A 40,441-nucleotide genomic window follows, 5' to 3' on the forward strand; every position below is an offset into this window, starting at 1 on the left:
GATCAAAGGGACTCATAAGTTGTGATATTAGGTATGAAAAATAAAATCAATTAGATCACAAATTTAATCAAAATGGTATAATACTGCCGCGGCGCCCAGAAGTGAAACGCGTAGTGAAGAGGGTGGAAAGCGTGTGGGGGTTCTTCTCTTTATGTGAGAGTAGGACATTGCTAAACTTCTATTAAGAGAAGCCCGATTCGAAAGAGTCGGGCTTTTTGCTTTCTAAGATTTTAGGATTTGCAAAAATAGGTGCCAAGTGTAGTGCCGCGACGAAATTTGAAAAACGTTAGGATGGATTTTGAGAGGGGATATGTTATACCAATTGCACTAATGCAATTGGTATAATTATATAAAATAAAGGAAAAAATCTAGACTCTACATTATTTGTATGGAAATAGAAAATGCATAATTTGCTGGTGCTTAGCCACCAATAAATTTAACTTTGAACCCTTCATCTTCCAAAAGTTGTTTGATTATTTCTCGTTTGTTACCTTGAATTTCAATCGTTTCGTTAACTACGCTTCCGCCAGTACCACAGGTTTTTTTCAGTTTTTTAGCCAAGATCTTTAATGCTTCTGTTTTTAATCCTAAACCACTAATTACAACTACCCCTTTTCCTTTTCGGCCTTTAGTTTCTCTGCGAACATGGGCAAAGCCATCACTTGCAATTACGTTAGATATTTGTTTTGTAGGCTTTATACGACCAGTATTGGTGGAGTAGACTAATGATTGATCCGTATCTACTTTATCTTTTTTATTTTGTACTGGCGATTTACCAAAAGCGGCAGCTAAATCTGCTAGGCTAGATAGCTTTTCTTTCATTGAAATGAGTACCTTATAATTTTTTAAGCTTATTATAATAACGCTTTTTACTTATGACGAGAAATTTAAAATGAAAAAAGCCACTACAAGAGTGGCTTTATTATAGCTAAAATGCAACCCGTAGGTTGACTTACTTTTTACTATTTCGGTAAATAGCTATTACAACTTACTTTCAAGTTCAGGTAGAGCATCAAATAAATCTGCAACAATACCATAATCTGCAACTTGGAAAATAGGTGCTTCAGGATCTTTGTTGATAGCAACAATAATTTTTGAGTCTTTCATACCTGCTAAATGTTGAATTGCACCACTAATCCCAACAGCAATGTATAGGTCTGGAGCAACAATTTTACCTGTTTGGCCAACTTGCATATCATTAGGCACAAAACCAGCGTCAACAGCTGCACGAGAAGCTCCGATAGCTGCGCCTAGTTTGTCTGCAATACCTTCAAGTAATTTAAAGTTATCGCCATTTTGCATACCTCGACCACCAGAGATAACAACACTAGCAGCGCCTAAATCAGGGCGTTCTGATTCAGTTAATTCATCACTTACATGGCTAGAATTTCCTGCATCAGTGACTAAGTCTAGCTTAACTACTTCAGCATTACCGTCAGTTGCAACGGCATCGAAACCTGTTGAACGTACTGTAATTACTTTTTTACTATCTAAACTTTGCACAGTGGCGATTGCATTACCTGCATAAATTGGACGAATAAAAGTATCACTACTTTCTACGCCAATGATATCTGAAATCTGAGTTACATCCAGAAGTGCTGCTACGCGAGGCATAAAGTTTTTGCCTGTTGTAAGTGCTGTTGCAATAATATGTTCATATTCTGCGGCTACTTCAACAACTAATAAGCAGATGTTTTCTGCTAATTGATGTTCATAAACAGCATTGTCTGCAACCAAAACTTTACTTACACCATTGACTTTAGCAGCGGCATCAACAACATTTTGACAGTTATATCCAGCAACGAGTAAAGTAATATCAGAGCCAATAGCTTGAGCAGCGGCAACTGTTTTAAGTGTTTCAGCTTTTAATGTGCTGTTGTCGTGTTCTGCAAATACTAAAATACTCATGAGATCACCTTGGCTTCATTTTTCAATTTTTCTACTAATTCATCAATTGTTTCTACAACAATACCTGCTTGACGCTCAGCTGGTGGAGTTACTTTTAGTAACTTAGTGCGTGGCGCTAGATCAATGCCGAAATCAGCTGCATTTTTAACATCTAATGGTTTACGTTTTGCTTTCATTATGTTTGGTAAAGAAGCATAACGAGGTTCATTTAATCGTAAATCAGTTGTTATAATGGCTGGTAAGTTAAGCGATAATGTTTGTAAACCACCATCAATTTCACGTGTTACATTGACTTTATCAGCTTCAACTTTTACTTCCGAGGCAAAGGTTCCTTGAGGCATGCCCGTGAGCGCACCTAACATTTGTCCTGTTTGGTTATTGTCACTATCAATCGCTTGCTTACCCAAAATAATGAGTTGTGGTTGTTCTTCTTCAACAATTTTTTGTAAAAGTTTAGCGATATTTAATGAATCTAAAGTTTCACTGGTTTCAATTTGAATAGCGCGGTCTGCACCTAAAGCAAGTGCAGTACGTAGCTGTTCTTGACAAGATTTATCACCAATCGACACAGCAATAATTTCTGTTGCAGTACCTGCTTCTTTAAGACGAACAGCTTCTTCTACAGCGATTTCACAAAAAGGGTTAATTGCCATTTTTACGTTAGCAAGATCCACATTTGAATTATCGGGTTTTACGCGAACTTTGACGTTATAGTCAATAACACGTTTTATAGGAACTAATACTTTCATCGTTGCCTCTAGGGTTGTTTATTTAGTAAAACACTAATTTAGTATAAAACTAAACTATATTAAAATTGGTTATTACACAAAAGATTACTATTGCTTTACGTAAACGTCAACGTAATCTTGGTGAAAACTTTTAAAGTAAGTTACAATATCGGTACTTTCACAAGTAATTACAGTTTTGTTTTAAACAGGTAATCAATACAGCATAGTATAAATTGTTAATTTAACTACGCTAAGACGATATTTTATAGATTCTTAAAAGGAAATATCATCTTGCTTGGAAACCACTAATGAGATACTATCAAACACCTGTTTGAATATCAAACACCTGTTTGAATTTTTATAATAAATAATACAAATAATATTGGGAGATACCATGGAACGTGAATCGATGGAATTTGACGTAGTAATTGTTGGTGCAGGCCCTGCTGGTTTATCTACAGCATGTCGTTTAATGCAGTTAGCGCAAGAAAAACAACAAGAACTTATGGTGTGTGTAGTTGAAAAAGGCTCTGAAGTTGGCGCTCACATTCTTTCTGGTGCTGTGTTTGAACCTAGAGCTTTAAATGAATTATTTCCCGATTGGAAGGAAAAAGGTGCGCCTTTAAAAACATCCGTTACTGGTGATGATATCTATCTATTTAATAGTGAAACTAATGGTATTAAAGTACCAGGATTTACTGTTCCCAAAACTATGCATAATCACGGTAACTATATTGCTAGTATGGGGAATGTTTGCCGTTGGCTTGCGGAGCAAGCAGAACAATTAGGTGTTGAAATATTTCCTGGTTTTCCAGCACAAAGTATTATTTATAATGATGACGGTAGTGTGGGTGGTGTTATTACAGGTGATATGGGGTTAGATGCTGAAGGCAATGAAAAAGATTCATTTATGCCAGGTATGGAACTTCGTGCTAAATACACCGTTTTTGCTGAGGGCTGTCGTGGTCATTTAGGTAAAGAGTTAATTTCAAAATTTAGTTTAGATGCAGAGGCGTCACCACAACATTATGGCCTTGGCTTTAAAGAAATCTGGGATATTGCCCCAGATAAGCATCAAGAAGGTTTAGTTGTTCATACAGCGGGTTGGCCATTAGAAAAAGATACGACAGGCGGTGGTTATTTATATCACGCAGAAAACAATCAAGTATTTGTTGGGTTAATTGTTGATTTAAATTATAGCAATCCGCATTTAAGCCCGTTTGACGAATTTCAACGTTATAAGCATCATCCTAAAATAAGCCAGTACCTTGAAGGGGGGAAGCGTGTGTCTTATGGTGCGCGAGCTATGGCTAAAGGTGGTTTTAATTCGTTACCTAAAATGACAATGCCAGGTGCTTTATTAATTGGTTGCGATGCAGGAACGATCAACTTTGCTAAAATCAAAGGCAATCATACAGCCATGAAGTCTGGCATGTTAGCAGCTGAGGCTATTATTGAAGCACTGATTACTAGCGATGGGGTTAGTGAAGAAGGTAAGAAGGACTTAACGTCATATACAGAGAAATATAAAAATTCATGGTTATATGAAGAGTTATATAGCACACGTAATTTTGGGCCAGCTATGCATAAGTTTGGCACCATGTTAGGTGGGGTTTATAATATGATTGATCAAAACTTTTTTGGTGGTAAATTACCGTTCAACTTTAAAGATGACACGTTGGATTACGACCAACTTAAGCTTGCTTCTGAAGTTGCGGTGATTAAATACCCTAAACCAGATAATAAACTTAGCTTTGACAAACTTTCTTCGGTATTTTTATCAAATACAAACCATGAAGAAGAGCAACCTTGTCATTTGAAGTTAGCTGATAGCAGTATTCCAATTAGTGTTAATTTAGTTAAATACAATGAACCTGCTCAGCGTTATTGTCCTGCAGGTGTTTATGAAGTTGAAAAAACGGAAGAGGGTGATAAGTTTGTTATCAATGCTCAAAACTGCATTCATTGTAAGACGTGTGATATTAAAGATCCAAGTCAAAATATAACGTGGATTACACCAGAGGGAACAGGTGGGCCAAACTACCCTAATATGTAAATTTAGGTAGTAATTATATAGGTAATAAACCTCGGGTTGTATTAATGTTAGAAATATTTTTGCAACCCGCAACCTTATTTAGTTGTTTCTATTAGGTTGAATGGTTTGAGAGGTCTAATAGAGCGGTGTATTTCGTTTTCAATTTCATCTAATTCAGTGAGCTTGAGACAAAAATTTTCAGCTTTCCCTTCTAATGCATTGGCGCTTGCACTTATTTCTAATTCTAGGTCTTTGCCTATAATTTCCATGCGGTTATCCATAGTTGACAGTCGCCGTTCGCTACTGCGACTTTCTGAATTATTGTTTATCATGGCTTCACCAACGGCTAATAATATAGTGCCGATGGAATCAGAGATGATTTCTTCAATTTCTTGTTCAAACTCACCAGTGAAAATATCATCAAAATCAGCAAAGTCTTGTGGTGCAATATAATAATTATTTGCACTTTGATTAAAACGAGTTCTAATGCGCCATTTTAGTTCATCAAATTTAGTTTGAATTTTTTGCTGAGAGGCACTGTTCTCACCTGTTAGGCTAGTAATTGCTTTATTAACAGCTTTTAAGCCTATGTCTACACCTTCAATTGCAATAGAGACTATTTCAGGTACTTGTTCACGTATTCCAAAGGAGAATTTTTTGATAAGTTGTTGTTGCTCATCTATTAAATCAATTTCTCTACCTTCAACAAATAGTTGAGATTGACCGTTAATTTGTACCACTGTCTTGCCATGATCCGTTATTCGAATATGATGAGGATCAATAATAACGCCATAATTGAAATTGACTGAGCATTGTTTAGCTTGAGCACTAAATATGGATAAGCAGATAAGTAGCAGTGATAAAAGTATTTTAGCCATAGTAATCTAAGTATTAACAATGGGCTCTATATGAATTTTTCTGTCTTTGTAAATCAATCTACTTGGGCCATATTCTCTCCTTGACCTGTCGTTATAATCCCCAACTATCATCTGAACACCATGGTATAACTTTTCTGTTGCCTCTATGTATACACTTTCCATGTAATCTTGGGTGGCCTTTTCATTTCTTTCTTTTTCAAATAAAATTTCACCCATACGGTTTGCATGAAACTGATAGGTTGAAATAACCTTTGTTAGCATCTCAGAGACTTGTTGGTTTTTTGGCAATTTCTTTAATTTATCAGAAGCGGTTTTTAATTCGTTTGTTTTGTCATTATCAAAATTTAAGCGTGATTCAATATCTTGTAGTTGTTCTTTGAGTTTTACTAACTCATGATCAAAACTAATAATAGTATTACTACCAGCCGTAGCACCAACCATACCGGCGGTAACAAATTTTCCTGCCCTAATAAAACCACCAATAAGAGTGCCGTTTGACTTGTCTTCTGTCCCCACTTTTAAACAACCATTTACTTTGATTTGACTATGAAGTAATTGATTCTCAATGCGAATATCTTTACCACAACTGATTTGAGCATATTGACAATATTTAGCATATAAATTACCTTTTACGTTAACACTAACACTCATGTTTACATCTGTTATTTTGGTTTTTTCAATATCATGCTTTCGACCAATAATACCACCAGAGATAGTAACATCTCCTCCTGCTTCAATCATTGCTGACTCAACAAAGCCGCCAATAGTAATATCACCAGTAGCTATTACTTTCATTCCTTCGTTCACATCTCCATCAATAATAACACTCCCAGTAAAATTGATATTACCAGAGGCAACACTAACATTTTTAACCTTGTATACTTCGTCAACTTCCATACCGTTAGGTATTATTTTAGGTAAACCAACTTTTCGGGATACTAAAACATTTTTATTTTTAGAACTTATCGCTGTTCCATCACCTGAAACTAAGGGGACGTCAATGCCCGGTTCAGGTAATAAGGGAGTGGCGGTAACTGTATAGCCTTGTTTACCTGCCGTTGATGGAATTTTTTTTGCGATTGCTTCACCAACTCTTACGCAAACTATGTCACCTAAATCACGCATATCAACACTACCGTCTTCCCTTTTTTTAGGGCGCAAGATACGTGATTGAGCACTTTCTACTAATGGCTTTACTACGGCATCTTTACCATTAACAGGGAGTTTTCCACTAGCAATTTGTAATGTAATTTGACTTTGGGGCTCCCCCTTTGCCGCTAACTGTGCAAGTTTAACAAGCTCTTCTTTACTAAAACCTTTTTTAACCCCCGCTGCTTGTGCTGCTTCTAAGATTGCTTTGGCAGATAAATGCTTTCCACCTTGAGCAGTGGTTATTTCAGCTGTTGCTCCCATTTCATCGTCATTAATTGATACTGAAATAGTTGCATCAACCCGCTCTAATACTTGATACGATATTTCTCGACCGATTTGATCATTCTGTAATGGTTTTAGTACATCATGTAATTCAGCAATGGCATTTTTTATATTTGTAGAAACGATTCTTAATTTAGAATAATCTGATTTCTCTATTAATTCATTAATAGTTGCTTCGGTAACCTCATTGCCACCTTTGATTGGCGTTATATGCAAATCAATATTATCTTTGGCATTAACAATTAAACTGAGCTGACTCATAAAGGTTTACTCCGACATCATTATTATTATTATATTCAACAAATTACATTGATGGCTTTGAGAACTGCATTTGTTATTAAATTAGCATAGTCGAATTAAATATAGTTATCTTGGTGTATTTTAATAAAACTATTCGTGTTAATTTTACTGTAATCAATTTTATATTCTCTTCCGTCAAGCGCTTGTATGAATAATAGTGTTTTCTCTTCACTAAATACTTCGCTTGATTCAACATTGACAATATCTTGATAAGCTTTTTTTGCAAGAGAACGTTTTTCTGGAATAGCGCCTTTGTATATTCCAATCCCCCGGTGGCTAACCACAACAATTGGATTGTCGTCACCATTGATAATTAATAAATCAAACTTTTTTATTTTGTGAATAATAGTGTTACGACCACTAGTAATAAAATTTTTTTCAGCCAAAGTAGACTCCGATAGATGAAAGTGGTGCTTTTGCTTCGTATTTTTCTATAATAGCTTTAGCACAATATAATAATTATTTGTTTGTTTAAATATATAAATTTTTTCTATACTTAGCAATGTGTTATTAAAAATACTCTGTTGATTTCCATTTTTGTTGACGCTCAATAATGTAATTAGGAATTTCTTGGCTATTTATTAATTCTCTTCGTATTAAATCTAAACCAATACTCGCGACATATTTTTGGAAATAAAGTCTAGGTAACGGCATTAATAAACAAATTGATTTTAAGTTTTTTTTACTTCCCCAAGCTATCCATACAGTACCAACAGGCTTTTCATCACTACCACCATCTGGACCTGCTATGCCTGTTACCGCAATCGCTAAGTTTGCAGAGGAATTTTTTAAGGCGCCTTGTGCCATTGCTATTGCCACTTCTTGGCTAACTGCACCAAATTGGTTGAGTAATTGTTCAGGTACCCCCAATAATGCTGTTTTCATTTGGTTACTGTAGGTAACAAAGCCTGCTTCAAAACATGCAGAAGCACCACCTACTTGGGTTATCATACTCGCAATTAACCCACCTGTGCATGATTCTGCTGTTGTTATTTTTAGGTTCTTACTTGCGAGTGTTGAAATAACATGATGTGCTAACGATAAAGGTTCGCCTTGTATTTGAGCTATCACATGGTCACCTAGCAGGGTTATTAGCTTTTCTTGCCATAGGTGTTTATGCTGGTGAGCTTCTTGAGTCGTCGTGGTTAGTTTTATTTCTAATAGGGGCATTCCTGCACGAAAACCTAGGTCAATGTTGGTAGGCCAATCAGGTAATTGGTCATTAAGTAGCTTTTGTAGGGTAGATTCACCTAAACCAAAAACTTGCAAGCGTGTTACATCAGAAATGAGTTCACCCGGCAGTGTTGATGCGATATCTGGTGCAATTTGTTCCGACAACATAGTTTGTAATTCTCGTGGTACGCCAGGAGTACAGTATATATTACAGTTTGAATGCTTAACTTTGAAACCAACAGCACTGCCTTGGTTGTTTGCAATGATGCTGCAATGTTGAGGAAGAAGTGCTTGCTTTAAGTTTGGACCATTTAATTGTACGCCACGTTTCTCACACCAAGTAATAAGGTGTGCTAATGCTTCTGGGTGTTCTACTAGGTCAACATTAGTCGCTTTAGCTAATGCTTGGGCGGTCAAGTCATCTATTGTTGGCCCTAAACCGCCATTTATAATTAGGATATCAGCATGTGCAGCCAACGAGTTTATTTCTTGTACTAATAAGTTTATATCATCAGGAATTGTTACCTTGCGAGATATTTCTAATCCTAATTCTTTCAATTGTTGTGCGATCATCGCCGAGTTACTATCAACAATATCACCTGTCATTAATTCATTACCCGTTAATAACAATTGCACATTGGGTTTGTTCATTTTGTTTATCTCATTATCTATTATTTGATCGTTAAATGTTTTATCTACGTTAATTTAACTACTTTTCATCAGTGTTATCGTTAAATCGTTCTATCATGTAAATATATTTACCATTATTAACCAATTTTATGAAGAATATATACATTATTTGAATTGGCTTTAGCCTAGATTACCATTAAAATAATGTTATCGCGCTTATCTACACTAATTAGCTAGTTTTTTTTCTATTCTTTTTAGTAAACTATGTTTTAATAGTTTTGATAGTTTTAATATATGATTTTTAATCTGTAATTTTTAATGAGCAAAATAAAATACGAAAGAGAGTTACTCTTTGGCCGGTGGTTTCGTGAAGAAAATATTGGAACAAATAGAAAAGTCATTGAATATGCTTTATTAAGTGCTGATGGTAGTTATGAGTTTACCTTTATAACTATGCAAATGAATGTTAGTGAAGCTGACAAGGTTATTGAGCAAGTAACAGAGTTAGGTGATTGGGGCTTAGTAGGTGATATCCATTTTACGATCACAAAAGATGAGATTGTGGATGAACAACTTTATGCAGCTGATCTTAATAATAGTAATAATTACCACGCCTATAAAGTTTTACAGTTAAATCACCATGTTTTCGAATATCAACATGTCACCACTAATGAAATCTTTATCATGCGTAAAATTACTGACAATGTGGGTCATTGCTAGTTTATGAAAAATTAGGAAAATAATGAATAAGTTAAAAGCAGCAAGTTTAATAACCGCCATAAAAACACCTTACACCAGTAAAGGTGAGGTTGACTTAGATACATACGATATACTTGTAAAAAAACAAATTGATGCTGGTGTTGACGCTATTATTGTTGGTGGAACAACTGGCGAAGGACATTTATTAAGTTGGGAAGAACACTTGATATTAATTGCGCATAGCGTGCACAAATTTGGTGAAGAATTACTTATCATAGGTAACACTGGTAGTAATAATACCAGCGAGGCAATTAAAGCAACGAAAAATGGTTTTGCCGCAGGTATGGATGCTACGCTACAAATTAATCCTTATTATGGACGTACTTCAATAGCAGGTGTGATTGAACATTTCAACCATACCTTGGATATCGGCCCCGCCTTTATTTACAATGTAGCAAGTCGCACTGGACAAGATCTTACACCAGACATTATTGAAAAACTAGCCAAGCATAAAAACTTTATTGGCGTGAAAGAGTGTGGGGGTAATGAACGCATTGCGCATTATGAAAAACAGGGTATTGCTTGTTGGTCTGGTAACGATGATGAAAGCCATGATGCACGTCATAAATATGGTTCACACGGTGTTATTTCAGTTACGTCTAATCTTATTCCGCGTTTAATGCGTGAGCTTATGGATAACGAAAATGTCGCATTGAATACACGCTTGCAAAGGGTAATAAGTTGGCTTTTTTGTGAGCCTAACCCTATTGCTATTAATACGGCATTAATGATGACAGGAGCTGTGCCAGCTAATTTCCGTCTACCTTATTTGGCGCTAACAAAAGAGCAGCGACAACAAGGTTTTGAATTACTTAGTGAGTTAGATCCAAGTGAGATAGTTGGGGACTCATTATCAGTACTTGAAGATAGCATATTCAAGTACTGTATTTAGTTTACGTTTTAGTGAGTTTTTTCGTTCAACATTAATTTTATATTACTGTGTATTTGGTTGATTAGTTAAGGTAAAAATTATTTTAAAATTTATATGGGTTGCCATTTATTTAGCTGTGCTGATTTGGTCAGGTATTGCCCCTAAAGATATTTTTACGTGGTTTTTAGAGGTACTGCCAGCGTTGATTGGGGCGGTAATTTTATTAGTAACTTATCATTCATTCAGATTAACGCCTTTGCTTTACTCTTTAATTCTGTTTCATTGCGTTGTGCTTATGGTTGGTGGGCATTATACCTACGCTGAAGTACCATTATTTGACACAATTAAAGAGCTATTTAATCTTGAACGAAATAATTACGATAAAGTGGGGCACTTTGCGCAAGGTCTAGTGCCCGCTATTATTGCGCGTGAAGTACTCATACGAAAAAATGTTGTCAATGGTAAAGCTTGGTTAAATGTGTTCGTGATATCTATTTGTTTAGCATTTAGTGCTTTTTATGAGTTGATTGAGTGGTGGGTTGCTATTTATTCAGGAGAAGATGCCGAGGCATTTTTAGGTACTCAAGGCTATGTTTGGGATACACAGTCTGATATGGCTATCGCACTTCTAGGCGCTATCTGCGCTATTATTTTTCTGGTTAAATATCACGATAAACAGTTATTGAAAATATCCGCACGGAATTTGGCTAAGTAATTAAGCTTTTAGCCAAATCTATCATTCAATTTTATAACAGAAGTTTAAACTGGCTAGCTAGTTCAAATTTTTTGTTATCACCTGAAAGCGGACAAGTGAAATTCAATTTAACTGCGCATAATTGTAAATCTTTTGTTTCATTTATATCAGCAATCCCATGTAGTCTATCGCCGACAACGGGTAAGCCAATACGCGCGGCGTGAATACGTATTTGATGTTTTCTGCCACTATCAATTTTAACCTCGACTAGTGATTGATCCTTTGCTTGGTTGTAGGCTAAACAAGTGAAGGTACTTTGCGCTTGTTTACCTTCAATATCGCTTGTAATCACTTGTGGTTGTTCATTTTTATTATGATCACCATGCACAATAATATGGTAATGCTTTCTAAGCGTATTGTCACTGAGTGTACGATTTTCAAACATTGCCGTTAATGCTCTAGCTGTTTTTTTGCTGTGTGCTATGAGGATTAGGCCTGTGGCGGCTCGGTCTAATCGGTGCACAATAAATACAGGTCGTTCTGGCGTTAAATGCTGTTGTGCAAAACGAGCAATAGTACAATGGTCACTCCATTTTGAACCTTGAGATAACATACCATAGGGTTTGTACCAAACACTATATTCAACTTCATCACTGATTAACGTGGCATCTAATACATTGTTTGAAAGTACTTTTTCGTTATAGTAAAAGTGTAATTCATCATTATGTTGCAGTACTTTTTTTATACGTCTTAATCTCTGCGTACTTTTGCCTCTTGTTACCCATAATGCCCCTTTATTGATCGCTTGTTTCAGCTGAGTATTACTCAGGTTATGGACTGTATTTGCTAAGCTATTGCTTAAAAAAGCAAATGCGGATTGAGAGTCATCATTTATTGCTTGATTAAACTTTACATGATGTTCAAAAATAACAGGCATAATAGTATAAAAGTAGTTAATAATGGCATGAGTTTAACACTTTTACGTAACAGGCGTTATCAGGTAATATGTGACTTTAATGATAAATTTTAACTGAGTGCGTTATGAGCCGAGATTTAACACTTTACCCTAATGATAATATTGGTGATTTCTTATGGGAACGATATAAAACAGGTATTGAATTGAATGAACCAAGAGAAGTAGAGTTTTCTGTTTTATTTCCATCACAAGCATTGGCCTTGCAATTTGGTCAGTTACTGTTAGAAAATAATCAAAAGCTTTCTTTTACTCCTTTTGGTGGTGACGAAGAGTACCCGTGGGAAATCACAGCTTACCCAGAAATGCCTTTAAACTATGAAAATATTAGCGCATATCAAGCGTTGTTAGAAACAAGTAGTGAGCATTTAAATGGAAAATTTGATGGTTTTTATTGTTTATGAATTGCATAAAAATTAAAAGAAAGGTGTAAGAATGTGATTGATATTAAAAAATTTTCTGCGCTAGAAAAAAATAGTAAGCAATCTTTTGCTAAACAAAAACAGAAAATCAAAAAAGTGATGGCAGGGCAAATTGTTCTTTGTCAACAATGTCAAAATCCACTTTCTTTATTTACTCCTGAAAGCACAACAAATAGTAAGCTCCTTGGTATTCGCTGTGCAAAAGGGTGCACAGACTTACAGTTAGATTTTGTTTAATTAATGCTTAACTAATGTGTAATTTATGAATAGTGCATGATTAGTTTAGTGAAAATCATAAAAGAAACCGACAAAAATGTCGGTTTTTTATTGAAATGTAAATGTATCTAAGTCGAGCTTAGTTTCTTTACATACGTTCCATGACTTCAATACCTAAAATATCTAAACCTTGCTTTAATGTTGCAGAAATCAATTGGCACAAGGCCAAACGTGATTCTTTTATTTCAATAGCGATGTCGTCTTTGAGAATAGGGCAGGCTTCATAAAAACTCATATAAAGGCTGGCTAATTCATATAAATAATTACATAACAAATTAGGCATACATTCGCTTATTACTGCGTCTATAACATCTTCAAGTTGCAGTATTTTTAATGCGAGTGCTTTTTCTTGTGGTTCAATAATTTTAATATGAGAACTGAATTGGCTAACTTCTGCCTTAGTATATTCTGCTTTAGTGAAAATACTTTGAATACGTGAATAGGCATATTGTAAATAAGGTGCTGTTGCGCCCTCAAAACTAAGCATTGTTTTCCAATTGAAAATATAATCGCTAGTACGATTTTTGGATAAATCGGCAAATTTGACTGCGCCAATTCCTACTTTTTCAGAAATTTCAGCTAAATCACTTTCACAGATCTCTGGATTTTTTTCCTTAATTAAATCGCTGGCGCGAACCACAGCTTCGTCTAATAATTCAGCTAATTTAATGGTTCCACCAGTACGGGTTTTAAATGGTTTACCATCATCTCCCATCATCATGCCAAACGGGCAATGATCATAGGCAACTGTTTCGGGTAAAAAGCCAGCTTTACGCGCAACAATTTCGACTTGTTTAAAATGCAGTGCTTGGCGGGCATCTGTAAAAATAATAATGCGGTTTGCTTTTAATTTACCACTGCGGTACCGACAGGCTGATAAATCAGTTGTTGCATATAAAAAGCCACCACCTGATTTTTGCACAATAAATACCGATGGCTCACCGTCTTTATTGGCCATTTCATCAATAAACACAACTTTTGCACCTTGATCTTCTACGGCAATTTCTTTCGCCATGAGTTCGTCAATAACGGTAGATAGATCGTCGTTATAAGCACTTTCACCCATAATATCATTACGCTGTAATGATACATTTAATTTTTCGTAAATTTCTTCGCTGTGACTAATTGAAATATCGATAAATTGTTGCCATAGCTTAGCGCATTGCTGATCACCACTTTGAAGTTTTACAACATCGGCACGTGCTCTATCAGCAAAACCTTCCTCGTTATCAAAGCGAATTTTTGCTTCACGGTAAAAGTTTTCTAAATCGCTTAGTGCTGTTTCAGCGACTTCATTGCTGGCTAATTTGTCACTTAAATGAGCGATTAGCATACCAAATTGCGTGCCCCAATCACCCATATGATTTTGACGAATAACTTTATCGCCTCTGAACTCAAGGGCACGTACTACAGCGTCACCAATAATAGTTGAACGTAAATGACCCACATGCATTTCTTTTGCAAGGTTTGGAGCTGAATAATCAACTACGACTGTTTGTGGTGTAGTACGTTGAGTTACACCAACATGGGTGTCCTGAGCAACCAAAACTAATTGTTTTGCAAGCCATGCTTGATTCAAATGAATATTGATAAAGCCAGGGCCAGCTAGCTCAATATTGTCTGCGATATCATCAAGATCTAACTGTTCAACAACTTTGGTTGCAAGTTCGCGAGGATTAGTTTTTAGTTTTTTTGCAGCACCCATCACGCCATTGGCTTGGTAATCACCAAAATTTGCCCTACTTGATATACTAACGGCAGGGTTGGTGTCTTCAGGTAAACCCGCTGCTACCATTGCTGTACTGACTTTTTCTGCAAGTATCTGTTTAATATTCATAATATTTAATCTTTTTAGTGTGTTTTTTCCAATCAGTATTTTTTTGCAAACTAGATTGGATTTTAGCAAAGCCGTCGAGCTTTTTCATAAGGAGCTTAGTTTACTAAGTGACGAAATGAAAAAGCGAAAACAATGCCGCAAAAATTCTATATAGAAAGCAAAAGTTAGTGTTCACGAGTTGAGTGAAACTCAATATCTGGATGACGTTCTTGTGCCAGTGATAAATTAACCATCGTTGGCGCAATATAAGTCAAATTATCACCACCATCTAAAGCAAGGTTATCACCTGCTTTTTTCTTAAATTGCTCTAAAGTTCGCTCATCATTACAGGTACACCATCTTGCTGTAGCAACGCTGATAGGTTCATAAATTGCGTCTACGTTGTATTCAGTTTTCAGACGTTGCACGACCACTTCAAATTGTAGTACCCCAACAGCACCAACAATCATGTCGTTATTGATAAAAGGTCTAAATACTTGTACAGCACCTTCTTCTGATAATTGAATTAAGCCTTTTTGTAATTGCTTCGCTTTTAGTGGATCACGCAGGCGAATACGTCTAAACATTTCTGGGGCAAAGTTAGGAATACCACTAAATTTCATCATTTCACCCGCCGTAAAGGTGTCACCAATTTGAATGCTACCGTGATTATGTAAACCTATGATGTCGCCAGCAAACGCTTCCTCAACATTAGCGCGATCACCTGCCATAAAGGTTACCGCATCAGCAATTTTAACATCTTTAGCTAAGCGTACTTGTTTCATTTTCATGCCTTTTTCATATTTACCTGAGCAAATACGCATAAAAGCAATGCGATCACGATGTTTCGGATCCATATTGGCTTGAATTTTAAATACAAAACCAGAGAATTTATCTTCTGTCGCAAGCACTTCTCGTGTATCTGTTATACGAGGTAAAGGCTTCGGAGCCCATTTAGTAAGGCCATCAAGCATATGGTCAACACCAAAATTACCGAGTGCAGTACCAAAAAATACAGGTGTTAATTCACCTTTTAAAAATTCTTCTATATCAAATTCATGTGATGCCCCAACAACTAACTCAAGTTCTTCACGTAAATCTTCCGCATAGCTGCCAATAGCTTTATCAAGGTCGGGGTTATCAATTCCTTTAATAATACGCTTTTCTTGAATTGTATGTCCTTGACCACTTTGATATAAAAACACTTCATCGGTTAAAATGTTGTAAACACCCTTAAACTCTTTACCCATGCCTATTGGCCAAGTAATTGGCGCACACTTAATTTTTAATACGTCTTCAACTTCATCCATTACTTCCATTGGATCACGAACGTCGCGGTCCATTTTATTCATAAAGGTAATGATCGGAGTATCACGTAAACGGGTGACTTCCATTAATTTTATAGTACGTGCTTCAACACCTTTAGCCACATCAATGACCATCAAACAAGAATCGACAGCGGTTAAGGTTCTATAGGTATCTTCAGAGAAATCTTCATGCCCAGGGGTGTCGAGTAAATTTACTAAACAATTATTGTAAGGAAACTGCATCACTGAGGTGGTAATTGATATACCACGGTCTTTTTCCATCTCCATCCAGTCTGATTTAGCATGTTGGCCCGATTTTTTACCTTTTACAGTGCCGGCCTTTTGTAACGCTTGCCCAAATAATAATACTTTTTCAGTTATGGTCGTTTTACCTGCATCAGGGTGAGAAATTATGGCAAAGGTTCTACGGATATCTACCGCTGCTGCCTGTAAGGTATTGACTGTCATTGATATTGCCTTGGTACACACAAAATGAAATCCAGATATAAATAATAATGGATTATTGTTGTTTAAAAAATTGCGCGCATTGTAGCACAAATAAAAAAGCCGCATTAAGCGACTTTTTCTTTTAAATGCATTTTTTATAGGCTTTTTTTGGGGATAACTAAAGACTTAATGACATTACTATAGCATCTTCATAGCCAAAACCACTGCTACTCGGGTAATAACCTGTACGTCGGCTTATTTCAACAAACCCCGCGTTGATATACATCATTTGTGCGCTAATATTTTTAGCTCGCACTTCTAACCATATTTTTAAGGCACCTTTGCTTTTAGCATGTTGGATAAACTGATTTAATAATTGCTTACCATACCCTTTACCTTGTGCGCTTGGTTCAACGCAAATATCCATTAAAGTGGCTTCATCAATAACCAATTCACCCACATAAAAACCGATGACATTTTCTGTGTCGTCTAGAGGTTCAACAAGTTTTTCACCAAAGTAACGGTTGCCAATGCAGCTTGAAAAGGTTTTTTCATTCCATGGATGAGAGTGACAGGCATTTTCTATTGGCATTAAGATATTGATATCTGCATTGCTAATGCGAGTAAATATTAAAGAGTTTTTCATAATTGCTTTTAGGTGCTTATTGATTGACGGTTAACTTGCAGTTAGTCATGTATTTAAAGTAAATGTTTGCTGATATTTAGCCATAATTGCTTTTTTAGTTTAGGCGATTGGCTAATTAACGAGATGTGTGGAGTAATTAAAAGATTATGTTCGCACTGAATTGTATGAGTGTCATGCTTTTTAGCGCTGAAATACCAATTAAATAATCCCAGATCAAAATGATCTTTTTGGGCGGTGATCTCGCCAATGGATACGCCAATAGCTTGCAATATATCGGTAAAAATATTCTGCTTTGTTAGCTCCAGTAAAGATAAGTTGTCTTGTGCAATAAAATCATCTCCTTTCGTTATAGCAAGCTGGTTAGATGAATTATCGGTAAAGTTATTATCTTTACTTTGCCATAAGCTGATACCCATTTCAGTGAGTTGATCGAATTGTCTTTGATTAACTGACATTAAAAATATACATAAAAAGAGAATGTAATTTGTATGATGACAGATTTAGGGCAAACAGAGAAGTAAACTTTGAAAACGAAGAAAAGTAAAACGAGAAAGAAAATGGCAGGGGTGGAGAGACTCGAACTCCCAACCATCGGTTTTGGAGACCGCTGTTCTACCAATTGGAACTACACCCCTGCAACGGATTTGAATTATACTGATGCGTAGCCAAAGGTAAAGAACAAATTGTTAAAAACTATAAATAGCTGAGTTGTTCGGCTATTTAATAGACAAAACACAATGACTAGTGGCAGTAAGCAGAGTAGGAAGCCTACTGTCACATATGACTAGGTTATTTCATTCGTTTGCGCATTTCACAAAACCTAAATTCATCTGGGTAAGGATAAACATCCTCGTAAATGCCGTTTGCTACATTTTTCTGACATTGCTGCCAGTAACTAGCGGTTAATAGATCTTCGTGATGAATTTTAAACGCTTTTAAATATTTAGGGTTTGCTAACGCGAATGTGGCTAATTCTTCAGGAAACATGTCGCCAGGCGCTACAGAATACCAAGGTTCTGCTGCGTATATTTGCTCTTCAGTTACAGCCACAGGTTTTACTCTGAAGTTTACCTCGTCCATGTAAGTGATTTCGTCATAATCATAAAAAATAACACGGTTATGACGAGTAACACCGAAGTTTTTTAATAGCATGTCACCAGGGAAAATATTGGCAGAAATTAACTGTTTGATCGCTTGGCCATAGCCAAACATCGCTTCTTCTATTTCTTCGTCACTGGCTTTGGCTAAATATAAATTTAATGGCACCATTCGACGTTCTATATACAAATGTTCAATTATTAATAGATTATCTTCATAACGAATCAAAGAAGGGGCAACTTTATTTAACTCTTCTAATAATTCTTCGTTAAACCTATCTTTGGGAAACGCAACTTCGGAATATTCCATGGTATCAGCCATACGACCGACTCTGTCATGAAGCTTAACTAAATGATATTTAGCCTTAACATCTGCACGTGTCATATTTTTACTGGGCGAAAATTTATCTTTAATTATTTTAAATACGTAGGGGTATGAAGGTAGCGTAAATACCGACATAACCATGCCTTTTATACCTGGAGCTAACACCAATTTATCATCGCTGTTATCAAGATGGTTTAGAAAATCTCGATAAAATTGTGTTTTTCCTTGCTTATGAAACCCGATGGCAGAGTATAAATCAGCTGTTGTTTTATGAGGGATTAAGCTTTGCAAAAAGTTAATTAATGCATAAGGATGAATACAATCAACAAAAAAGTAGGCACGAGCAAAACCGAAAACAACCGCCATTTCTTCACTGTTTGTGAGTAGCGCATCTATGTATAAGCCCCCTTTTTCATTATTTAATACCGATACAATAAAAGGTGTTATGCCAGCAGGCGATAAGACTCTGCCAATTAAATAAGCCCCTTTGTTTCGGTAAAAAGTGAAATTTAAAATATCAAACTGTAAATCTTCTACTTTAAAGCGTGTTTTGTGAGCCTTGCGGCGAAAAGCCTTGATTAAGATGTCTACATCGCTATTAAGATCAACAAACGGCACTGAACTTTTATGTGCATTCATAATGTCACAAATAGTCGATTTTAAGCCTTTTTTAGCTGGCTTATAACTGGTATAGATTATTGGGGTTGGTCTGTCATCAAGTCGTTGAGCAGTACTTTCTACAAAAATATAATCATTGTGGTAATACTTGCGTTCAAATAAGTGACAAAAAACAGAATTATAAAATGTTTCAGCAAGTTCGGGTTGTTTATGATCAGCAAGTAAGTTGATATAAACTTTTTTAACCTGTAACCATAAATCATCATCTAGGGATTCAATATGAAAATCTTGCTTAATTGTATTAAATGACTCTTGTACACGTTGTTCGTAAAAAGTGGTTCTTGCCTTTGCTGCTTTTTGAACTTCCGCCCATTGACATTGTTGGAAGCGTTGTTGGGCTGATTTTGTTATTTCAATGAAAAGGTGTATATGACGGTCAAAGCCGTTAATAATTGTTTTAGCTATAGCCAAGGCAAGTTCATTCATCTTCAGTGCAACTATTGAGTAAAGTTTAAGAAAATCATACTTGAAAAAAAAAATTTAAACAGGCTCTTTTAATTAATTATTGTTAAATAGTCACTATAATTAACAATTATGTTGTTGTGTATCAATTTAGCACCGTCTTAAGCTAGCTAATTAAAGGTAAAGTTTTTATTTAACTTGCTATCAAAGGCTTGGATCTCTAAAATTACGCGTTTTATTTTACCATTCATTATCAGCAAGGCTTTCCTGAACTTTAATCATGCGTGTATCTGACTTTTCTTTTGATTTACCTAAAGAGCTCATTGCTCGTTTTCCTATGGCTGAGCGAACTAGTAGCCGATTAATGACGCTTAACGGTAATACGGGTGAGATAGAAAACCTTGGTTTTACCGATATTCTTGCGCAATTGAATGCGGGAGATTTATTAGTATTTAATAATACCCGTGTTATACCAGCACGTATGTTTGGTCAAAAATCAAGTGGTGGTAAAATTGAGGTATTAGTTGAGCGTTTAATCGATAAAAATACTGTCTTAGCGCATATTCGTGCAAGTAAATCACCTAAAGTGGGGGCAGAGTTGTTATTAGAAGGAAAAGCAAAAGCAACAATGGTAGCCCGTCATGGTGCTTTATTTGAGCTGAAATTTCTTGGCGAACAGTCAGTCTTGTCAATACTTGATGAAATTGGCCATATGCCATTACCCCCCTATATAGACCGACCTGATGAAAATAGCGACCGTGAGCGTTATCAAACGGTTTATAATGAAAAGCCAGGGGCTGTTGCCGCGCCAACGGCAGGTTTACATTTTGATGACGCCTTATTAGAACAAATTAAAGCCAAAGGTGTTGAATTAGCTTTTGTTACATTGCATGTGGGAGCAGGCACCTTTCAACCAGTAAAAGTTGATGAAATTGCTGACCATATTATGCATGCAGAGTATGTGGAAGTACCCGATAATGTTGTTGAACAAATTAATAAAACTAAAGCAAATGGCGGGCGTATTATTGCGGTAGGAACAACGTCAGTTCGTTCATTAGAAAGCGCGGCTAAATCAGCGCAAGAAAAAGGTACAAGTCTTACTGCTTTTTATGGCGATACGGATATTTTTATTACACCAGGTTATGAGTTTCAATTAGTTGATGCATTATTAACTAATTTTCATTTATCTGAATCAACCTTATTAATGCTTGTTAGCGCTTTTGCTGGCTATAAGCATATTATGAAAGCCTATCAACAGGCCATTAGCGAACAATATCGTTTTTTTAGTTACGGTGATGCAATGTTCCTTACTAAACAAGATCACACAAAATAAACTTTGAGCTGAAGCGATAACGTTTTAGCTTTTTTTGAATGCAACCATCAGCCTGTTTCGCTGGTAGGTAGGAAATATTATTTATGAAAAAAAGAATGACATACGAGTTAATCAATACAGATGGCAAAGCCCGTCGTGGTCGTTTAACGTTTGAGCGAGGTACAGTAGAAACACCAGCCTTTATGCCTGTAGGCACTTATGGCACTGTTAAAGGGATGAAATCTGAAGAAGTTGAAGCGACTGGCGCACAGATTATTTTAGGTAATACGTTTCATTTAATGTTGCGCCCTGGAACAGATATTATTGAGCAACATGGTGGCTTGCATGGATTTATGAATTGGGATAAACCTATTTTAACTGATTCAGGGGGGTTTCAAGTATTTAGCTTAGGAAAAATGCGTAAAATTACCGAAGAAGGGGTACGCTTTAGTTCGCCGGTAAATGGTGAAAAAATTATGTTAACCCCTGAGCGTTCAATGGAAGTACAACGTAGTTTAAATTCAGATGTTGTGATGATATTTGATGAATGTACGCCATATCCTGCCACACATAAAGAATCTAAAGATTCAATGGAGCTATCACTTCGTTGGGCGCAACGTTCAAAAGATGCGCATGGAGACAGTCCTAATGCCTTATTTGGTATTGTTCAAGGTGGTATGTTTGAAGACTTACGCGAAGTGTCTATAAATGGTCTAAAAGCTATTGATTTTGATGGTTATGCTATTGGCGGGTTGTCAGTTGGGGAACCAAAAGCAGATATGATTCGCATTTTAGATCACACCGCCCCCTTGATTCCTAAAAATAAGCCCCGATACTTGATGGGAGTGGGAAAACCTGAAGATTTAGTTGAAGGTGTTCGCCGTGGTATTGATATGTTTGATTGTGTCATGCCAACCCGAAATGCGCGCAATGGTCATTTGTTTGTCAATACGGGTGTTATTAAAATTCGCAATGCCAGTAATAAAACGGATACAGGCCCATTAGATCCAACGTGTGATTGTTATACCTGTAAAAATTATTCTCGCGCGTATTTACATCATTTAGATAAATGTAAAGAAATTTTAGGTTCACAATTGAATACCTTGCATAATTTGCATTTTTATCAAAAAGTCATGCAAGGTTTGCGTGATGCAATAGAGCAGGGTAAATTAGACGCCTTTGTTGAAGAGTTTTACGCATTACGTGGTTTACCTGTGCCACCCTTATCAGAAGGTAGTGCGCAAGTTTAACTTTAAATAGCGTAGTTAAAAAAGAGTATTAGCACTTGAAAGCGGCGTAACTTGAAAAAGAGTATTCACGCTTTTAACCCATTATAAAAAAGAAGTAAGGATTAACAATTATGAGTTTATTTATTAGTACAGCCCACGCCGCAGCTGCTCCAGCCCCCGCAGGAGGAGGTATGGAAATGATGATTATGTTAGCGGTATTTGGCTTAGTATTTTATTTTATGATTTATCGCCCGCAAGCTAAACGTGTAAAAGAGCACAAAAGCTTGATGTCAGCTTTATCAAAAGGTGATGAGGTATTAACACAAGGTGGCATTGTTGGTAAAATTGTTAAAGTTTCAGATGAAAAAGACTTTATTGTGGTTAGTATTGCCGAAGGTACCGAAGTAACGGTACAAAAAGGTGCAATAAATGCTGTACTTCCTAAAGGTACAATGAAATCTTTATAGTTTTATTCATGTTGTTTGGTTAAGTTTTGATATTAAGTACACTTACAAACTTTTCTGGAAAGAATTTGCATAGCTGAAAAATACGGAATATTGACTCGCGTTAATTTCGTATTTTTTATTTCAGCTAAAGCCAATCAACTTAGTAAACGTTATAAATAATAAAGTGCTGAAAATACATTTTAAAAAAGTAATAAATAAAAAGGACAGCTTGTGTTAAACAAATACCCTTTATGGAAAACACTGATGGTAGCGTTAATCGTTGCTTTAGGTGCGCTCTATGCCACGCCTAACTTATATGGTGAAGATCCAGCCGTGCAAGTCTCTGGTTTACGTGGTGTAGAAGCAAATATTGCCACCCTTGATGAAATTAAAGGGCATTTAAGTGATCATAATATCGATTATGCTAGTGTTGTTTTAGAGCAAGGACAAGTATTAACGCGTTTTAAAAATACAGAAGATCAATTAAAAGCACGTGATGTGCTTGATGATAATTTAGGTAATAAATACTCTGTAGCGCTGAACTTAACACCAGCAACTCCAGATTGGTTGTCGGCTATTGGTGGCACACCAATGAAGTTAGGATTAGATTTAAGCGGCGGTGTTAGCTTTTTAATGGAAGTTAATATGAATGAGGCCATCAATAAAGCCAAAGACGGCATGGTTGGTGATTTTCGAGGAGACTTATTAAATGAAAAAATTCGTTATCGTAGCGTAAAAGAAGACGGCGATGCTATCGTTATTAAGTTTCGTAAAATTGAAGACCTAGAACAAGGTGAGTCTTTACTTAAAAAACGCTACCGTGATTTGTTATTTACAACCGACGAAGATACGTTAACTTTTTCAGCGCAAATGACTGATGCCAAGTTAAAAGAAATTCGCGAATATGCACTTCAACAAAATATTACTATTATCCGAAACCGAGTGAATGAATTAGGTGTTGCAGAACCCTTAGTTCAGCGTCAAGGTAAGAAACATATTGTTATTGAATTACCTGGCGTACAAGATACGGCAAAAGCAAAAGAAATTCTTAATGCAACAGCCACTATTGAGTTTCGTTTAGTTGATACAGAAGGAGACTTATCAGCAGCGCTGAATGGCAGAATTCCACCAAGTTCAATTTTGTTAACTGACAAAGATGGTAAACCAACATTACTGAAAAAGCGTATTATGCTAACAGGTGATCATATCACCGATGCTAAATCAGGTTTTGATGAATATTCTCGTCCACAAGTTAATATTTCACTTGATAGTGCTGGCGGTAGCAAAATGTCTAATGGTACTAAAAGTAATATTGGTAAACCAATGGCAACAGTATTCATTGAATATAAACCGACTGATCGACGTGATCCAGAAGGTAATATTGTTTTTGAAAAAGTACAAGAAGTTATCTCAGTTGCCACAATTCAAGCACGTTTAGGTAAGAGTTTCAGAATTACAGGCGCAGGCTCTCAAGCTGAAGCGCACAACTTAGCGTTATTATTACGTGCAGGAGCGTTGATTGCGCCAATTACTATTGTTGAAGAACGTACCGTTGGGCCAACATTGGGTGCTGAAAACGTTCAGTTAGGTTTTCAGGCTATTGTGATGGGTTTTGCTTTGGTCTTCATTTTTATGATTATTTATTATCGTGCCTTTGGTGTGGTAGCTAATCTTGCTTTAGGTGCTAACTTAGTACTGATTATTGGTATCATGTCGTTGATTCCTGGAGCAACATTAACTTTACCAGGTATGGCTGGTATTGTTTTAACTGTTGGCATGGCGGTTGATGCCAATGTATTAATATTTGAGCGTATTCGAGAAGAAATTCGTCAAGGGAAAACGATTCAACAATCAATTCATCAAGGTTATGAAGCCGCTTTTTCAACCATTATTGATGCTAACATTACCACGTTAATTGCGGCATTGATTTTATTTGCTGTAGGTACGGGGCCTGTTAAAGGCTTTGCGGTAACTTTATCTATCGGTATTATAACTTCAATATTTACCTCTGTTATCGGTTCAAGAACCGTAGTTAATGCTGTTTGGGGTGGAAAACGCCTTGAAAAGCTCTCGATATAGTTAGACGGGAATTTAAAAACAATGCAAATTTTACAATTAAAAGAAACCGTCAGTTTTATGAAGTATCGCAAAATTGCGATGGTCTTTAGTGCGTTATTGATGCTTGCATCAATTGCTTCTCTTGCTGTTAATAAATTGAACTTTGGCCTAGATTTTACGGGTGGCACACTAATAGAAGTGGGGTTTGAGCAAGCAGCTGATTTACAAAAATTACGTCAATTGATGCAAAACAACAACCATGACGATGCCAAAGTGCAATTTTATGGTAGTAGTCGTGATGTTGTTATTCGTCTTGGGTTACGAGATGATGTGAAAGCAGAAATGTTGGGTAATGAAATTCTCGACATTCTTGAAACTGGCACAGGTCAAAAAGTGGATATGCGCCGTATTGAATTTGTTGGCGCAAGTGTTGGTGATGAACTAACCGAGCAGGGTGGTTTAGCAATGCTGACGGCACTTATCTGTATTTTGATATATGTTGCTTTTCGTTTCGAATGGCGTTTTGCTGTTGGTTCGGTTGTTGCGCTATTTCACGATGTTTTATTAACTTTGGGTCTTTTTTCTTTTTTACAATTAGAATTTGATTTAACAGTACTTGCTGCTATTTTGGCCGTTATTGGTTATTCACTTAATGATACTATTGTCGTGTCGGATAGAATTCGTGAAAACTTTATGAAAATTCGAGAAACCTTGCCTGAAGAGATTATTAACATATCGTTATCAGAAACATTAAGCCGAACTGTTATTACGTCAATCACAACGTTATTAGTATTAGCTGCGTTGTTTTTAAAGGGCGGTGTTCTTATTCATGGTTTTGCGACAGCATTATTATTTGGCGTATTTGTTGGAACATACTCTTCAATTTATGTGGCTTCACTCGTTGCATTAGGTTTAGGTATCTCAAGAGAAGACTTAATACCTGAAGTGATTGAAAAAGAAGGTGCAGATCAAGAACAAATGATGCCTTAAGAAATGAGTAATACAGGTAATAAACTCCTCAATGCAGACTGGAGTTTAGTTCAAACAACCATATTAAAGCCGAACTGTGTTTATTGTTCGGCTTTAATATTCACAGACCCCATATATTATTTTACTACACAGATACCAATTTAGGCAGCCTTACTGTATGCTGCACGCCCTTATACCGAATGGTATTCACTATCAGGTTACAGCTATTATATAGTTGGAGTTCGTTTTTAGAAACTGTCCATTCGTAACCTATAATACACCCCCAAGAGATTTTTTATGAGCACCACTGCCACCCGTTTTACCGATCTAGGTCTATCAGAGCCATTACTTAAAGCAGTTCGAGATAAAGGGTATGACATTCCATCGCCTATACAAGCACAAGCGATTCCTGCCGTTATTTCAGGACGAGATGTGATGGCTGCTGCGCAAACGGGAACAGGTAAAACAGCTGGTTTTACTTTGCCACTGCTAGAAAAACTATCAAAAGGTGGAACGGCGCAAAGTAGAGTGCAGTCGAATAATGTCAGAGCATTAATATTAACGCCTACAAGGGAATTAGCGGCACAAATAAGTGACAGTATTACAAGTTATGGTAAGTATCTAAATTTACATTCTACCGTTGTTTTTGGTGGTGTTAAAATTAACCCACAAATGATGCGCTTAAGACAAGGTGTTGATGTGTTAGTCGCAACACCAGGACGTTTGATTGACTTGTATAATCAAAATGCCGTTAAGTTTTCTCAACTAGAAGTACTTATTCTTGATGAAGCTGATCGTATGTTAGATATGGGCTTTATTCGTGATATAAAAAAAATCATTACGTTTTTGCCTAAGCAACGTCAGAATTTATTATTCTCAGCAACATTTTCAGCGGATATTCGCGCGTTAGCAAAAGGCTTAGTTCATAACCCACTCGAAATTTCAGTTAACCCAGAAAATTCTACTGCTGAGAAAGTAACACAATGGTTAACACCGGTAGATAAAAAACGTAAATCTGCTGTGTTAACGCATTTAATAAAAGAAAATACTTGGCAACAGGTTCTTGTGTTTACAAAAACTAAGCATGGTGCAAATAAGTTAACTAAATATTTAGAAGCTGAAGGGTTATCAGCTGCGGCTATTCACGGTAATAAAAGTCAAGGTGCTCGCACTAAAGCGCTTGCATCGTTCAAAGATGGCCGAGTACAAATTTTAGTTGCCACAGACATCGCGGCTCGCGGTATCGATATAGACTTACTGCCTAATGTGGTAAATTTTGATTTACCCAACGTACCAGAAGACTATGTTCATCGTATTGGTCGTACTGCTCGTGCAGGTAATACTGGTCAAGCTGTTTCATTAGTCTGTGCTGATGAGTTAAATTTGTTATGGGACATTGAACACGTTATTCAACAGCATATTGAACGGAAAATCCTAGATAACTTTATTCCTGTTAATGCGTTAGGTGACTCAAGAGCAATTCGGCCAATCAAAGCAAAAAAGCCCCAAAAGCCAAAGGTAGCAAATCAAGGAAAGAGTGAACATAAAGATGGACAACGCCCTGCAGCAAAGCGGTCATCAGCAAATAATACAAATCCAAAACGCGCTAGAGGCAAACCTGCTGTAGTGAATGGTCAAAGAAATAAGAATACTTAATTTATCGATTTTACTGTTTAATTTTGTTTAAGCGCTAATGTTAAATTAACTTTTATTTATCAATAGGACTTAAGTATCCTAAATTTTTTAATTGTGAATCAGCAAAGGTATCAACTACATTGCCAATAATAATTAAACTAGGTGGTTTGATATTATAGCGTTGTACAAGTTCTTCTAGGGTTGCTAAGTTGCCTTTAACCACCTCTTGACTTTCGTAGGTACCTTTACGAATTAATGCGGCAGGCGTTGTTTTAGCGCGACCTGCACTCACTAATTGTTGAGTGATAATAGGTAGGCTTTTTATACCCATATAAAAGACAACCGTTTGTTCTTCATCATTTAAGGTTTGCCAAGGTAGATCAAGTGCACCATTATCTTGCACATTACCCGTAATAAAGGTGCAACTACGAGCGACTTTACGGTGAGTTAATGGAATACCAGCATAAGCAGTACAAGCTGATGCGGCAGTTATTCCAGGTACGATATGACAAGCTATATGATGCTCTAATACAAACTGCGCTTCTTCACCACCGCGTCCAAAAACAAAAGGGTCTCCCCCTTTTAATCGTAAAACTTTCTTATTTTGTTTAGCGTTATCTACTAATAATTGATTGATACCTTCTTGTGGCACACGGTGATCAGCTTGTTTTTTGCCAACATAAATTTTTTCACAATGCTTAGGCAATAATGCCATTATTTCTTCACTAACAAGTCGATCATAAATAACAACTTCAGCTTGTTGAATAAATCGATATGCCTGTAAAGTTAATAAATCGGGATCTCCTGGGCCTGCACCGACTAAGGCAACTTCACCATTTTTAAAAGACTGTTTGTGTGGCGGTGGAATGTAGTGAGATGAAAAAGTCATTGTTACTCTGGTTGTGGGATTAAATTAGTGTTACTCGCATTATTAAAGCAAAAAAAGCGCCAAAAGGCGCTTTTTTTTTAAATATAACTTATATGCTATTTGTTTATAAAACTATTTATTTAGCGCGTCACCTAAATGGGGACGAAGCTCTTTTAAGATTTCTTTTTGTAAACGTGTATTACTAGCAACTATATTGCCCGATGTTGCATGGTTATGACCACCCGCAAAGTCTGTTACCAAACCGCCAGCTTCAATCACTAATAATTCGCCCGCAGCAGTATCCCAAGGCTTTAAGCCAATTTCGAAAAAGCCGTCAACACGGCCTGCAGCTACATAGGCCAAATCAAGTGCTGCGGAGCCTGCCCGACGCATATCTGATGTTTTTTGAAATAAAGCAGAAAACATTGCCATATAAGCATTGGTGTGTTGTTTATGTTTGAATGGAAACCCTGTTGCTAAAACCGTACCTGATAGGTCTTTGTGCGCTTTTACGCGAATACGCATACCATTTAATTGTGCGCCTTTACCACGGCTGGCTGTGAATAATTCGCCACGGATGGGGTCAAATACGACAGCTTGATCTAACTTACCTTTTACTTTTAACGCAATAGATACAGAAAAATGAGGGATGCCTTTAATGAAATTTGTTGTGCCGTCTAGTGGATCTATAATCCACTGATAATCATTGTCTGAGCCAGTTGATACTCCAAACTCTTCACCAACAATGGTGTGGGCAGGGTATGATTTACGAATAGTTTCAATGATAGTCTCTTCGGCCGCTTTATCAACACTAGTGACGAAGTCGTTAGAACCTTTTGATTCTACTTCTACCTTATCAAGTTGCTCAAAAGAGCGAATTATAACTTTTCCTGCATTGCGCGCAGCGCGCACGGCAATATTTAGCATGGGATGCATAATAATGTACCTATTTGTAAATGGCTTTTAAAAGAACGAGTAACTACAAATTATCTAACGCCATTAGCTTTTAAATAAGCTAATAAAACCTTGTATAATTTTAGCGCGCGGATTATAGCAAGTATTGATATTTTTAGCGAGAGACATCTCAAATAAAATTGTTTAATAAATAAGCGATGTAAATTCATATAGAAAAATAAACTAACTTAAGCGAACTTGGTTTATTGATTTTACGTGCTTTTTATTAGGCACAGCAGTATTCTTCTATGTTAGGATCACAGGCATAAACAAGGGGTTAATATATTTTAGAAACTAACCCAAATATAACGCTAAATATGAGCAGAAAGTAACATGTCAGATCCAAACGCACACTCAATGAAAAGTAATATATTAAATCAAGTTCGTATTGTATTAGTTAATACCTCAGATTGTCGAAACATTGGTAGCGCAGCAAGAGCAATGAAAACGATGGGGCTAAGCCAATTAATATTAGTTGATCCTATTGAAATGCCTAATGGTCAAGCTCAAGCTCTAGCTGCTGGCGCAACCGATGTGCTCGCCAATGCTAAGGTGGTTAGTACACTAAGCGAAGCGATTGAAGATTGTGGTTTAGTGGTTGGTACTAGTGCTCGCTCGCGAACACTACCTTGGCCTATGCTTGAACCGCGTGGCTGTGGTGAAAAATTAATAGCAGAAGCTGGAGAATATCCTGTTGCTTTAGTGTTTGGTCGAGAAAGCAGTGGTTTAACTAATGATGAGTTACAAATGTGTCATTTTCATGTGCAAATACCAGCTAACCCTGAATATAGTTCATTGAATTTAGCCATGGCCGTACAAACGCTAAGTTATGAAGTACGTACAAGTTATTTGTTATCTATTGACAACCAACAACAAGAGCGCAGTACAGGTAATGGTCAATATATAGGCAAGAAAATAAGCGCTAAAAGTGAAGATGATGAAGTTTACCCTGTAACGGAAGAAACCGAGCGTTTTTATCAGCACTTTGAAAACGCACTAATTTCTACTGGCTTCATTGTTGATAGCCACCCTGGGTTGGTAATGACAAAATTGAGACGATTGTTTAATCGTGCTCGTCCTGATGTAAAAGAAGTGAAAATGATGCGTGGTATTCTTGCCTCAATAGAAAGATCGTCTACTGAAAAACCCTAGTAGAGAAACTTCAACCAAATAAATAAAAATAAAGGAAAACCTATGTTTGACCGCATGAAAGAAGACATTAACAGTGTTTTTGACCGAGACCCAGCAGCACGTACTACTTTCGAAGTGCTACTCAATTACCCTGGGTTACATGCTATTTGGATACATCGCTTAAGCCACCGACTATGGTGTGCAAATTGGAAATTATTGGCAAGAATTTTATCCACCTTTTCTCGTTGGTTAACTGGGGTTGAAATTCATCCTGGTGCAAAATTGGGTCGTCGATTCTTCATTGATCATGGCATGGGAGTGGTTATTGGTGAAACCTCAGAAATTGGTGATGATGTTACACTATATCACGGGGTTACCCTTGGTGGCACAAGTTGGAATGCGGGTAAACGCCATCCCACATTAAAAGATAATGTCGTTATTGGCGCTGGTGCTCAAGTACTTGGTCCTATTACCATAGGTAAAGGCGGTAAAGTTGGCTCAAACTCTGTCGTGGTAAAAGATTTACCTGAGAATGCAACTGCTGTGGGTATTCCAGCACGCATTGTTAACAGTAATAAAAATGCTAACTCGTTATTAGACAATGAAGTAAATGAGAAGCTCAATGGTCACTTAGATAAAGAGTCTCGTGACGAAGCAGCGAAAAAATTTGGGTTTGATGCTTACGCTGTTTCAGCTGATAGCCCTGACCCAGTCGCAAAAGCAATTGGACGTTTGTTAGATCATATGCATTTAATGGACGATCGTGTTTCAAATATTTGCAAAGAAGTTAATCAGCTTGGAGGAAATATTTGTCCTAAAAATTTACCTGAATTAAAAGTGGGAGAATTTGATGAGGATGAAAAAGCGGCGGCTAAACGTAGACAAAATAAGGTTGAAAGTTTTGATCCTGAAATTTAAAGATGAATAAGTTAATCATCAATACCAAGGGGCAATACTGTCTTTCATAACGCATGGAAAGCAATAGTTGATTAAAATAGTCAAGTATTGCTTTGCCATTTACTTTTCTTAGTGTAAAATACTTGACTATATTACTCAGGTATATATTTGACTATTATTTAGGGTTATGTAAAATTGCGCGAAATTAATGATTGTCGCACTAATTAATACTAAAAATTGTTAATAATACCTGTCACTAACATAGATCATATAGGCACAGATTATGAAATTAACCTCTAAAGGTCGTTATGCGGTAACAGCAATGCTTGATGTTACTATGCATGCAGCACATGGACCAGTTTCATTAGCAGATATTTCAGAGCGACAAGCAATCTCTCTGTCATATTTAGAGCAATTATTTTCTAAATTACGTAAACATGGTTTGGTCATTAGTGTACGTGGCCCCGGTGGCGGTTACCGTTTAGGACGATGTTCAGCACAAATAGCTATCGCTGATGTCATCAGCGCAGTTAACGAAAGTGTTGATGCAACAAAATGTCAAGGAAAGGGTAATTGTCAAGGAGGAGATCAATGTTTAACGCATTCTTTATGGCATGGTTTAAGTCAGCGTATTGAAGAGTTTTTACAGAGTATTTCTCTGGCTGAACTCGTAGCCAAAAATGATGTGAAAACCGTTTCTAAACGACAAGATGATATTTATCTAACAGTAAATAAAAAATCATCGTTAGAAACGATTATCCCCGTTAACTTATAATGTATACACGTTAATATTAATCATAGTTCTTTGATTCGATTAATATCAGATAACTCGTACAAGTGGAGAAAGAAAGCCAATGAAGCTTCCTATTTATTTTGATTACTCAGCAACAACACCTGTTGATAAGCGTGTTGCGGAAAAAATGATGCAATACATGACTAATGAAGGTCATTTTGGCAACCCCGCGTCGCGTTCACATAAGTTTGGTTGGCAAGCTGAAGAAGCTGTAGATATTGCTCGAAACCAAATAGCTGAGTTAATTAATGCTGACCCACGTGAAATTGTTTTCACCTCGGGTGCTACAGAATCAGATAACTTGGCTATAAAGGGCGCAGCCAATTTTTATAGCAAAAAAGGTAAACACATTATTACCTGTAAAACTGAGCATAAAGCGGTATTAGATACATGTCGCGAGCTAGAACGACAAGGATTTGAGGTAACTTATCTTGATCCTGAAGATAACGGCTTAATTGATTTAAATAAACTTGAAGCTGCGATGCGTGATGACACTATTTTAGTAAGTATTATGCATGTTAATAATGAAATTGGTGTCATTCAAGATATCAGTGAAATTGGCGAAATGTGTCGCGCTCGTAAAATTATATTTCATGTTGATGCCGCACAAAGTGTCGGAAAGATCAACATTGATATGCAACATTTGAAAGTAGATTTATTATCTATTTCTGCACATAAAATGTACGGGCCAAAAGGTATTGGTGCTTTGTATGTTCGCCGCAAGCCTCGCATTCGTTTAGAAGCGCAAATGCACGGTGGTGGTCATGAACGTGGTATGCGTTCTGGTACATTGGCAACTCATCAAATAGTGGGAATGGGTGAAGCTTGTCGATTGGCAAAAGAAGAAATGGCACAAGATCTTGCACACGTTACAGCAATGCGTGATCGCTTATGGGCAGGGTTAAATGCTATGGAACAAGTGTTTGTTAATGGTGATTTTGACAAGCGTTATCCAGGTAATTTAAATGTAAGCTTCAACTTTGTTGAAGGCGAATCATTAATTATGGCATTAAAAGATTTAGCAGTTTCATCGGGCAGCGCTTGTACATCAGCTAGCCTTGAACCTTCGTATGTATTACGTGCGCTTGGTTTAAATGATGAAATGGCACACAGTTCTATTCGTTTTAGTTTTGGTCGTTTTACTACAAGCGAAGAAATTGATTATGCTATTGAATTAATACAGAAATCTATTGGTCACTTACGTGATATGTCACCGCTTTGGGAAATGTTCAAAGACGGTATTGATTTAGACTCAATTGAATGGGCAGCTCACTAATTTTTATTGGTTCAATTAATCTGTAAAAGTGTGAAAACTGCTAGGAGAAATTATTATGGCTTATAGTGAAAAAGTAATCGATCATTATGAAAATCCACGTAACGTTGGTTCTATGGATAAAAATGATCCTAATGTTGCAACTGGAATGGTTGGTGCACCTGCGTGTGGTGACGTGATGAAGTTACAACTTAAAATTTCAGCTGACGGCATTATTGAAGATGCTAAATTTAAAACCTATGGTTGTGGCTCTGCTATTGCCTCAAGCTCATTAGTAACAGAATGGGTTAAAGGTAAATCAATTGAAGAAGCAGGCGAAATTAAAAATACGGCTATTGCTGAAGAATTAGCATTACCACCCGTAAAGATTCATTGCTCAATTTTGGCTGAAGATGCAATTAAAGCCGCAATTGAAGATTACAAAAGTAAAAACGGTTAATATTTACAACAAAATATAATTTACACCAAGACGCTAAACAGGAAAAGTAGTATGTCAGTTACCATGACGCCAGCGGCAGCAGAACGAGTACAATCTTTTATGGTAAACCGAGGTAAAGGCCTTGGTTTACGTTTAGGTATTAAAACAACCGGTTGTTCAGGGTTGGCTTATGTTCTTGAGTTTGTTGATGATTTGAATGAAGATGATAATGTATTTGATATTGAAAATGTTAAAATTATCATTGACACAAAAAGCTTGGTTTACCTTGATGGCATTGAGTTAGATTTTGTTAAAGAAGGCTTGAATGAAGGCTTTAAATTTACCAACCCCAATGCTAAAGGTGAGTGTGGGTGCGGAGAAAGCTTTAATGTTTAAGTAGTTGCACTTTGCTATTTAATCTATCTTCATCATTGAAAGCACTCATGACTAAAGTCACTTCGTGCTTTCGCCTTGAATGTACATTAAATATCTGCAAGCTATTTCTAGAACACTAATTTAGATTTTTTAGAATGAGAACTCTTTAGGTAAAAAAGTGAATTACTTCCAATTATTCGGCATTGAAGTAAACTTTGATGTCGACTTAAATCAATTATCACAAACGTATCAAACCTTACAAAAAAAGGTTCATCCTGATAAGTTTGCCCATGCCTCAAGCCAAGATCAGTTGCTTGCGGTGCAAAAATCAGCTGAAATAAATGATGCTTACCAAACGTTAAAACATCCCTTAAAACGAGCCGAATACATACTTACTTTACGTGGGGTTGATTTGCCTAATGAGCAGCATACTTTTGGTGATACTAGCTTTTTAATGAGGCAAATGGAGTTAAGGGAAATGCTAGGCGATGTCAAGTTTGCTGATGATGTGGATGCAGCACTAGAAGCGGCTCAAGAAGAGCTGACCCAAGAGTACCAACAACATTTTAATTTACTTCGCACACAAATGCTTGAAAATAATGACGCAGCGAATATACAGGCATGCGATAATTTACGTAAGTTAAAATTTTATCAAAAACTTAATATTGAAGTAGAACGTCTGGAAGAAAGTTTGTTTGATGACTAACAGAACATAGACGGAATAATTTAATTAAGTGCAATTGCGCTTGTGATGACATTAACAAAAAAGAATAGAATTAAACTATGGCTTTATTACAAATAGCAGAACCAGGTCAAAGTACAGTACCTCACGAGCATAGGTTAGCTGCAGGTATTGATTTAGGCACAACCAATTCCCTTATTGCCAGTGTACAAAGCGGTGAAGCAAGTACTTTGATGGACAATAACAATCGCGATATATTGCCTTCTATCGTTAGTTATCAAGCACCATCAGAGGGAAAAAGTATTTTGGTGGGAGACGAAGCGAAAACCTTTAGCGTTAGTGACCCTCAAAACACTATTGTATCGGCCAAGCGTTTAATCGGTCGATCATTATCAGATATACAAAGTAAATACCCCTCATTACCGTATCAGTTTTGCGGAGATGAGAACCACCCTGAAATTATGACGCGCCACGGTAAAATTAACCCTGTGCAAGTCTCTGCTGAAATTTTGAAAAACTTGAGCCAGCGTGCGGAACAAGCATTAGGTGGAGAGCTTACAGGTGTGGTTGTTACGGTTCCAGCACATTTTGATGATGCACAACGACAAAGTACCAAAGATGCAGCTAAACTGGCGGGTGTTAATGTGTTACGTTTGCTAAATGAACCAACTGCAGCGGCTGTTGCTTACGGGCTTGACTCTAGGCAAGAAGGGGTTATTGCTATTTACGACCTTGGCGGCGGTACATTTGATATTTCAATATTACGTTTAAATAAGGGCGTATTCGAAGTGTTATCGACAGGCGGTGATTCAGCCCTAGGTGGTGATGATTTTGATGTAGTGGTTGTTGATTACTTAGTTGAGCAGGCCGCTTTAACACGACCCTTTTCTCCTTCTCTTGAACGTCAACTAATGCAACAAGCTTGTAAAGCTAAAGAACAATTAACAACGCAAAGTAGTGTTGATGTGAAATTAGCACTTGATGATGGCAAAGCATGGTCTACAACGTTATCGAAAGAAACGTTTGATAGTTTAATTTCAGATCTAGTTAAAAAAACATTGAGAGCCTGTAAACGAAGCTTGAAAGATGCTCAAATTAGTGTTGATGATGTGTTAGAAGTGGTGATGGTTGGCGGTTCAACTCGTGTGCCATTAGTACGAAGTGAAGTAGAAAAATACTTTAATAAAAAACCTTTAACATCAATTGATCCAGATAAAGTGGTTGCCATTGGGGCTGCGATTCAAGCAGATATTCTGGCTGGTAATAAGCCAGACAGTGATATTTTATTGCTTGATGTTATTCCATTGTCGCTTGGTTTAGAAACCATGGGGGGCTTGGTTGAAAAAGTGATCCCACGTAACACCACTATCCCTGTTGCAAAAGCACAAGAATTTACTACTTTTAAAGATGGTCAAACGGCAATGGCTGTGCATGTGCTGCAGGGGGAACGAGAACTTGTTGACGATTGTCGTTCGTTAGCTCGTTTTGAACTGCGAGGTATTCCTGCAATGACAGCGGGAGCAGCGCATATTCGTGTAACGTTTAAGGTTGATGCTGATGGTCTGTTGTCTGTAACGGCAATGGAGAAATCATCAGGGGTAGAATCAAGTATTGAAGTGAAGCCATCGTTTGGTTTAGATGATGGTAAAATAGCTCAAATGTTAAAAGATTCAATGAATAATGCCAAAGCTGATATTGATGCACGCATGCTTAAAGAGCAACAAGTTGAAGCTGCCCGCGTTATTGAATCAATTCAAGCGGCCATTACTTTAGATAGACATTTACTTACTGACGCTGAAATTAGTGATATTGAACAATCAATTAAATTTGTTGCAGATATTAGTCAAGGTGAAGATGCCGATGCTATTGAAGCCGCGATAGAAAAATTAGATCAAGCAACAGCCGTGTTTGCAGAGCGCCGCATGGACAGCTCAATCAACAAAGCATTAAGTGGTCAGTCGGTTGAAAAATTGTAACCTAACATATTATTTTTAGCCGTAAGCTAAAATAAAATGACAACAAGAGATAAGTAAAATGCCAAAAATTATATTTTTACCCAATGAAGAATTATGCCCAGAAGGCGCCGTTGTGGAAGCTGAAAAAGGTGAAAGCATATTAAATGTTGCTTTAAAAAATGATATTGGTATTGAACATGCCTGTGAGAAAGTGTGTGCCTGCACAACCTGTCACGTTATTATTCGGGAAGGGTTTGATTCAATAGAAGAGAGTGATGAACTTGAAGAAGATATGCTTGATAAAGCATGGGGGTTAGAGCCGGAATCTCGTCTTAGCTGTCAATCTATTGTGGGTGACGAAGACTTAGTGGTTGATATTCCTAAATATACAGTGAATATGGTGTCTGAAAATCACTAATGTAAATAATTGATTTACAGTCGTTGATTCATCAAAAGGGTAATAACATAACTGTGTTATTACCCTTTTGACTTTTTATGAATGCTTAATCCCTTGCCAACCATGAAGGAATATCACTACCCACTATTCGAGTAATTCAGGTGTGATAGGCTTGAAGAATGATTATTTACATTGAAAGTAATGTTGTCTGAAAAAAAATAAATAAGAAAATCAAAAGACTTGCTTTAAAAAAGGTGATCATTCTATACTGAGTAAATTTTTGTAAGCGCTATCTTTAGGAAGGGAGTTTTTTAGATGTCACGGATATTAGTATTACATGAACGTCATTCTCGACTTTTTTTATTACTATGCTTTATTCCTGTCACTATATTTACTTATGTTCATTATCTAAAAGAGAATTATATTTTATCTGGAGCACTGCTTTGTACAGCATTGGTTTTTGCTGTTAATTTTAAAAATATTCGTAATGATGAAATAACTAAAATTGGTAAAGTAAGTATTATAATATCTATGTGGTGTTGTTTAGCACTCGCCAGTTATTATGTTGGTATTCACGGCATTGTATATAGTTTTCCTTCCATTGTTGGCATATTCTTTTTAGTACCAATAAGAACTGCGTTGTTAATTTCGATCCCCTCGTTAGTCGTTTTTTTAGTGTTAATTATGCTACACGGTGAACCTATTGATTCATTAAGACTAGCAAGTTCTTTATCGTTAACTATCATATTTACTACTTATTCTGCTTATTTTTCCCGGCAACAACAAAATGCTATTGATAATGAATCCAAAAAAGATCCATTAACTGGGCTAGCTAACCGATATGCCTATAATGAATGGCTGAATGACTGCCATTTAAATGCGGATATTAATGCAATTACTTCAATTCACTTAGATATTGATAACTTTCGTACTATTAATGATACGCAGGGATTTATAGAGGGTGATAAATTAATTCAGCGCCTTGGTAAAAAATTGTTTAGTATTATGGAAAATTCTCAAGTGGTTGATAGCGCAAGCTCACATTATTTAGCAAGGTTTTCTGGTGATTCATTTGCCATAGCGTTTACCAACTTACCTGAAGAACTTGATATATTGTCATTTGTTGACCGATTAAAAGTATCGGTTAGCCAGTTATCTATTGTTTCAGGCCATCCAGCAACAATTTCAGTCTCTGTTGCTGTAGTCAGGTCAACTCGTAAAAATGGGAAGTTTCCAAACATTATAGATAATGTTGACATAACCCTAAAGCGAGCAAAACAGCTTGGTGTTAATAGTGTACAAATATTTGATGAGTTGATAGAGCAGCAATCAGAAGAACAAAAATATATTGCCAAAGAGCTTGTGCTGGCAATGGATAAAAATCAGTTTAATATGGTTTTTATGCCAATTTTTCGCGACAATAATAAAACCATTGCTGGTGCAGAATTATTGGTTAGATGCAATAGAGCAGAGCTGAGAAACTTTGGACCTGATAAATTTATACCCATAGCGGAAAATTTTGGTTTGATAGAGCGGTTAGACTTTTGGGTGCTTAATGAATCATTTAAAATGATTGCTAATACAGAAATATTAACAAGACCTAATATAGAGTTTTACTCCATTAACATATCTTCAAATCAACTACGCAATAAAGAATTTGTTTACCGAATTAAAGAGTTGATCGAAAAATATAACATTGATCCAACTAAAATTGAGTTGGAAATCACTGAAACTAGCCTAGTTGAAACAGACTTACAAATAATAGAAATGCTAATTTCGTTAAGACGTATTGGTTTTAAACTGTCGCTAGATGATTTTGGTACGGGATTTACTTCATTTAACCAACTTAAGCAATACCCACTAAACTGTTTAAAAATTGATAGAAGTTTTGTCAGTGGCGATACGGAATATTCAACACCAGTTACGGGAATGTCTGCTGTTATCTTGTCAATCGCTAAACTTTATAATTTTAACGTGATAGCAGAAGGTGTTGAAACCGAGGAACAATACCTTGATTTGAAAAATAATGGTTGTTTGTACTTTCAAGGCTACTGGTTTTCTAAGCCTATTTCTTTGAAAGATTTTGTATACATGCTTGAGCAGAAAGGCTATTAGAATAGTAAAGTAAGTAAATTTAATTAAAACAGATATTCTTAATTATTTGATTTTATGGAAATGTTAGTTAAACTTGGTGAAAAATTTAACCTTACAAATAAAGGATTTTTATGAATGAAATAGACGAAACAATGGCGCTAGCTGATACATTATCGATGAAAGCATATGAGTTAGGTTTAGCATATGCCCCTAAACTTGCGTTAGCAGTAATTACGCTAATTATTGGTTTATGGATGATCAAGGGTATCAGTAAACTTGTGATACTATCGATGGAAAGATCAAAAGTCGATCCCACTCTCATCCCTTTTATGGACAGTTTGGTTTCGTGGATTTTCAAAGTACTGTTATTTATCTCAGTGGCGTCAATGGTTGGTATCGCAACCACCTCTTTTATTGCTGTATTGGGTGCCGCTGGTTTGGCAATTGGACTGGCATTGCAAGGTAGTTTAGCAAACTTTGCAGGCGGTGTTTTAATTATGATCTTCAAACCTTATAAAGTAGGTGATTTAATTGAGTCACAAGGACATTTAGGGGTTGTTAAAGAAGTACAAATATTTAATACCATTTTAATTGCACCACAATCTAAACAAGTTATCATACCTAATGGTGCAGTCTCTAATGGCTCAATTACTAACTTTACCGTAGAAGGTAAGATTCGGGTTGATCTGTCGGTTGGTATTGCTTATAACGCTGATATTGACCAGGCTAAAGCTGTATTGATGGAGGTATTAGAAGCAAATGATAAAGTAATGACAGATCCCGCACCTTTTGTTGGTGTGTCAGGAATGGGGGATAGCTCTGTTGATTTAGCTGTTAGACCGCATTGTCATCCAAAAGATTATTGGGCTGTTTATTTTGAAGTGAATGAAGCAATGAAAAAAGCACTTGATAAAAATAATATCAGTATTCCGTTCCCACAACGCGACGTACATTTAATTCAATCATAAATTTAATGGACGTAATACGTTAAAAATCGAGCGCTCAATTAAAACCAATGTGATAGATTTTATTAATCTATCGCATTTTTTGTTTTAACTGTTGATATTCTTTCATATTATACCAATTTGATTAAATTTCTTCCCAACTCAGAGCTTCATTAGCGAGCTTAGAACAAGGAAAATTGATTAAACATAGT

The 40,441-nt window shown here is 36.5% G+C and carries 38 protein-coding genes and 1 tRNA gene; 23 read left to right on the plus strand and 16 right to left on the minus strand.

Annotated elements, in window-relative coordinates; genetic code table 11:
• Positions 1 to 420: 420 nt before the first annotated feature.
• The 3 genes from ACE1OF_RS15865 to ACE1OF_RS15875 form a co-directional block, all read right to left on the minus strand.
• Positions 421 to 822 carry a stress response translation initiation inhibitor YciH gene (locus ACE1OF_RS15865; protein ID WP_448895623.1) on the minus strand — a complete coding sequence of 134 codons (402 nt, stop codon included), beginning with the start codon at positions 820 to 822 and terminating at the stop codon, positions 421 to 423.
• A 159-nt stretch (positions 823 to 981) separates the two neighbouring features.
• Entirely contained in the window at positions 982 to 1,908 is a 927-nt protein-coding gene (locus ACE1OF_RS15870) for an electron transfer flavoprotein subunit alpha/FixB family protein (protein WP_448895624.1), read from the minus strand.
• Positions 1,905 to 2,657 carry an electron transfer flavoprotein subunit beta/FixA family protein gene (locus ACE1OF_RS15875; RefSeq protein ID WP_448895625.1) on the minus strand — a complete coding sequence of 251 codons (753 nt, stop codon included), beginning with the start codon at positions 2,655 to 2,657 and terminating at the stop codon, positions 1,905 to 1,907. Before ACE1OF_RS15875 ends, ACE1OF_RS15870 begins: the two co-directional genes overlap by 4 nt.
• Before the next feature lie 373 nt (positions 2,658 to 3,030).
• Between ACE1OF_RS15875 and ACE1OF_RS15880 the strand changes: the two genes are divergently transcribed.
• Positions 3,031 to 4,692 carry an electron transfer flavoprotein-ubiquinone oxidoreductase gene (locus tag ACE1OF_RS15880; protein WP_448895626.1) on the plus strand — a complete coding sequence of 554 codons (1,662 nt, stop codon included), beginning with the start codon at positions 3,031 to 3,033 and terminating at the stop codon, positions 4,690 to 4,692.
• A 74-nt stretch (positions 4,693 to 4,766) separates the two neighbouring features.
• Here the strand turns inward: ACE1OF_RS15880 and ACE1OF_RS15885 are convergent, their stop codons facing one another.
• The 4 genes from ACE1OF_RS15885 to ACE1OF_RS15900 form a co-directional block, all read right to left on the minus strand.
• Positions 4,767 to 5,549, minus strand: coding sequence for a DUF2884 family protein (locus ACE1OF_RS15885; RefSeq protein WP_448895627.1), 783 nt, complete (start codon positions 5,547 to 5,549; stop codon positions 4,767 to 4,769).
• Positions 5,550 to 5,555: 6 nt separating this feature from the next.
• Positions 5,556 to 7,244, minus strand: coding sequence for a DUF342 domain-containing protein (locus ACE1OF_RS15890; RefSeq protein WP_448895628.1), 1,689 nt, complete (start codon positions 7,242 to 7,244; stop codon positions 5,556 to 5,558).
• Between the two features lie 95 nt (positions 7,245 to 7,339).
• Positions 7,340 to 7,669, minus strand: a complete 330-nt coding sequence (locus tag ACE1OF_RS15895) for a hypothetical protein (protein WP_448895629.1) — start codon at positions 7,667 to 7,669, stop codon at positions 7,340 to 7,342.
• 124 nt (positions 7,670 to 7,793) lie between these two features.
• Entirely contained in the window at positions 7,794 to 9,107 is a 1,314-nt protein-coding gene (locus ACE1OF_RS15900) for a CinA family nicotinamide mononucleotide deamidase-related protein (protein ID WP_448895630.1), read from the minus strand.
• 297 nt (positions 9,108 to 9,404) lie between these two features.
• On the opposite strand from ACE1OF_RS15900, the gene ACE1OF_RS15905 reads away from it, so the two are divergent.
• The 3 genes from ACE1OF_RS15905 to ACE1OF_RS15915 all read left to right on the plus strand — a co-directional run bounded on the left by ACE1OF_RS15905 (position 9,405) and on the right by ACE1OF_RS15915 (position 11,431).
• Positions 9,405 to 9,806, plus strand: coding sequence for a hypothetical protein (locus tag ACE1OF_RS15905; RefSeq protein ID WP_448895631.1), 402 nt, complete (start codon positions 9,405 to 9,407; stop codon positions 9,804 to 9,806).
• 22 nt (positions 9,807 to 9,828) lie between these two features.
• Positions 9,829 to 10,737 (plus strand): 4-hydroxy-tetrahydrodipicolinate synthase, encoded by a 909-nt coding sequence (gene dapA, locus ACE1OF_RS15910; protein WP_448895632.1) that lies wholly within the window; start codon positions 9,829 to 9,831, stop codon positions 10,735 to 10,737.
• Between the two features lie 115 nt (positions 10,738 to 10,852).
• On the plus strand, positions 10,853 to 11,431 hold the full coding sequence (locus tag ACE1OF_RS15915) for a DUF2238 domain-containing protein (protein WP_448895633.1): 579 nt from the start codon (positions 10,853 to 10,855) through the stop codon (positions 11,429 to 11,431).
• A 31-nt stretch (positions 11,432 to 11,462) separates the two neighbouring features.
• Here the strand turns inward: ACE1OF_RS15915 and ACE1OF_RS15920 are convergent, their stop codons facing one another.
• On the minus strand, positions 11,463 to 12,347 hold the full coding sequence (locus ACE1OF_RS15920) for an RluA family pseudouridine synthase (protein ID WP_448895634.1): 885 nt from the start codon (positions 12,345 to 12,347) through the stop codon (positions 11,463 to 11,465).
• A 104-nt stretch (positions 12,348 to 12,451) separates the two neighbouring features.
• Between ACE1OF_RS15920 and ACE1OF_RS15925 the strand changes: the two genes are divergently transcribed.
• Positions 12,452 to 12,787, plus strand: coding sequence for a ribonuclease E inhibitor RraB (locus ACE1OF_RS15925; protein ID WP_448895635.1), 336 nt, complete (start codon positions 12,452 to 12,454; stop codon positions 12,785 to 12,787).
• A 33-nt stretch (positions 12,788 to 12,820) separates the two neighbouring features.
• Positions 12,821 to 13,042, plus strand: coding sequence for a hypothetical protein (locus ACE1OF_RS15930; RefSeq protein ID WP_448895636.1), 222 nt, complete (start codon positions 12,821 to 12,823; stop codon positions 13,040 to 13,042).
• Positions 13,043 to 13,169: 127 nt separating this feature from the next.
• On the opposite strand, the gene argS is transcribed toward ACE1OF_RS15930, so the two are convergent.
• From argS to aceK, 6 genes are all read right to left on the minus strand, one after another.
• Complete coding sequence (gene argS, locus ACE1OF_RS15935; protein WP_448895637.1) at positions 13,170 to 14,918, minus strand: arginine--tRNA ligase; 1,749 nt, start codon at positions 14,916 to 14,918, stop codon at positions 13,170 to 13,172.
• Between the two features lie 164 nt (positions 14,919 to 15,082).
• Positions 15,083 to 16,672, minus strand: a complete 1,590-nt coding sequence (gene prfC, locus ACE1OF_RS15940) for a peptide chain release factor 3 (RefSeq protein ID WP_448895638.1) — start codon at positions 16,670 to 16,672, stop codon at positions 15,083 to 15,085.
• 157 nt (positions 16,673 to 16,829) lie between these two features.
• The gene (gene rimI / locus ACE1OF_RS15945; protein WP_448895639.1) at positions 16,830 to 17,297 is read right to left on the minus strand and encodes a ribosomal protein S18-alanine N-acetyltransferase; all 468 of its coding nucleotides are present in this window, start codon (positions 17,295 to 17,297) and stop codon (positions 16,830 to 16,832) included.
• Positions 17,298 to 17,350: 53 nt separating this feature from the next.
• On the minus strand, positions 17,351 to 17,752 hold the full coding sequence (locus ACE1OF_RS15950) for a DNA polymerase III subunit psi (protein WP_448895640.1): 402 nt from the start codon (positions 17,750 to 17,752) through the stop codon (positions 17,351 to 17,353).
• Between the two features lie 103 nt (positions 17,753 to 17,855).
• Positions 17,856 to 17,932: transfer RNA gene (locus tag ACE1OF_RS15955), tRNA-Trp, on the minus strand.
• Positions 17,933 to 18,086: 154 nt separating this feature from the next.
• A complete protein-coding gene (aceK, locus tag ACE1OF_RS15960; RefSeq protein ID WP_448895641.1) occupies positions 18,087 to 19,823 on the minus strand; it encodes a bifunctional isocitrate dehydrogenase kinase/phosphatase in 1,737 nt (578 codons plus the stop codon).
• Positions 19,824 to 20,079: 256 nt separating this feature from the next.
• Between aceK and queA the strand changes: the two genes are divergently transcribed.
• The 6 genes from queA to ACE1OF_RS15990 all read left to right on the plus strand — a co-directional run bounded on the left by queA (position 20,080) and on the right by ACE1OF_RS15990 (position 27,469).
• The gene (gene queA, locus ACE1OF_RS15965) at positions 20,080 to 21,132 is read left to right on the plus strand and encodes a tRNA preQ1(34) S-adenosylmethionine ribosyltransferase-isomerase QueA (protein WP_448895642.1); all 1,053 of its coding nucleotides are present in this window, start codon (positions 20,080 to 20,082) and stop codon (positions 21,130 to 21,132) included.
• A 95-nt stretch (positions 21,133 to 21,227) separates the two neighbouring features.
• Complete coding sequence (gene tgt, locus ACE1OF_RS15970) at positions 21,228 to 22,361, plus strand: tRNA guanosine(34) transglycosylase Tgt (protein ID WP_448895659.1); 1,134 nt, start codon at positions 21,228 to 21,230, stop codon at positions 22,359 to 22,361.
• A gap of 110 nt (positions 22,362 to 22,471) precedes the next feature.
• Positions 22,472 to 22,807 (plus strand): preprotein translocase subunit YajC, encoded by a 336-nt coding sequence (gene yajC / locus ACE1OF_RS15975; protein WP_448895643.1) that lies wholly within the window; start codon positions 22,472 to 22,474, stop codon positions 22,805 to 22,807.
• Between the two features lie 210 nt (positions 22,808 to 23,017).
• Positions 23,018 to 24,865, plus strand: a complete 1,848-nt coding sequence (gene secD, locus ACE1OF_RS15980) for a protein translocase subunit SecD (RefSeq protein ID WP_448895644.1) — start codon at positions 23,018 to 23,020, stop codon at positions 24,863 to 24,865.
• 21 nt (positions 24,866 to 24,886) lie between these two features.
• Positions 24,887 to 25,834 (plus strand): protein translocase subunit SecF, encoded by a 948-nt coding sequence (gene secF / locus ACE1OF_RS15985; protein ID WP_448895645.1) that lies wholly within the window; start codon positions 24,887 to 24,889, stop codon positions 25,832 to 25,834.
• Between the two features lie 276 nt (positions 25,835 to 26,110).
• Positions 26,111 to 27,469: a DEAD/DEAH box helicase gene (locus ACE1OF_RS15990; protein ID WP_448895646.1), complete on the plus strand. Its 1,359-nt coding sequence runs from the start codon at positions 26,111 to 26,113 to the stop codon at positions 27,467 to 27,469.
• Between the two features lie 52 nt (positions 27,470 to 27,521).
• On the opposite strand, the gene cobA is transcribed toward ACE1OF_RS15990, so the two are convergent.
• Both cobA and suhB read right to left on the minus strand, forming a co-directional pair.
• Complete coding sequence (cobA, locus tag ACE1OF_RS15995) at positions 27,522 to 28,337, minus strand: uroporphyrinogen-III C-methyltransferase (protein ID WP_448895647.1); 816 nt, start codon at positions 28,335 to 28,337, stop codon at positions 27,522 to 27,524.
• Positions 28,338 to 28,448: 111 nt separating this feature from the next.
• On the minus strand, positions 28,449 to 29,252 hold the full coding sequence (suhB, locus tag ACE1OF_RS16000; RefSeq protein ID WP_448895648.1) for an inositol-1-monophosphatase: 804 nt from the start codon (positions 29,250 to 29,252) through the stop codon (positions 28,449 to 28,451).
• 387 nt (positions 29,253 to 29,639) lie between these two features.
• On the opposite strand from suhB, the gene trmJ reads away from it, so the two are divergent.
• The 11 genes from trmJ (at position 29,640) to ACE1OF_RS16055 (ending at position 40,253) form a co-directional block, all read left to right on the plus strand.
• Positions 29,640 to 30,422 carry a tRNA (cytosine(32)/uridine(32)-2'-O)-methyltransferase TrmJ gene (trmJ, locus tag ACE1OF_RS16005; RefSeq protein ID WP_448895660.1) on the plus strand — a complete coding sequence of 261 codons (783 nt, stop codon included), beginning with the start codon at positions 29,640 to 29,642 and terminating at the stop codon, positions 30,420 to 30,422.
• Between the two features lie 42 nt (positions 30,423 to 30,464).
• Positions 30,465 to 31,319, plus strand: a complete 855-nt coding sequence (gene cysE, locus ACE1OF_RS16010) for a serine O-acetyltransferase (protein ID WP_448895649.1) — start codon at positions 30,465 to 30,467, stop codon at positions 31,317 to 31,319.
• 262 nt (positions 31,320 to 31,581) lie between these two features.
• Positions 31,582 to 32,073, plus strand: coding sequence for a Fe-S cluster assembly transcriptional regulator IscR (gene iscR, locus ACE1OF_RS16015; RefSeq protein WP_448895650.1), 492 nt, complete (start codon positions 31,582 to 31,584; stop codon positions 32,071 to 32,073).
• A gap of 79 nt (positions 32,074 to 32,152) precedes the next feature.
• Positions 32,153 to 33,367, plus strand: coding sequence for an IscS subfamily cysteine desulfurase (locus ACE1OF_RS16020; RefSeq protein ID WP_448895651.1), 1,215 nt, complete (start codon positions 32,153 to 32,155; stop codon positions 33,365 to 33,367).
• A 55-nt stretch (positions 33,368 to 33,422) separates the two neighbouring features.
• Positions 33,423 to 33,803: a Fe-S cluster assembly scaffold IscU gene (iscU, locus tag ACE1OF_RS16025; protein ID WP_448895652.1), complete on the plus strand. Its 381-nt coding sequence runs from the start codon at positions 33,423 to 33,425 to the stop codon at positions 33,801 to 33,803.
• A gap of 51 nt (positions 33,804 to 33,854) precedes the next feature.
• Positions 33,855 to 34,178 carry an iron-sulfur cluster assembly protein IscA gene (gene iscA / locus ACE1OF_RS16030; RefSeq protein ID WP_448895653.1) on the plus strand — a complete coding sequence of 108 codons (324 nt, stop codon included), beginning with the start codon at positions 33,855 to 33,857 and terminating at the stop codon, positions 34,176 to 34,178.
• Positions 34,179 to 34,335: 157 nt separating this feature from the next.
• The gene (hscB, locus tag ACE1OF_RS16035) at positions 34,336 to 34,863 is read left to right on the plus strand and encodes a co-chaperone HscB (protein ID WP_448895654.1); all 528 of its coding nucleotides are present in this window, start codon (positions 34,336 to 34,338) and stop codon (positions 34,861 to 34,863) included.
• A 77-nt stretch (positions 34,864 to 34,940) separates the two neighbouring features.
• Positions 34,941 to 36,815, plus strand: coding sequence for a Fe-S protein assembly chaperone HscA (gene hscA, locus ACE1OF_RS16040; RefSeq protein WP_448895655.1), 1,875 nt, complete (start codon positions 34,941 to 34,943; stop codon positions 36,813 to 36,815).
• Positions 36,816 to 36,873: 58 nt separating this feature from the next.
• The gene (fdx, locus tag ACE1OF_RS16045) at positions 36,874 to 37,212 is read left to right on the plus strand and encodes an ISC system 2Fe-2S type ferredoxin (RefSeq protein ID WP_448895656.1); all 339 of its coding nucleotides are present in this window, start codon (positions 36,874 to 36,876) and stop codon (positions 37,210 to 37,212) included.
• 294 nt (positions 37,213 to 37,506) lie between these two features.
• Positions 37,507 to 39,306 (plus strand): EAL domain-containing protein, encoded by a 1,800-nt coding sequence (locus tag ACE1OF_RS16050; RefSeq protein ID WP_448895657.1) that lies wholly within the window; start codon positions 37,507 to 37,509, stop codon positions 39,304 to 39,306.
• A gap of 110 nt (positions 39,307 to 39,416) precedes the next feature.
• Positions 39,417 to 40,253, plus strand: a complete 837-nt coding sequence (locus tag ACE1OF_RS16055; RefSeq protein ID WP_448895658.1) for a mechanosensitive ion channel family protein — start codon at positions 39,417 to 39,419, stop codon at positions 40,251 to 40,253.
• Positions 40,254 to 40,441: the final 188 nt, after the last annotated feature.

The sequence above is a fragment of the Colwellia sp. E150_009 genome (assembly GCF_053543955.1).

Coding starts and splice junctions, on each gene's coding strand:
- ACE1OF_RS15865 (WP_448895623.1), bottom strand. CDS start 822: ATGAAAGAAAAGCTATCTAGCCTAGCAGATTTAGCTGCCGCTTTTGGT.
- ACE1OF_RS15870 (WP_448895624.1), bottom strand. CDS start 1,908: ATGAGTATTTTAGTATTTGCAGAACACGACAACAGCACATTAAAAGCT.
- ACE1OF_RS15875 (WP_448895625.1), bottom strand. CDS start 2,657: ATGAAAGTATTAGTTCCTATAAAACGTGTTATTGACTATAACGTCAAA.
- ACE1OF_RS15880 (WP_448895626.1), top strand. CDS start 3,031: ATGGAACGTGAATCGATGGAATTTGACGTAGTAATTGTTGGTGCAGGC.
- ACE1OF_RS15885 (WP_448895627.1), bottom strand. CDS start 5,549: ATGGCTAAAATACTTTTATCACTGCTACTTATCTGCTTATCCATATTT.
- ACE1OF_RS15890 (WP_448895628.1), bottom strand. CDS start 7,244: ATGAGTCAGCTCAGTTTAATTGTTAATGCCAAAGATAATATTGATTTG.
- ACE1OF_RS15900 (WP_448895630.1), bottom strand. CDS start 9,107: ATGAACAAACCCAATGTGCAATTGTTATTAACGGGTAATGAATTAATG.
- ACE1OF_RS15905 (WP_448895631.1), top strand. CDS start 9,405: ATGAGCAAAATAAAATACGAAAGAGAGTTACTCTTTGGCCGGTGGTTT.
- dapA (WP_448895632.1), top strand. CDS start 9,829: ATGAATAAGTTAAAAGCAGCAAGTTTAATAACCGCCATAAAAACACCT.
- ACE1OF_RS15920 (WP_448895634.1), bottom strand. CDS start 12,347: ATGCCTGTTATTTTTGAACATCATGTAAAGTTTAATCAAGCAATAAAT.
- ACE1OF_RS15925 (WP_448895635.1), top strand. CDS start 12,452: ATGAGCCGAGATTTAACACTTTACCCTAATGATAATATTGGTGATTTC.
- argS (WP_448895637.1), bottom strand. CDS start 14,918: ATGAATATTAAACAGATACTTGCAGAAAAAGTCAGTACAGCAATGGTA.
- prfC (WP_448895638.1), bottom strand. CDS start 16,672: ATGACAGTCAATACCTTACAGGCAGCAGCGGTAGATATCCGTAGAACC.
- rimI (WP_448895639.1), bottom strand. CDS start 17,297: ATGAAAAACTCTTTAATATTTACTCGCATTAGCAATGCAGATATCAAT.
- ACE1OF_RS15950 (WP_448895640.1), bottom strand. CDS start 17,752: ATGTCAGTTAATCAAAGACAATTCGATCAACTCACTGAAATGGGTATC.
- aceK (WP_448895641.1), bottom strand. CDS start 19,823: ATGAATGAACTTGCCTTGGCTATAGCTAAAACAATTATTAACGGCTTT.
- queA (WP_448895642.1), top strand. CDS start 20,080: ATGCGTGTATCTGACTTTTCTTTTGATTTACCTAAAGAGCTCATTGCT.
- tgt (WP_448895659.1), top strand. CDS start 21,228: ATGACATACGAGTTAATCAATACAGATGGCAAAGCCCGTCGTGGTCGT.
- yajC (WP_448895643.1), top strand. CDS start 22,472: ATGAGTTTATTTATTAGTACAGCCCACGCCGCAGCTGCTCCAGCCCCC.
- secF (WP_448895645.1), top strand. CDS start 24,887: ATGCAAATTTTACAATTAAAAGAAACCGTCAGTTTTATGAAGTATCGC.
- ACE1OF_RS15990 (WP_448895646.1), top strand. CDS start 26,111: ATGAGCACCACTGCCACCCGTTTTACCGATCTAGGTCTATCAGAGCCA.
- cobA (WP_448895647.1), bottom strand. CDS start 28,337: ATGACTTTTTCATCTCACTACATTCCACCGCCACACAAACAGTCTTTT.
- suhB (WP_448895648.1), bottom strand. CDS start 29,252: ATGCATCCCATGCTAAATATTGCCGTGCGCGCTGCGCGCAATGCAGGA.
- cysE (WP_448895649.1), top strand. CDS start 30,465: ATGTTTGACCGCATGAAAGAAGACATTAACAGTGTTTTTGACCGAGAC.
- iscR (WP_448895650.1), top strand. CDS start 31,582: ATGAAATTAACCTCTAAAGGTCGTTATGCGGTAACAGCAATGCTTGAT.
- ACE1OF_RS16020 (WP_448895651.1), top strand. CDS start 32,153: ATGAAGCTTCCTATTTATTTTGATTACTCAGCAACAACACCTGTTGAT.
- iscU (WP_448895652.1), top strand. CDS start 33,423: ATGGCTTATAGTGAAAAAGTAATCGATCATTATGAAAATCCACGTAAC.
- iscA (WP_448895653.1), top strand. CDS start 33,855: ATGTCAGTTACCATGACGCCAGCGGCAGCAGAACGAGTACAATCTTTT.
- hscA (WP_448895655.1), top strand. CDS start 34,941: ATGGCTTTATTACAAATAGCAGAACCAGGTCAAAGTACAGTACCTCAC.
- fdx (WP_448895656.1), top strand. CDS start 36,874: ATGCCAAAAATTATATTTTTACCCAATGAAGAATTATGCCCAGAAGGC.
- ACE1OF_RS16050 (WP_448895657.1), top strand. CDS start 37,507: ATGTCACGGATATTAGTATTACATGAACGTCATTCTCGACTTTTTTTA.
- ACE1OF_RS16055 (WP_448895658.1), top strand. CDS start 39,417: ATGAATGAAATAGACGAAACAATGGCGCTAGCTGATACATTATCGATG.